Annotated in this window: 48 protein-coding genes, 6 pseudogenes and 1 riboswitch (1 of these 55 running past the window's edge); of the genes and pseudogenes, 17 read left to right on the forward strand and 37 right to left on the reverse strand. The window is 41.4% G+C overall.

The genetic code is table 11. The features are described 5' to 3' along the window. The first annotated feature begins 237 nt into the window (after positions 1-237). On the forward strand, positions 238-489 hold the full coding sequence (locus tag QD47_RS08810; protein ID WP_044645785.1) for a helix-turn-helix transcriptional regulator: 252 nt from the start codon (positions 238-240) through the stop codon (positions 487-489). Positions 490-499: 10 nt separating this feature from the next. Here the strand turns inward: QD47_RS08810 and QD47_RS08815 are convergent, their stop codons facing one another. After that, a complete protein-coding gene (locus QD47_RS08815; protein ID WP_044645786.1) occupies positions 500-826 on the reverse strand; it encodes a hypothetical protein in 327 nt (108 codons plus the stop codon). Between the two features lie 132 nt (positions 827-958). Here QD47_RS08815 and QD47_RS30600 point away from each other — a divergent pair, with 132 nt between their 5' ends. The 3 genes from QD47_RS30600 to QD47_RS08830 all read left to right on the forward strand — a co-directional run bounded on the left by QD47_RS30600 (position 959) and on the right by QD47_RS08830 (position 4,029). Continuing rightward, on the forward strand, positions 959-1,303 hold the full coding sequence (locus tag QD47_RS30600) for a helix-turn-helix domain-containing protein (protein WP_023988760.1): 345 nt from the start codon (positions 959-961) through the stop codon (positions 1,301-1,303). 84 nt (positions 1,304-1,387) lie between these two features. Continuing rightward, positions 1,388-2,212: a non-homologous end joining protein Ku gene (gene ku / locus QD47_RS08825; protein WP_044645787.1), complete on the forward strand. Its 825-nt coding sequence runs from the start codon at positions 1,388-1,390 to the stop codon at positions 2,210-2,212. A gap of 869 nt (positions 2,213-3,081) precedes the next feature. Beyond that, entirely contained in the window at positions 3,082-4,029 is a 948-nt protein-coding gene (locus tag QD47_RS08830; protein WP_044645788.1) for a cation diffusion facilitator family transporter, read from the forward strand. 491 nt (positions 4,030-4,520) lie between these two features. On the opposite strand, the pseudogene QD47_RS08835 reads toward QD47_RS08830, so the two are convergent. Further along, positions 4,521-5,798, reverse strand: a pseudogene (locus QD47_RS08835) (6-phospho-beta-glucosidase). Between the two features lie 534 nt (positions 5,799-6,332). Here QD47_RS08835 and QD47_RS08840 point away from each other — a divergent pair. After that, complete coding sequence (locus tag QD47_RS08840) at positions 6,333-7,298, forward strand: LacI family DNA-binding transcriptional regulator (RefSeq protein ID WP_044645789.1); 966 nt, start codon at positions 6,333-6,335, stop codon at positions 7,296-7,298. 410 nt (positions 7,299-7,708) lie between these two features. Here QD47_RS08840 and QD47_RS08845 read toward each other — a convergent pair whose 3' ends face one another. Next, positions 7,709-7,936, reverse strand: a complete 228-nt coding sequence (locus QD47_RS08845) for a rhodanese-like domain-containing protein (protein ID WP_052646734.1) — start codon at positions 7,934-7,936, stop codon at positions 7,709-7,711. A gap of 447 nt (positions 7,937-8,383) precedes the next feature. Beyond that, a pseudogene (locus QD47_RS30605) lies at positions 8,384-8,811 on the reverse strand (recombinase family protein); the annotation flags it as partial. A gap of 319 nt (positions 8,812-9,130) precedes the next feature. On the opposite strand from QD47_RS30605, the gene QD47_RS08855 reads away from it, so the two are divergent. The 4 genes and pseudogenes from QD47_RS08855 to QD47_RS32110 all read left to right on the forward strand — a co-directional run bounded on the left by QD47_RS08855 (position 9,131) and on the right by QD47_RS32110 (position 13,541). Next, entirely contained in the window at positions 9,131-10,609 is a 1,479-nt protein-coding gene (locus QD47_RS08855) for a spore germination protein (RefSeq protein WP_044645790.1), read from the forward strand. Positions 10,610-10,613: 4 nt separating this feature from the next. Further along, entirely contained in the window at positions 10,614-11,768 is a 1,155-nt protein-coding gene (locus QD47_RS08860; protein ID WP_044645791.1) for a Ger(x)C family spore germination protein, read from the forward strand. Between the two features lie 17 nt (positions 11,769-11,785). After that, a pseudogene (locus tag QD47_RS08865) lies at positions 11,786-12,874 on the forward strand (GerAB/ArcD/ProY family transporter). Between the two features lie 502 nt (positions 12,875-13,376). Next, on the forward strand, positions 13,377-13,541 hold the full coding sequence (locus QD47_RS32110; protein WP_161797161.1) for a hypothetical protein: 165 nt from the start codon (positions 13,377-13,379) through the stop codon (positions 13,539-13,541). A gap of 582 nt (positions 13,542-14,123) precedes the next feature. Here QD47_RS32110 and QD47_RS08870 read toward each other — a convergent pair. The 9 genes and pseudogenes from QD47_RS08870 to QD47_RS08905 form a co-directional block, all read right to left on the reverse strand. Further along, positions 14,124-14,951, reverse strand: a pseudogene (locus QD47_RS08870) (histidine kinase); the annotation flags it as partial. A 92-nt stretch (positions 14,952-15,043) separates the two neighbouring features. Continuing rightward, positions 15,044-15,616, reverse strand: coding sequence for a potassium-transporting ATPase subunit KdpC (gene kdpC, locus QD47_RS08875; RefSeq protein ID WP_044645792.1), 573 nt, complete (start codon positions 15,614-15,616; stop codon positions 15,044-15,046). Positions 15,617-15,632: 16 nt separating this feature from the next. After that, positions 15,633-17,663, reverse strand: coding sequence for a potassium-transporting ATPase subunit KdpB (gene kdpB / locus QD47_RS08880; protein ID WP_044645793.1), 2,031 nt, complete (start codon positions 17,661-17,663; stop codon positions 15,633-15,635). A 24-nt stretch (positions 17,664-17,687) separates the two neighbouring features. Further along, positions 17,688-19,355 carry a potassium-transporting ATPase subunit KdpA gene (gene kdpA, locus QD47_RS08885; RefSeq protein WP_152643781.1) on the reverse strand — a complete coding sequence of 556 codons (1,668 nt, stop codon included), beginning with the start codon at positions 19,353-19,355 and terminating at the stop codon, positions 17,688-17,690. 32 nt (positions 19,356-19,387) lie between these two features. After that, the gene (kdpF, locus tag QD47_RS34070; RefSeq protein ID WP_082067133.1) at positions 19,388-19,468 is read right to left on the reverse strand and encodes a K(+)-transporting ATPase subunit F; all 81 of its coding nucleotides are present in this window, start codon (positions 19,466-19,468) and stop codon (positions 19,388-19,390) included. A gap of 106 nt (positions 19,469-19,574) precedes the next feature. Continuing rightward, complete coding sequence (locus tag QD47_RS08890; protein WP_044645795.1) at positions 19,575-19,997, reverse strand: hypothetical protein; 423 nt, start codon at positions 19,995-19,997, stop codon at positions 19,575-19,577. Continuing rightward, positions 19,994-20,350 (reverse strand): hypothetical protein, encoded by a 357-nt coding sequence (locus QD47_RS08895; protein ID WP_044645796.1) that lies wholly within the window; start codon positions 20,348-20,350, stop codon positions 19,994-19,996. The genes QD47_RS08890 and QD47_RS08895 overlap by 4 nt, the downstream gene beginning before the upstream one ends. 254 nt (positions 20,351-20,604) lie before the next feature. After that, positions 20,605-21,312 (reverse strand): response regulator, encoded by a 708-nt coding sequence (locus tag QD47_RS08900; RefSeq protein ID WP_044645797.1) that lies wholly within the window; start codon positions 21,310-21,312, stop codon positions 20,605-20,607. Then, a complete protein-coding gene (locus QD47_RS08905) occupies positions 21,305-23,998 on the reverse strand; it encodes a sensor histidine kinase (protein ID WP_044645798.1) in 2,694 nt (897 codons plus the stop codon). The genes QD47_RS08900 and QD47_RS08905 overlap by 8 nt, the downstream gene beginning before the upstream one ends. A 331-nt stretch (positions 23,999-24,329) precedes the next feature. Continuing rightward, positions 24,330-24,481, forward strand: a riboswitch (cyclic di-AMP (ydaO/yuaA leader). A 304-nt stretch (positions 24,482-24,785) separates the two neighbouring features. Here QD47_RS08905 and QD47_RS08910 point away from each other — a divergent pair. Further along, on the forward strand, positions 24,786-25,268 hold the full coding sequence (locus QD47_RS08910; protein ID WP_044645799.1) for a hypothetical protein: 483 nt from the start codon (positions 24,786-24,788) through the stop codon (positions 25,266-25,268). Between the two features lie 330 nt (positions 25,269-25,598). Here QD47_RS08910 and QD47_RS08915 read toward each other — a convergent pair whose 3' ends face one another. The 13 genes and pseudogenes from QD47_RS08915 to QD47_RS08975 form a co-directional block, all read right to left on the reverse strand. Beyond that, positions 25,599-26,210 carry a class I SAM-dependent methyltransferase gene (locus QD47_RS08915; RefSeq protein WP_327204665.1) on the reverse strand — a complete coding sequence of 204 codons (612 nt, stop codon included), beginning with the start codon at positions 26,208-26,210 and terminating at the stop codon, positions 25,599-25,601. A gap of 42 nt (positions 26,211-26,252) precedes the next feature. Next, positions 26,253-28,685, reverse strand: coding sequence for a heavy metal translocating P-type ATPase (locus QD47_RS08920; RefSeq protein ID WP_044645855.1), 2,433 nt, complete (start codon positions 28,683-28,685; stop codon positions 26,253-26,255). Between the two features lie 188 nt (positions 28,686-28,873). Further along, a complete protein-coding gene (locus tag QD47_RS08925; protein WP_044645800.1) occupies positions 28,874-29,248 on the reverse strand; it encodes an ArsR/SmtB family transcription factor in 375 nt (124 codons plus the stop codon). Between the two features lie 1,083 nt (positions 29,249-30,331). Continuing rightward, positions 30,332-30,988, reverse strand: coding sequence for a response regulator (locus QD47_RS08930; protein WP_044645801.1), 657 nt, complete (start codon positions 30,986-30,988; stop codon positions 30,332-30,334). Position 30,989: 1 nt separating this feature from the next. Next, on the reverse strand, positions 30,990-31,820 hold the full coding sequence (locus QD47_RS08935; protein ID WP_044645802.1) for a sensor histidine kinase: 831 nt from the start codon (positions 31,818-31,820) through the stop codon (positions 30,990-30,992). Positions 31,821-31,840: 20 nt separating this feature from the next. Beyond that, complete coding sequence (locus QD47_RS08940; RefSeq protein ID WP_044645803.1) at positions 31,841-32,611, reverse strand: ABC transporter ATP-binding protein; 771 nt, start codon at positions 32,609-32,611, stop codon at positions 31,841-31,843. 30 nt (positions 32,612-32,641) lie between these two features. Further along, positions 32,642-33,421: an ATP-binding cassette domain-containing protein gene (locus tag QD47_RS08945; RefSeq protein WP_044645804.1), complete on the reverse strand. Its 780-nt coding sequence runs from the start codon at positions 33,419-33,421 to the stop codon at positions 32,642-32,644. Beyond that, on the reverse strand, positions 33,408-34,229 hold the full coding sequence (gene nikC, locus QD47_RS08950; protein ID WP_044645805.1) for a nickel transporter permease: 822 nt from the start codon (positions 34,227-34,229) through the stop codon (positions 33,408-33,410). The genes QD47_RS08945 and nikC overlap by 14 nt, the downstream gene beginning before the upstream one ends. Beyond that, the gene (gene nikB, locus QD47_RS08955; RefSeq protein ID WP_082067135.1) at positions 34,226-35,167 is read right to left on the reverse strand and encodes a nickel ABC transporter permease; all 942 of its coding nucleotides are present in this window, start codon (positions 35,165-35,167) and stop codon (positions 34,226-34,228) included. Before nikB ends, nikC begins: the two co-directional genes overlap by 4 nt. Next, positions 35,164-36,687: a nickel ABC transporter substrate-binding protein gene (gene nikA / locus QD47_RS08960; protein ID WP_044645806.1), complete on the reverse strand. Its 1,524-nt coding sequence runs from the start codon at positions 36,685-36,687 to the stop codon at positions 35,164-35,166. Before nikA ends, nikB begins: the two co-directional genes overlap by 4 nt. A gap of 37 nt (positions 36,688-36,724) precedes the next feature. Then, positions 36,725-37,684 (reverse strand): FecCD family ABC transporter permease, encoded by a 960-nt coding sequence (locus QD47_RS08965; RefSeq protein WP_235332217.1) that lies wholly within the window; start codon positions 37,682-37,684, stop codon positions 36,725-36,727. A 40-nt stretch (positions 37,685-37,724) separates the two neighbouring features. After that, positions 37,725-38,717, reverse strand: a complete 993-nt coding sequence (locus QD47_RS08970) for an ABC transporter substrate-binding protein (RefSeq protein ID WP_052646736.1) — start codon at positions 38,715-38,717, stop codon at positions 37,725-37,727. A gap of 16 nt (positions 38,718-38,733) precedes the next feature. Next, positions 38,734-40,040 (reverse strand): annotated as a pseudogene (locus QD47_RS08975) (PepSY-associated TM helix domain-containing protein). A 1,937-nt stretch (positions 40,041-41,977) separates the two neighbouring features. Here QD47_RS08975 and QD47_RS33005 point away from each other — a divergent pair. Then, positions 41,978-42,043, forward strand: coding sequence for a spore germination protein (locus QD47_RS33005; protein WP_235332221.1), 66 nt, complete (start codon positions 41,978-41,980; stop codon positions 42,041-42,043). 1,090 nt (positions 42,044-43,133) lie between these two features. Here QD47_RS33005 and QD47_RS08985 read toward each other — a convergent pair. From QD47_RS08985 to QD47_RS08995, 3 genes are all read right to left on the reverse strand, one after another. Continuing rightward, positions 43,134-44,339: an NADH-dependent flavin oxidoreductase gene (locus QD47_RS08985; RefSeq protein WP_044645809.1), complete on the reverse strand. Its 1,206-nt coding sequence runs from the start codon at positions 44,337-44,339 to the stop codon at positions 43,134-43,136. A 281-nt stretch (positions 44,340-44,620) separates the two neighbouring features. Continuing rightward, complete coding sequence (locus tag QD47_RS08990) at positions 44,621-45,217, reverse strand: TetR/AcrR family transcriptional regulator (protein ID WP_044645810.1); 597 nt, start codon at positions 45,215-45,217, stop codon at positions 44,621-44,623. Between the two features lie 415 nt (positions 45,218-45,632). Then, positions 45,633-46,370, reverse strand: a complete 738-nt coding sequence (locus QD47_RS08995; protein ID WP_044645811.1) for an SDR family NAD(P)-dependent oxidoreductase — start codon at positions 46,368-46,370, stop codon at positions 45,633-45,635. Between the two features lie 171 nt (positions 46,371-46,541). Between QD47_RS08995 and QD47_RS09000 the strand changes: the two genes are divergently transcribed. Beyond that, on the forward strand, positions 46,542-46,973 hold the full coding sequence (locus QD47_RS09000; RefSeq protein WP_044645812.1) for a MarR family winged helix-turn-helix transcriptional regulator: 432 nt from the start codon (positions 46,542-46,544) through the stop codon (positions 46,971-46,973). Positions 46,974-47,904: 931 nt separating this feature from the next. Further along, positions 47,905-48,648: an SDR family oxidoreductase gene (locus QD47_RS09005; RefSeq protein ID WP_044645813.1), complete on the forward strand. Its 744-nt coding sequence runs from the start codon at positions 47,905-47,907 to the stop codon at positions 48,646-48,648. A 62-nt stretch (positions 48,649-48,710) separates the two neighbouring features. Here the strand turns inward: QD47_RS09005 and QD47_RS34075 are convergent, their stop codons facing one another. From QD47_RS34075 to QD47_RS09025, 5 genes are all read right to left on the reverse strand, one after another. Then, on the reverse strand, positions 48,711-48,845 hold the full coding sequence (locus tag QD47_RS34075; RefSeq protein WP_161797162.1) for an IS3 family transposase: 135 nt from the start codon (positions 48,843-48,845) through the stop codon (positions 48,711-48,713). A 777-nt stretch (positions 48,846-49,622) separates the two neighbouring features. Continuing rightward, the gene (locus QD47_RS09010; RefSeq protein WP_044645814.1) at positions 49,623-50,039 is read right to left on the reverse strand and encodes an SRPBCC family protein; all 417 of its coding nucleotides are present in this window, start codon (positions 50,037-50,039) and stop codon (positions 49,623-49,625) included. Between the two features lie 583 nt (positions 50,040-50,622). Next, positions 50,623-50,994, reverse strand: coding sequence for a nuclear transport factor 2 family protein (locus QD47_RS09015; RefSeq protein ID WP_044645815.1), 372 nt, complete (start codon positions 50,992-50,994; stop codon positions 50,623-50,625). Between the two features lie 39 nt (positions 50,995-51,033). Beyond that, a complete protein-coding gene (locus QD47_RS09020; protein WP_044645816.1) occupies positions 51,034-52,062 on the reverse strand; it encodes an NADH:flavin oxidoreductase/NADH oxidase in 1,029 nt (342 codons plus the stop codon). Between the two features lie 147 nt (positions 52,063-52,209). Next, positions 52,210-52,632, reverse strand: coding sequence for a MarR family winged helix-turn-helix transcriptional regulator (locus tag QD47_RS09025; RefSeq protein ID WP_044645817.1), 423 nt, complete (start codon positions 52,630-52,632; stop codon positions 52,210-52,212). Positions 52,633-52,882: 250 nt separating this feature from the next. On the opposite strand from QD47_RS09025, the pseudogene QD47_RS33010 reads away from it, so the two are divergent. The 4 genes and pseudogenes from QD47_RS33010 to QD47_RS32470 form a co-directional block, all read left to right on the forward strand. Continuing rightward, a pseudogene (locus QD47_RS33010) lies at positions 52,883-53,527 on the forward strand (transposase); the annotation flags it as partial. 118 nt (positions 53,528-53,645) lie between these two features. Further along, positions 53,646-54,152: a reverse transcriptase domain-containing protein gene (locus QD47_RS33705; protein ID WP_412177966.1), complete on the forward strand. Its 507-nt coding sequence runs from the start codon at positions 53,646-53,648 to the stop codon at positions 54,150-54,152. A 32-nt stretch (positions 54,153-54,184) separates the two neighbouring features. Beyond that, the gene (locus tag QD47_RS33710) at positions 54,185-54,586 is read left to right on the forward strand and encodes a reverse transcriptase domain-containing protein (protein ID WP_268794234.1); all 402 of its coding nucleotides are present in this window, start codon (positions 54,185-54,187) and stop codon (positions 54,584-54,586) included. Next, on the forward strand, positions 54,587-54,826 hold the full coding sequence (locus tag QD47_RS32470) for a hypothetical protein (RefSeq protein WP_200893404.1): 240 nt from the start codon (positions 54,587-54,589) through the stop codon (positions 54,824-54,826). It begins immediately after the preceding gene. A 174-nt stretch (positions 54,827-55,000) separates the two neighbouring features. On the opposite strand, the gene QD47_RS09040 is transcribed toward QD47_RS32470, so the two are convergent. From QD47_RS09040 to QD47_RS09050, 3 genes are all read right to left on the reverse strand, one after another. Further along, positions 55,001-56,041, reverse strand: coding sequence for an NAD(P)-dependent alcohol dehydrogenase (locus QD47_RS09040; RefSeq protein ID WP_044645818.1), 1,041 nt, complete (start codon positions 56,039-56,041; stop codon positions 55,001-55,003). Positions 56,042-56,168: 127 nt separating this feature from the next. Beyond that, positions 56,169-56,759, reverse strand: a complete 591-nt coding sequence (locus tag QD47_RS09045) for an NAD(P)H oxidoreductase (protein WP_044645819.1) — start codon at positions 56,757-56,759, stop codon at positions 56,169-56,171. Between the two features lie 218 nt (positions 56,760-56,977). Further along, positions 56,978-57,671, reverse strand: the 3' portion of a protein-coding gene (locus QD47_RS09050) for an NADH-dependent flavin oxidoreductase (RefSeq protein ID WP_044645820.1). The gene runs 428 nt beyond the window's last position; 694 of the gene's 1,122 nt are visible here — the last part of the coding sequence; its start codon lies off the right edge, out of view; its stop codon occupies positions 56,978-56,980.

Here is a 57,671-nt window from a genome sequence, read left to right on the forward strand (position 1 = left end):
AGACTTTTTCAGTCATGTTTATATCAGATACTTATACTTCCTCTACTCCATCTGAGAAATAAATAGACCTAACACAAAATATGGCGAATACTATCTTCTCATTAGATCTCATACTTATTTTTTAATACCAACTTCATTATTATCTTTTTGTACAGTATATAATTTCGATAAATTAGATAGACTAATAAAGTAGATTCATAGAGAAAAGTGTTAGAAAAATGAGGGGAGACGATCGCAATGGATTTGTACAGAATCATAGGTTTTAACATTAGATGTAAAAGAAAACTTTTGAGGATGACTCAAACACAATTAGGGTTAGCTGTTGACCTATCTCGAACGGCGGTTAGCAATATAGAAAGTGGCAAACACCATGTTCAGATTCATACCCTATTTAAAATTGCACAAGTACTTGATACGTCGATACAAGCGCTGCTAAATATTACTTTGCATGATTTACCGCCTGTTAAATTAGCCAACAAAACCAATTAATATTTAGGTATTACCTAAGCATTTGCTTAGCCAATTTTAACTGGGCTCTTAGATTTCTAATTGCTTCATAATAAGCATCAAGTACTTGCTCGTTTACTGAAATTCTTTTATCAATAACATATGCTAAGTCAACAAAATCAAAATTAACTATGATTAAAACTTCAAGATTTTTCTCAAGAAATAGAACGGGGATCTTCCACTCTCCGTTTTTTTGTGCATCCTCAAAATGCTGATATTTCATTAGTATTTTGCTACTGTAACACAAGTCTGCAAATTTTAATCCTTGTCCAGTAACGGCGGCCATTCCAATTCCTAATTCCTTCTTTTTATGACTCATTTCATCACCTCAATTCGAGTATGGACAATTTTTTTGTAATTGATACGTAAACATATCATTTAGTCGATTTGACTCATATACACTAATGTATTCGCCTTCACAGTTTGTATACACTGAGTCTGAGGTGTAGCAATGAAGGAACCGATATTGGTGGCAGTTGGCAAACGGGTACGTGAACTTAGGACAAAAAAAGGATTCTCACAAGAGGAACTTGGTGAGAAGGCAGGGTTTCATTTTTCTTACATTGGTGGTCTTGAGCGCGCAGAAAAAAATATTACATTACTAAACCTGCAAAAGATTGCAGACGCGCTTGATGTTCAAGTTTTAGACCTGTTTTTATATACCAAGTACATAAAGAATGAAAAGAATAAGAAAGATCAATTGTTAAATCAATTGCATACAAAATTATTCGATATGAATAGCTCTGAATTAATTAAAATTCAATTACTGGTTTCTCAGATTTTCGATAATAAATAAACCGCTTAACCAACTAGGTTAAGCGGTTTATTTATTATCGAAAAGGGAATAATCTCCATTAAGAATATTGGGAGGTTATTACTAATGCATACCATTTGGAAAGGTGTAATCGGGTTTGGTTTGGTACATATCCCTGTCAAGTTATATGCAGCAACTGAGGAGAAAGAAATTTCACTTCAATTACTACATAAAGGGTGCCATGGTACAATTAAGACTCAACGTTATTGTTCAAGTTGTGAAAAAAAGCTGAGTTCAGAAGATGTAATCAAGGGATACAAATTAGATAATAACCAGTTTTTGATTTTTGAAAAAGAGGAATTGGAGCAATTACATGACGATTCAAAAAAAATAAATATTATTCAATTCATTAAAGAGGCATCAGTTGATTTAATGTTTTCACAAAAGGTTTACTACCTTGGTCCAGAAGCCAACTACACAGACGCATACAGTCTTTTTACTAAGGCATTGGAAGTGACTAAACGTGTAGCAGTTGCTAAAATAACGATAAGATCAAGCACTAAACTTTGTATACTTAAACCGATGAACGGATCATTTATCCAATTGTCTACGATGTACTATCCAAATGAAATACGTCCTTCTGAACGTATACCGAATTTGCCGAGCGAAGCACAAATCGATTCGGATCAATTACAGTTAGCTCAGCAGTTAATAAAGAACCTCTCTTCTTCTAAAACTGTGGAATCCCATTTTACAAATGTTGGACAAGTTCGGATGCAGTCGTTAATCCAATCTAAAATTTCTGGGCAAGAAGTAATTCAAATAGATTCAGAAAAGAATGAGTCTCACCATATTATTGATTTAATGGAGGCTCTTCAAACGAGTATCAATCTTCTCTCAAATCCATCAACTAAGAAAAACAAACAAAAGAAAAAAGAGAGTGCATCATGAAATAAAAAGAACTCATTAACAAAAATGAGTTCTTTTTATTTCATGAATTGTAGGATTAATATTTATTAGTTATATATAGCACATTATAATTGATTTCTTAAAGAATTTTTGCTACGAACAATTGTAAAATTCATTCGTTATTTGTTGGAAGAATTCCTAAGGAATGCCTCCTTTCTATTCACTATTTACATTTCAATATCTAATTTGTACATATTATTCTGACCCTGTACAGAGTAACTGTTCTTCTAGTGTATATTAGCTCCAAAAGTTAGCGGCAACCGTTCACCTTGGCGGATTGCAGACGGACATTTTCCTGTGTTGACAGCTTGACAAAATATTGAACATCACAACTGTTCTCTGGATCTGCATCATAAACATTTTTTTATTTCATTAACTTATTTACTGTGGTAAGAAGTTCATCTACTACGTCATGGTCATCTTCTTCAATCAGTCCCTTTACTCCAATTCCTCGCATTTGTTCTTCTATTCGATTCAAACCTTACTTATACTGTGAGTTTAACTGTATTTGAGTGGTTGTTCTGAATGGACCAGTGTATCAGTGGAGAAACAAGCCTGATCGCTTGTTTCTATTTTTTAAATTCGACGCTCCTAACTCGACTTCTTAAAGCTGTTTAAAATATCCCCTCTTTATATACGCCGTAAAATAAATACACTAAAACAACGTTAGACCTATTAACCACTTTCTAAATACGGAAGTGCTTTAATGCTTTATAAAACTTCAAAGGCAACTAATACTGATGTTGCGCTATGCTGCACTTGACGTGTAGATTTTCCCCACATATAATTGAAGTCAATAAAACATATGAACAGTTGTTCATATGTTAATAAAATAGAAAGCTGGGATATGTATGGCAGGACATGATCATAGTCATGGGCACAACAACAAAAAAGTTTTGCTGATCTCCTTCATTATCATCACTACTTACATGCTGGTCGAAGCTTTTGGTGGATTTATTACCAATAGTTTAGCTTTGCTCTCGGATGCAGGTCATATGTTATCGGATTCTCTTGCGTTAGCGATCGCTTTGCTTGCGTTTAAGTTTGGAGAGAAAGCTGTCAATAAGGGAAAAACCTTTGGTTACAGGAGATTTGAAATATTGGCTGCAATGCTAAACGGTATTACTCTGATTGCGATTGCCTTATACATTTTTTACGAAGCGATTGAACGGTTTATAAATCCGCCAGAAGTGGCTACAGTAGGGATGCTAGTTATCAGTATTATCGGCCTGTTCATTAATATACTCGTTGCCTGGATTATGATGCGAGGTAGCGATACAGAGCACAACCTGAATATGAGAGGTGCTTATCTGCACGTCCTCAGCGATATGCTGGGATCTGTTGGAGCGATTATTGCCGCTCTTCTGATGATGTTCTTCGGATGGGGATGGGCAGACCCACTTGCTAGTGTAATTGTCGCAGTACTTGTCCTTCGCAGTGGTTACTTTGTTAGTAAGTCTTCCCTGCATGTGCTTATGGAAGGAACACCCCGTAACATTGATGTAGAGGAAGTCGTACAAGCCATTTCGCAGTTCGAAGGTGTGAAAGCCGTACATGATATGCATATTTGGTCAATTACAAGCAACTTAAACGCTCTGACTGCGCATATCGTAGTTGATGGAAATAAAACAGTGTATGAAACCGAGGCCCTACTGCACAGTATCGAGCATATGCTGGAGCATAAGAACATTCCTCACTCTACTTTGCAGATCGAGTCCGAACAGCATAGACACGATGAATCCATTTTGTGCACAATAGAATCAGGTGCGCCGGATGCACATGCCCATCATAACCATTAATAAAAGGGGGACTGTTTTGACTTTTTTGGAGCGGCTGAATCCTCGACCGCTCCCTTAAGTACCAAAGTTCCATTCTAATCTTTAATCAATAATCAGCACTCCTTGGAAATTTGTTTTGTCGATTACGATCCAAGTCTGTTAACGCAAAACGGGTCAGTCCTTCTTAAATGGAGCGATGGCTTCTAGTATATCTCAAAAGTCAAATCCTTAACTGTACCGAGAGAATTTGAATCTGCTCATCATCACAGTACGGTTTTTCGATCGCCCCTTTACCTACGCGGTTGCCCTTAGATATGATTCAATCAGTGATTCAAGATGACCTTGTTATTTTTGAAATGGTGACTTTTCCGTTCTCTTTACATCATGATACCACCTAAAGCTTTTCCCTCTAACTTTTCCAGTCGAAAAAAGCACAGACCGTCAAGCCGGCTTATTAATTCAAGCAGGTTGACGGTCTGTTCGTCTTTTTACAAGATACAAATCACAAAATTCTAATCTAGATCCATACCGTTGCTAGCAATTTCCTTTTTATACCACTCGAATGATTTTTTCTTCGTTCGCATTAATGTACCTTGGCCATGATCATCTTTATCGACATAAATAAACCCGTATCTTTTTCTCATTTCACCTGTGCTTGCGCTTACAATGTCTATCGGCCCCCAGGTTGTAAACCCTAACAAATCGACACCATCATTCTCTACAGCATCCCTCATGGCCCTAATATGCTCTCTAAAATAATCAATGCGATAGTCATACTCCACATATCCGTTTTTGTCTGGATGATCAACCGCTCCAAATCCATTTTCAACAATGAATAGTGGTTTCTGATAGCGATCATAAATATTATTTAGCGTAATTCGTAGTCCCAGAGGATCAATCTGCCACCCCCAGTCACTAGCTTTCAAGTACGGATTGGGCAAGCTTGGGAAAAGGTTGCCTCCAATCGTGTCCGTCTGTTCGGGATCAGCGCTGACAACGCTGGATGAGTAATACGAGAAGCCAACAAAATCTACCGTATGCTGCTTCAATAATTCTTTGTCCCCCTCTTCGAATGGAAGTGTGATGCCTTTACGTTCCAGCTCTTTTAAAATAAATGTGGGGTAATCGCCTCGAACCTGTACATCTACAAAGAAATAGCTCTGGTTTTCCACTTATTTTGCCTTCCAAATATCTTCCGGGTTGCATGTTCTAGGATATGGAGCGTTAGCCGCGAGCATACAGCCAACTTGATTGTCAGGGTCTATCTGATGTGCCAATTTAGTGGCCAAGGCGCTTGCCACCAATTCATGGTGACTGGCTGTATATTTCACAGTCTCCGCGTCTTCATGGTCCTCAATGTACAGTCCCGCCGCCAGAAAAGGAGCCTCTAAGACCATATTAATTTCGTTAAATGTAATCCAGTATTTCACCAAGCCTTTGTAACGGCTGAAAATCACTTGGCATAACCCTCCAAAGAAGTCGACCATCTTCCTGTTTCGCCAGGAACCGTATTCCTTTACTAGGTGCATCGGAACATCGAAGTGACTGATCGTGACAAGAGGCTGAATGTTGTGCTTGTGGTATTCCTTAAACACATCTTCATAGAAGCGAAGTCCCGCCTCGTTAGGTTCCGTTTCATCCCCTTTTGGGAAAATTCTGGTCCACGCGATTGATAAACGGTAAACTTTAAATCCCATTTCGGCAAACAAAGCGATGTCTTCCTTATAGTGATGAAACATATCTATTGCTTGTTTCGCCGGGTAAGCGTAATGATCAGTAAAATCAAACATCTTTATTATACATAAAAATTACATCAATGGTATTTTGGCAGTAACCGCTTACTGTGTTTAAACTTTTGTATGTATAGATTTAAACTATATTCCCCCTAATAAGGATTTATCAAGAATTTCGCCACCGACTCTAAACAATTATTTATTCTACGTAATGTAATCCTGTAATCCGAAGTTTGTTTATTCTGCTTTGCTTTCGGTGACTATCCTACTTAGACAAAGGAGATTATATGTAAAGAGACATCGGCATAAGTAAACAAGCGGGGATATCTTGTTGACTGTCGGTTGTTGCAACCAGTCTTTTCAATTTCATTACGGGTACTAGATAAAGACTTGCTCCTATTTTGCTGAAATTGCGAAATCAAGCACGCGTAATGGGACTTGTCTATATAATCTGCTGTATGATTCCTGCTGCCTCTATCAACCTTTTTCCCTAGCTCCTACAATTTCAAGATTATCTTTTCCGGCTTCAGTTAGGCTTATAGTCTGTAAGAACCCGAAACAATGCTATACTTAATCATGAGGTGAATCACCATGGCAAATATTCAAGAGATCGCACGTCTTGCAGGTGTTTCTACGGCAACGGTCTCACGAGTAATTAATCAGCATCCCTATGTAAGTGATTTAACGAGAGAAAGGGTCTTGAAAATAATTGGACAGTTGGATTATGTCCCGAATTACAATGCAACATCTTTAAAAAAGGGAGCAACCCGGAGCATTGGCATCATAGCTGTTGATTACAACTCACTTTTGATGTCACTTGTCCGCTCCTTCCATACCATTGCCCAACAATCCGGATTTAACACAATGCTCTTCATGACTAACGGAGAGTGCAGTAAAGAACTTGTAGCTCTTGAAATGTTGCGTAGCAGGCAGTTGGACGCTCTTTTTTGCCTGGTCAGGACAAATGAGTGGAATATTATAGAGTCTTACACAAGATACGGTCCCATTGTAACTTGGCAGCGTCTCACCAGCGACAGTATACCATCTGTTTTTATGGACCAATATCAAGGCTACATGCTCAGTCTCGAATATTTGTATTCAAAAGGCTATCGTAAAATTTTAAACGTATTCTCGTCCAAAGGTCTAAATACCTTGGAACGAATCAGAGCCTACAGGGATTTTATTCAAATGCATGGGCTGAAAGATAGCGGCTTCCCACAATTTCACAATAAAATGTCAATATATGATGGAGAAGAAATAGCGCAATGGTGGATAAAACAGACGGACAAGCCAGAGGCGATTTCCTGCTCGACCGATGAAGTGGCGGCAGGTATCTTAATGGAACTTCAACGTGCCGGATTTACAGTTCCAGATGATGTGGGGATCATGGGATTCGATAACACAGACATTGCCCATCTACTGGATCTGACGACCATTCATTACCCGGTAGATAAACAAGCGGAGAATGCCTTTGCTGTTATTAAAAGCATGCTGGATCAATCTGTACCTAAACTACATTCTCTAGCATTTAATCTGATTGAGCGAAGATCAACATAGATTTTGATCCAAAGAAAAGAGAAACAAGGTGTGAAGCTACCTTGTTTCTCTTTTTACGCTTTCTAAGTAAAAATGTTGAAATATTTCTGATTCTTAATTTCAATTTTATCACTTCCTATCCTCATACATCACTCAACAATATCAATTAATGCTAAAAGTGCGTCAATTCGTTCCTTAGTTCTATTTAAGATATTAAAGCGATCTTCGCTCAAGTATTCTTTTCGATCAATGAAAAAACGCAAGACTGGTACGGAATAAACAGAGTATTGTAGAGACAAGCCCCTCACCTTTTCCGCATTAATGCGACCCAGTTGAGCTCATATATTGCTCTCATACAAAGCCCTCTATAAAATGAAAAAATTATATTGATTTTATTCACCTAAAACGCTTCATATTCTTGAATGTTTTCCTCAATTCGATAGGCTTTGAATCCTTTTTTTTGCATGAATTCCACTGGCCTCGAATGTGAGAGAACAGGACATCCCTCGGCAAAAGGCAGCAATTTCAGTATCGTGAGAAATTGTCTGTAAATATTCATCTAATCGTTCGAATGGAACTGAAACAGCCTTTGGTATATGTTTTGTTTCATATTCATCTGCTGGACGAAAATCTATAACAATCAGTTTGCCTTGCTTCATTTTTTCTTGAAGCTCCTGCTTACCTATACTCTGAACACTTTTATATTGCGACTTAAGTTCTATTCCGGCCTTGCAATAATGGTTCCACTTTAAGTCTCGTGACTAAGTATATCATGTTTCCATATTTTGGGTATATCTAATCATTTTCGAACATTTTTATATTATGGAAATAACTATTAAATTGCGATTTCTTGACCATTTTCTCTTTTTTGGTCTTGTAGAAACAGCTCATCATATGCAGCCATAAGGTCGTGTACTTCCTCTAAGGCTCTTCCAAAGCTTTTTCCTTATCTTCCATCTCCTACACCTCTGTTTTTAGAACTAATTAGCTTTCCCCGCTTCATATCCCTTTCGTTAATCCGGATTGCCGCATAGCTGCCGTTGCCGCATCCAGCCGGCCTTCCATTCCTCATAGACTCGGATAAACGTCTCGTCAATGGGCTGCCAGGGTCTCCCAAACGTAACACCGCTTGCCCGCGCTATCTCAATCCCTTTCCTCCTGCCGCTGCCGGTTCTTTTTTCGCTCCTGCTCGGCCACGTAAGCCAGCATGCTCAAAAATTAGTCCTCTAGCAATTTCCCCAGGTCGCCCCTAATTTTAAATTTCCTTGAATCGAACAAGCCTCATTGTCCACAAATACAATGTCTGCGTTTATTTCACGGGTGATATATTTCCACTCCGCGATAATCCCATCGTAATCCCGACCAAGCCGATCCAGCGCATCCATATAAACAAGGTCGTTTCACTAATCAGCAATCGCATGGCCTGATACTTGGGACGATCAAAATCCTTGCCACTCATCTTATCAACAAATATGTACTGTTCATCCACGCCCAGCTCTTTTAGTACTTTTTGATACGGTGAAAAAGGGAGAATTTATAGCGTCTCGAAAAGCATGCTTTTAGGGACACAAAAAACGACTCTAATTTGAATCGTTTTAAATGAAGGCATATAAAAAATGACCAGCAAAAAAGCTGATCTTTATGGGATTTAGTGGTGAGACACAATAGTAAGGAGATAATATTTCAATAATTGGAATGGAGGATGGTTTGCTGTAAAAGCCCTTCTGACTCTAGGATTTCCAGCTTTTCTGACGTCGAATATGATGAATTTTTGTTTATCCCATGGATATTTATCATTATTTTGCCCATATTACCTGTAAATAATTGTTTAAGCTTCTGAAGGAGGCAGAGTCATGGCAAGATCACTCGAGGAAAAGTTAGATCATCTAAAAAAGACTCTGGGTCATCTTCCTGATGTCGTCTTCAAAAAAATGGACGTGGGACAAACGGGAATTCATGTAGTTATGGTTTATCTCTCCGGTATTGCGAATACGGGCATAATTAACGAACAAATCGTTAAGCCACTCATTTTGACTGGAATCCGTGAAAACCACTCCCAAGTTAATCTGGAGAAAATAAAGGAGGAACTGATACAGCAGACGGCATTTACGATCGGTATGAAAGAAGGTGCAGACCTTGAAGCATGTGTAATTGAAGTGTTATCGGGAAATACTTGTCTGCTGATCGAAGGAACCGATGAAGTTTTTTTTGCTTCTACGGGCCAGTTTCCTTCGCGAAGTGTCGATGAACCGAGCACCGAAACTTTGGTTAGAGGACCGAGAGAAGGTTTTATTGAAGATTTGGAAAGCAACTTGGCAATGGTAAGGCGGCATATCAAAGATCTAAGTTTCAAAATAGATAAAATGACCATAGGAAGGAGATCTTCACGGAAATTAGCGATCTTGTACATATCAGATATCGCAAATCCAGAGCTAGTTCAGGAAGTTAAACGAAGAGTCGAAACGATTGATGTGGACGATGCTTCCGATACCGGGATTATTGAGCAATGGATTGAGGAACATTCATGGTCTCCATTCCCACAGATTCAAGCCTCTGAACGTTCGGATAAAGCTATAAATGCTTTAATGTCCGGAAGAGTTGTCATTATGCTTGATGGCACTCCTTTTGTCCTGATTGCTCCCATGACCTTCTGGATGCTGGCTCAATCCCCAGAGGATTATTACGAGCGTTTTCCTTTAGGAACATTTTTTCGTATGCTTCGTTTAATGGCTCTGTTCATTGCAACATTCCTGCCTTCGCTATACGTTGCACTTATTTCTTTCCATCCTGGATTAATCCCGCCTGAGCTGGTGATGTCTATCGTTGCCTCAAGGGAAGGAATTCCTTTTCCCGTTTTTGTGGAAGCTCTAATCATGGAGTTATCATTGGAAATATTACGCGAGGCAAGTCTGCGGCTACCTAAAGGCATAGGACAAGTCATCGGTATTGTAGGCGGTCTTGTGATTGGTCAAGCAGCGGTCGAGGCGGCGGTCGTAAGTGCTTTTCTGATTATTGTCGTTGGTCTTACTGCTATTGCGTCCTTTGCAAGCCCGCAGTACAGCGGCAGTATTGGAATACGGCTTCTTCGTTTCCCCATTATGATGATTGCAGGGATTTATGGGCTGTATGGCGTGATTTTAGCCTTTATTTGTTTAGGCGTACACATGGTCCAGATCAAAAGCTTTGGAGTTCCTTACATGTCACCCCTAGCCCCATTTCGGCTAAGAGATCAACAAGATACTTTTATTCGGGCTCCTTTTAAATACCTCAAAAAGCGTCCTATGATGCTAAAGACACAGGACGAAACACAATCTAACAGGAAAAGGAAGTAAGCCAATGATCTCTTACATCTTTCTGTTTCGCCGAACCCTATCGGTGCAAAAATGCGTCGCCGTATGGATCGCATGTGCTCTCCTCACCGGTTGTTGGGACAGCAGAGAGATCGATGACTTGAGTATCATTCAAGGCGTCGCCATTGATACAGATGAGCAGGAAATGCTGGAACTTACCTACCAGCATTTAATCGCGCAAAAATCCAGAAAAAATATGTATAGCAACGTAACAACCTTTAACAAAAATTCCATTCAGTCTGCTTCAAGGGACCAGGCCAAGCTGGTATCCCGTGCTCCTTTATATAGTTTTATTCGCTTGATTTTGATTAGTGACCAAGCTATACAAAAAACAAGAATCGACCAATTGTTAGATACGTTTACTCGCTCCTATAAACCGAGTCGAAAATCACTTGTTATGATCGTAAAGGGCAGTGCGAAAGAAACGCTCAATAAGATCGTCAAACATAAAGAGATACCTTCCATTGACCTTGAAGCATTGGCTAAAAATAGCGATCTCAACTCCAAAATACCCTATAGAATAACATTAGGGGAAATTTCTACACATATTTCACAAGGATCTGACTTCGTCGTTCAATGCCTAGAAACCAATGAAGGCAACCACTTCTCAGGCGCAGCTTTGGTCAGCGGCAAAACGAAGAAATTTGCTTATTGGCTAGACGAAGAGGATGTTATCGGGACCAACTGGATGCTGGGAAAAACGAAGGGTTCAATTATTAGAACTGAAGGCCCAAAATTGGAACAATCCATGGTGTTTGAAGTTGAGGATGTCCATACAAAACTTATCCCCCACCTCAACGGGCAGGATCTCTCATTCACAGTTCGTATTAAAGCAGGTATCAAACTAAACGAAAGCTCGGATAATTCTGTAGACTTCCTGAAGGAATCATTCATCCAAACCGCTAAAGAAGCGGCGCAAGATGAAATCAAACAAACAGTATCCCTATCGTTAAACACACTCCAGAAAGAAATGAGAGCAGATGTAGTCGGTTTTGGCACAAAAGTAAAAGCGAACTATCCCGCTTACTGGGATCGGGTAAAGGAAAATTGGCAAGATACATTCAGTCAAATACCGATCGATGTTCAGGCTAAAGTACAAATTGAACGAACAGGTGCTTATACAAAAGGAGAGGGAGCGTAATGTCCAATATACCTTCCATGAAACAGGAAAAAATATCTACCCTGCAAGCCTTATTTACCGTCACTTCGACCGTGTATGCTGTGAGTATTGTCAGTTTACCAAGAACCATTGCGGAGCAGACGCAAACGCCCGACGTGTGGCAGGGACTTTTGCTGGCTAGTCTGCTTGGGGTAAGCGTCATTTTTATCCATGTTAAATAATGCCATAGATTTCCAGGTAAGACGTTCTATGAACTCAATCCTATAATCGCAGGTAAATTCATCGGCCTTCTCATCAATATTGCATTCATGGTATATTGCGTGATGGTCTGCTCGCTTGTATGCAGAATGATGGCAGAATTTCTCAAAGGTCTTGCATTGGAGAGAACTCCGTTAAGCATGATTCTCTTGCCGTTTCTTCTGCTTATTGGGTATTTGACCTGGGGCGGTCTCCATGCGATGGTTCGATTGGTCGAGCTTTTTTTTCCTTTAACCCTTATTGTTTTTTTATTGTTGATCGTTCTCAATATCAATCATTTTGACATCGATAATTTGCGTCCTGTTTTTCATAAAGGATGGGGCCCGATCTTCCAATCTCTTAAAGTTGTACCTTTTTCGGCAATGGGTTTTGAATCTATACTCATATTAACTAATGTGATGGCCAATCCACAAAAAGCATGGAAGGCAGGGTGGATCGGATACTCGATTGCAATGGGTTTGTACATCTTGATGGTAACGATGGTCGTTGGCTGTATGTCGGTTGAAGAAGTTTCTCGATTGCAATGGCCGGTCGTTTCTTTTGCACAGCAAATTGAATTCCCCGGCGCGTTCCTAGAACGATTTGAAATATTATTTATCATTTTGTGGACGATCAAAATCTTCATGACCGCCTCAAACTATTATTTCTATATTGTTGCCGGGATCAGCCAGCTCATCCAAAAGTGGAACAGGTACATCTGTTATCTCCCGTTAATTTTATTATTTTCCCTAAGCATGTATCCCCAAAGTTTTATTGAATTAGGCAATTTCGATAAAATAACAGGTTACTTTGGAATTATTATATGCGCGGCAGTCCCCTTGGTACTTCTTGTCATCTCCATGGTCTTCCGCCAAAAAGAGAAACAGTAGGAAATAGCCCAGGCGCAGTTTACGCATCGATGAAGACGCTTCTGCTCCAAGATCGACCGGTCCGGAAGCCAGCTTCCTTTCTACCAAGATTTAATCTACTCTAAACCAGTTCTCTTTTTTACCAATTTTTAGCATCAATTCACAGTCAGTACCACACCTCCATATTAAATCTGTTGCATAAGACACTAGGAATAAACATTACAAAATTCAGTTGAAAATCTAAAACTTAAAAACCTTGCTTTTAGGAACGCCACATCTCATCAATAATTGAAACAATTCAATACACAACAAAAGTAGCTCCTGCAGGCATTACAGAAGCTACTTTTGTTGCCTTGGCGTGTCCCTGGTCAGTTCATTTTATCAAGCGTATCTAGGCGGTAGCCCAACCCATCCAAAATTGATGTTGGCCGTTCATGTGAGAGTAGGGATTCTTTTCTAATTATTGCACACATATGTACACAACGGAATAATTTCATGTAACAACTTATGGAGGGTTATGCTCATGGCTGCAACCAAAGCGAAATATTTGATGTCCTTAAAATTGTCCTGGCGTTTCTTAAAAAGATCATTCAGCTCTTTTAGTAGTTTTTCGGTTCTGAATGACCAACGGTTTGAATTGGAGTACCTGGCTAATCGGGCGGATAAGCTGGAACAATTAAACGAATGACTGCGATCCGCCGTGGTTCCCCTGCTTGCTCTTGATGTCGGCCCCAAATCACTAGAAGGAGTGTGTCTGTAAATGGAGAAATTTAAATTTAACCTTGAGAGGAACATGTCACTTTTTTCTGGAACCTTTCCGGCGATGCTATGCGCCTGACGGCTAAGAAGACCACGATGAAAGAAATCGAAAATACCGGTGTATAGTTTGAGTTTAACGGAGAGGAAGATGAAACATTTGTTACTTTCCCGGACATGCATCTATTTATTCGGGAAGGTAGCACCACACCACTCCAGAAGGTACACAGGCGCTGTGGGTCAATCAAATTACAGCAGCCCATTTTCGGGAACGTAAATCCAGAAACGATGATAAAATTAATTGAGTCACTTACAGAGTAAACGGATCAGAACACCAGACCATTTCAACCTTGAAGTGGTCTTTTTGAGAAGAATAGCGAAATTCATCCTCTACCGGCCATTTTCAGGCTAAGTTCAGGAATGAGTGAATCAAAAATAGAGCATCCCTTGGGGGATGCCCTTCTTTCACTATATTGCATTAATGATGAATTGTCCTTTTGCAGCTTTGATCTCACAGAAGCTCGCCATTCAATCGTTTGGCTACCTGTTGGCCACGACGTACATAGATGGAACCATTCCAATGATATTGTGTCGAAACCAAAATGCGTTCTGCCGCTCCCGAGGGACCGAGCATACCCATTTGCTCCCTGTGCTTTTCCAGGGAATCGTTAACCCCTTCTGCCACAAGTCTAAGTGCTAACTCACGCAACACACCCAGATTCCCTCGTTTAAACAATGCAGCAGTCTTGTTGTTACGTACATGCCCTTCCGAGAATCGCTGCAGCAATGTTTCCGGGGTTACATCAATTAAGCGGATTTCCTCAGCAAGCTCCAGCGTATCAACTTTAACGGTTTCTTCAACTTCAATGCCCATGTATTTCTGCGCCAGTTCCCTTACGCCTTCCAATTCATATACATTTACAGTCGTCATTACACTGATTCCATGACTCAGCAAGAAATGAATATCCTCCAGCCTTGTCGGACGCTCCGCACCTGGCCGATTCTTGTGAGCCAAGCCATCCACAAGTACCACCTCTGGATTTCTCTGGATCAAAGCCTCTACATTTAAGTCCTTCTTTTCAACTTCCCTACGGTTCCAGTGAATACTCGGTATCCGCTCCAATTCACCAATTTGTTCAATCGTCTCCGGTCGCTGTAAAGTAGACACTGCACAGATTACGACATCCACTCCTTGTTGTCGGAGTGCTGTTCCTTCCCGCAGCATGTGATAGGTTTTGCCAGATCCGCTTACGGCACCGATGAAAATTTTTAACCGTCCGCGATGCAGTCTGGAGATGGATAACAATATTTCCTCTGGGCTTTTTCTCTTGAATTTTTCCACCCTGTTTCATTCCTCTCGCTTCTATACGAAAAGACCCGGCAAGAATTTCTTGCCGGCCTCTTTTGGGATACACTGATTCCTTGTGCTCTGATTTAGTTCCCCTTCACTGTCTTCTGCACATCCAGATTTAGAAGAAGAACATTGACGGCGGGCTCTCCAAAAACACCCAGTTCTCTACTTTTTGTATGTTTGGATACCAATACCTTGAGTTTGTCTGCCGATATCCCGGTAATTTTGCTAATTCGCGGAATTTGAGCCTCCGCAGCCTCAATACTGATATGCGGATCGAGCCCGGAACCTGAATTGGTAATCAGATCTACTGGCAGCTCGGACATGGGAACATCAGGGTTTTCCAATTTCCAGGCTTTCACTGCTTCCTTCGTTCGATTGAGCATCTCCGGATTGGAAGGAGCATAGTTCGGTGTACCGGAAGAAGCCCCATTATATTCAATGCTGGAAACTCGACCATGAAAGTACCCGGGATCGGTAAAGGTCTGCCCGATTAATTCTGAGCCGATGACCTCATTATTATCGTTATAAATCAAGCTTCCGTTAGCCTTATTTGGCATAATTGCTTGGGCGATTCCCGTTACAGCTAGTTGATATACCACAATGATGACCATTAATACAACACTTGTTCTTAACGTAACCGTTATTGTTTGCATCTCTTATTCAGCCTCTCTATACCCAGAATTGGACCAGCAAGTCGATCAGCTTGATCCCGACAAAGGGAACCATTACACCACCCAAGCCATAAATAATCAGGTTGCGGCTTAACAGCTGTGATGAGCTCATTGGCTTGTAAGCTACCCCTTTCATCGCCAGCGGAATCAGAAGAGGAATAATAACGGCGTTAAAAATCAATGCCGAAAGGATGGCTGACAGCGGTGAATGCAGTCTCATCACGTTCAATACTTCCATTTCAGGAATCGCCACCATGAACATGGCTGGAATAATCGCAAAATATTTGGCGATATCATTCGCAATACTGAACGTGGTTAATGCTCCGCGTGTCATTAGCAGCTGCTTGCCGATGGATACCACTTCAATAATTTTGGAGGGATCGGAGTCCAAATCCACCATGTTTGCCGCCTCTTTGGCAGCAACTGTTCCACTGTTCATGGCAATTCCGACATCTGCCTGAGCCAATGCAGGGGCATCATTCGTGCCATCACCCGTCATCGCCACCAATTTTCCCTCTGCCTGTTCGCGGCGAATAACGGCAATTTTGTCCTCTGGCTTGCTTTCGGCAATGAAATCGTCCACACCCGCCTCCGCGGCAATGGTGGCAGCAGTCAGCGGATTGTCACCTGTACACATAATCGTTTTAATTCCCATTTTTCGCATTTGATCAAAACGTTCCCGCATCCCGGGTTTCACGGTATCTTTCAGATAAATAAGACCAAATATCGACTGATCGACCGCTACAGCAAGCGGCGTCCCTCCTGCGGATGCAACGGCATTGCTGTTTGCCTGCAAATCGTCAGGAATAACACCACCCTGGGCGGCAACCCAATGTTTCACTGCGTCTACAGCACCTTTGCGAATCTGGCGTCCATCCGGCAAATCGATGCCGCTCATACGTGTCTCTGCCTTAAACTCTATGAACTTCGCACCATCTGCAATGGATTCCTGGAAGGACAGATTCTGTTTCTTAAGAAGCTCCAGCACAGACCGCCCTTCTGGCGTCTCATCTTGAACTGAACTTAAAGCTGCCCAAGCCGCTACATCCTGCAAACTGTGATTTCCAACTGGGATAAATTCACTCGCCATGCGGTTTCCGAAGGTAATGGTCCCGGTCTTATCCAAAATAATGGTATTGATATCCCCGGATGCTTCTACTGCCTTACCGGACATCGCCAATACATTAAACTGCGTCACACGGTCCATTCCCGCAATGCCGATGGCCGATAGCAATCCCCCGATCGTAGTCGGAATCAAACAGACCAGCAACGCAATCAAAACAGGAATCTCCAACCGAATGTTCAGATAGTTTGCGAAAAACGGAAGGGTGATTACCACAATTAGAAAAATAATCGTCAGACTGACCAGCACCGTATTTAAAGCAATTTCATTAGGTGTTTTTTGACGTTTAGCCCCTTCTACCAAAGAAATCATCCGATCCAAAAAGGATTCTCCGGGATCGCTTGTAATACGGACCTTGATCCGGTCACTGATTACCTTGGTTCCCCCAGTCACGGAGCTGAAGTCACCGCCAGCCTCTTTAATGACTGGAGCGGATTCACCCGTGATGGCGGATTCATCGACCGAGGCTAGTCCCTCAATGACTTCTCCATCGCCCGGGATCATTTCCCCTTGGGCTACAATAACAACATCACCTTTACGCAAATCTGTGGAAGGAACCTGCTTAACAGTGCTGCCATTCACCTTGTTTGCGGTAATTTCTTTTTTTGACTTTTTTAACGAATCGGCCTGTGCCTTGCCTCTTCCTTCGGCTAGTGCTTCAGCAAAGTTGGCGAATAAAACAGTAAACAACAGGATCAATGCTACGGTAAGGTTAAACCCAGTGGCTACATTTCCACCAAATGCACCAGGCATAAACACAAGAAATAATGTGATGATAAACCCAACTTCGACTACAAACATAATTGGATTGCGTACCATAATCCGCGGGTCCAGTTTAATAAAAGACTGTTTAATCGCCTGACTAACGATGTCTTTATTTAAAGCGCTTTTCTTCTTTGTACTCATTTCTTTTCCTCCATCCATAGCCTTTTAAGGTTTCAGCGTCAAGAATTCAGCAATCGGTCCCAGTGCAAGAGCAGGAAAGAACGTCAACGCTCCGACAATCAGGACTGCACCCAGAAAAACAGTACCAAACAAGGCGTTATCCGTACGGAATGTTCCTGCGGTTTCCGGTACGCTTTTCTTGACCGCCAGCGAACCTGCTACGGCAAGCATCGTAATGATGGAGAAATATCGGCCAACGAACATAACAATGCCGGTGGAAATATTCCAGAATGGAGTCGCATCTCCCAATCCTTCGAAGCCGGAACCATTGTTGGCGGCAGAGGAAGTGAATTCATACAACGCTTGTGTCAGCCCATGAAAGCCGGGATTGGAAATCGTATCTACCTGAGTGAAAAGAGCCAGGGCCGTAGGCAACAGAATAAGTAGTGGATTAATAATCAGCGTAATCGCAATAAGCTTCATTTCTTTTCCTTCAATTTTTTTGCCAAGAAACTCCGGTGTCCGCCCGACCATTAAGCCAGATAGGAATACGGCAATCATCGCATACATCAGCACATTGATAAAGCCCGCTCCCACACCGCCAAAGACCGTATTAAGCATCATATTTCCAATCGTAATCAGACCGCCTATAGGAGTCAGAGTGTCATGCATCGTATTCACTGCACCTGTCTCTGAAGCGGTGGTAACTACCGAATACAAGGAGGACTGGGCAACGCCGAACCGAACCTCTTTACCCTCCATTGAACCCTGCTGATGCTGAATGCCAAGGTTATTGATTACCGGGTTCCCGGCATTTTCACTGACCAGGGAAATTCCGAGAAAGACGATAAACATCATCGCCATGGATACAAATAGAACCCGCCCCTGTTTTTTATTCCCAACCATCTTACCGTATGTAAAAGGCAAAGATGTTCCCAGCAGCAACATGAGTAAAATTTGTAACAAGTTGCTGATACCGCCCGGATTCTCGAACGGATGGGCCGAGTTGACCCCGAAAAAGCCACCACCGTTATTCCCCAGTTCTTTAATAGACAGAAATGAGGCTACAGGTCCACGGGCAATCTCCTGTTTTGCCCCTTCCAACGTGGTTGCCAGAGCTGTTGGTTCTAGTGTTTGTGGCACGCCTAAAGCGACAAAAACCAAAGCCAGCACAAAGGATATTGGGAGCAGAATACGGGTGATGCTTCGTATCATATCGACCCAAAAGTTACCCAGCGATTTCCCGGAAAGACCGCGCATAAAGGCTATAGCTACCGCAAATGCGGAAGCAGGAGCAGTGAACATCATAAACACGATACCGAACATTTGCGACAAATAGGATAACCCGCTTTCGCCGCTGTAATGCTGGAGGTTCGTATTCGTCATAAAGCTGATTGCCGTATTAAAAGCGAGCGTTGGTTCCATGGAAGCAATACCGCTTGGGTTTAAGGGCAGTACACCCTGAAATCTGAAAATCAGATAGACAAGTAAAATCATCAATGCATTACTGAGCACCACAGCCAGAGCGTATTGCTTCCAAGTATGGTTGTCCTTTCGTATTCCACCAATCACATAAATAGGTTTTTCCAGCCAGCCAAACCAACGGTCCAGCCAGGTCCTCTCGTAATTGAATGCCTGAGCTATATATAGTCCTGTAGGACGGGCTAGCAGCAGGGCGAGTAATAAGGTTATTGCAATGGCGATTAAAGAAATCATTGTCACTTGAATTCCTCCTGAAATTATCACTAAAATTTTTCTGGATTAATAAGCACGTAAGTTAAATAGACCATAAGAGCTGCTACGATCGCTGCAAGTATCCATATCATCCTTGGTCACTTCCTTTATTGATTGTTCCGGAAGCCCATTGTCCCAATCCAATCATCAGTGCGGTGAGAATAATCAGGGCTGCAATCATATAAATATCTAGCACGTCTAAAGACCCCCTTCAGTATGTTTACATTTGTCCAGTAGAAAGGAAAGATCATCGCTGGCCGTTCGAATAACAAAATCGGCACCCAGTGCCTTATAGATCATTTGCGGATAATGATTTTTGGTAATGACATAAATCGTACCGCACGTCCATTGGCGGATCACTTCTAATACTTGATAGCATTGACCCAGTTGTTCTTCAAATATATATACTTTGCTGAACTCTTTTGTCGGCAATTGTTTCAAATGTTTTTCCTTAATATTGAATTCAATAACATTTTCCACTCCTAATTCATACAAATGTTGTTGTTGATCAGGATTGCATGCCAAAGCAACAAATAATTCCCCTCCTTCACTCAGCGCTTGTAGAAACTGTTCTCCGGCCAGGTTTGGAGCGAACACCAGTAACGCGGCATGACGACTCATATTTTTCCTTCTTTCTGAGGTATAGCGTAAACCTCTTGCCCCAGCACCCGATTTACAGCCTTGATAAAGGCAAGATAACCACCATCGGCATCGTTCCGATGAGGAAGAGCCAGAAACATCGTCTCTTCAACCTGGTTAGCGTCTAACTCATAGCTGTTTGTCAGGATTTCTCTGATCTCATCGACGGGTGTACCGAGAGCAAACTTCTGAGCTGCTTTATAGATATCATAGTTCTCATAGATATCCCTCCGTGTCACCTTCTGCATCTCGATAAAATCATATATTTTTTTAACGGAATACAGCACCGCCAGCACAATTAAGATCAGACCCGCGGTTGTTAAAACTTCATTCATTCCCCATACCTCTTTCCCCATCACTCAGCTGACAGCTTAGCCGATGAAACAGGCGAACAAGGTAATGCCCATCTCACATGCCAAACCTCCTTATCCTCTTTACTTCCGAGTTCAGCGTAACATTTTCACCATTAGTTTAGGATTAGGGTTTTCATATAGGTATAAAGATCACCTTAAGATTTAGATAGCAGATAAAAACAAAGAGACCATGCTCCAAAAGAGCATGGTCTCTAATTACATTATGGTATTGTTGCCTAGCCATCATCTCCAACCTGAAGCATGCGATAACCAACTCCGATATGTGTTTGAATAAACTTTGGCTGTGATGATGTTTTTTCTATTTTTTTTCTCAGCGTTGCCATAAACACACGCAGGGCAGGAATGTCATAGCTGTGGCTGCCCCAAATTTCATGCAGGATAAAATTATGGGTCAGTACTTTGCCTACATGCTTTGCCAGCAGACAAAGCAGTTTATATTCGCTTGGGGTCAGGTGAATTTCTTCTTCACCGATCCATACGCATCCTGCTGCATAATCAATTTTCAAATTTCCATTGATAAAGTTGGAAGCATCCTTCAGGAGCTTATCACTGTCATATCGAATTCTTCGTAAGCTGACTCGAAGTCTGGCCAGCAGTTCTTCTACACTGAAGGGCTTTGTTAGATAATCGTCTGCCCCCGCATCCAGCGCGTCTATTTTGTCCCGATCTTCGCTGCGTGCGCTGACCACGATAATAGGCATATTCGACCATGCACGAAGCTTTTTTATGATATCTACACCGTCCATATCCGGCAGCCCCAAATCCAAAATCATTAGATCCGGCTGCTTGGATACCGCTTCTAAAATCGATGCTTCGCCTGTTTCAGCCGTATGATATTTATAGCCCTGTGTCTCCAGCGTTGTCGTAATCAGCTTGCGGATGGGTTTATCGTCCTCCACGACAAGAATAAAAGGTTTATTCATAAACATTCACCTCCTCAGCTTGCAGGGTAAAATAAAAAACCGTCCCTTTAGGGACATTGTTCTTGACACCAATGGTACCGCCATGGGCATTCACAATCGAATTGCACAGAGAAAGTCCCAGGCCTAATCCACGACGTCCGTCCCCATGAATGTTATCTGCCGTATAAAACATCTCAAACAGTCTTACCTTGGCTTCTTCTGAAATACCGGGGCCATCGTCTGAGATTTCTACAACGACCCTATGTCTTTCGCGTCTTGCAGAAATCGTGATGTGAGAGCCATCTTGAGTATATTTGATTGCGTTATCAACCATATTGATCAAAACCTGAACAATAAGCCGGGAGTCCATTCGAGCCATCATCAATTCATCATCCAATTCCGTTTGAATGACATGCTTCACACTGTTACGATTTACATGAAGCAGAGCCTCCGAAATGACTTCCTCCATTAATTCTGCCTGAAAATTCAGATTTAGAGTACCATTTTCGATTCGACTAATGGAAAGTAAATTTTCCACCAAATTGATCAGCCACATGGAATCGTCATATATATCCGTATATAGACCTTTTTTCTGTTCCTCGTTTAGTACCTCAGAGTTCCCAAGAAGAATTCCCGCGTTGCCTGAGATGCTGGTAAGAGGGGTGCGCAAATCATGAGAAATGGACCGAAGCAGATTGGCACGGAGTTGCTCCTGCTGGATTTGCATGGAGATTTCTTTTTGTTTTTCGTTCAGTTTTTCTTTTTCCAGCGCCAGCGCGCACTCTCCCAACATGGCAATCATCAGGCTTTTTTCAAAAACCTCTAAAGGTTCTTCCTGGTCCATTACAATAGCTGCCACCGCAAGAACCTTATCTCCTCCACGCACCGCATGATATAGGCAATTAGCGCCAAAAAAAGTATCTGTGGTAGCTCCTGCACGCTTGTTGTTCTTATACACCCACTCTGCAACAGCACGTTCGTTGCCTCCCGTGTAGGCCCCTGGATCAAATGCTGATTCTTTCTTTGGAAAAACCTGCGGCGCCGACAGTTCCCCTTGGTGAACTGAATAAAAAATGACCGTTCTGTCCAACAACTTCACCATTTGATGCGCCATTTCATTAATAATAGCCGAAGAGTCTTTGGCCTGTTGCAATTTCCGGCTTGTTTCCAGAAGCACCTCGGTACGATAAGCTTTTTGTGCGGATTGCCGAGCCTGCTCTCTTACCCGCATAGTCAGTGTACTCGTCATGAAAGAAGCAGCCAGCATGACCAGAAAGGTGACCAGATAACCTGAATCATAAGCCTGCAGAGAATAATAAGGCTCGGTAAAGAAATAATTAAACACAAGTACACTCATAACCGAAGAAATGGCGCTGTACATTCTGCCCTTGGTCACAATTGCATTTAACAAAACCCCTAGAATGTACACGGTGATAATGTTGGCTTCTCGGAATTCCAAATACTTAAACCACAAGCCAATGATTGTGCACACAGCCAAGATAGCAATGGTCTTGGTAGTGTCAGCCAACGACAACTTTGGGTATTTTGCGTAAAAAGGCAATCTTTTATAGAAGGAAGGCTCAGTATAGGGGATAATATAGATCTCAATATTTGGGAGCAAGGCCGTTAGTTTATCCATTACATTGGACTTTGCACGCCCTCTCTTCTTGTAAGGGGAGCGTCCTAGGACAATTTTCGATACACGGCTTGTTTTGACATATTCGGCAATCTGTCCTGGAATATCGTCTCCATACATCGTTGCGATTTGTGCACCCATTTGTTCAGCCAGTCTAAGGTTTTCCCTTAACTCCATTTTATTTTTTGGTGTCAATTCTCTCGCTTCCGGTGTTTCCACAAACAGCGCGGTGAAATGACCATGAAAGGCTGCCGCCATTCTCGCTGCTGTTCGAATCACTTTCTTATTGGAAGCAGCCGAAGACAGGCAGACCAGAATATGTTCTTTTGTATCAAATTCATTTGTTTTCGTCTGCTCACTGATTTGCACCGCGATTCGGTTTAACTGACTTGCTGTATTGCGCAAAGCAATTTCACGTAGAGCCGTCAGCTTCTCCTTGGTAAATAAATGAGCTTGTGTATTCTCATCCTCACGATAAATCTTTCCCCTATTCAAACGTTCTATCAAATCATCCGGTTCAATATCGACTAATTCCACCTGATCAGCACTGTCAAATATACTGTCTGGTATGCGTTCGTCAACGGGAATGCCAGTAATGGAGTAGACAATATCTGTTAGGCTTTCGATCTGTTGGACATTCATCGTCGTATATACATGAATTCCTGCACGAAGAAGCTCCTCCACATCCTGATATCTTTTTTTATGGCGGCATCCCGCCGCGTTAGCATGGGCCAAATCGTCCAATAAAATAAGGTCAGGACTTCTCTGGAGCGCTTGGTCCAGATCAAATTCCTTAGTAGAGGATTCTTCATTTGAAATTTTGATGTAAGGAAGAAGTTCAAGTCCTTCCAACAGCGCCGCAGTGTACGGCCGGGCATAATGTTCAATATATCCAACTACGATATCCATACCCTCTTTTTGCTCTTCGTGGGCGTCGCTAAGCATCGCACAGGTCTTCCCAACACCTGGTGCATATCCAATAAAAATTTTCAGTCTTCCTCTTCTTTTCCTTACCGGCATGTCGGTAATTCGATCAAGTATGGACCCGGCATCGTTCTGTTTTGCTGCCATCCTGTGCCCACCCTCTATTATATTCTCTCTCAATCCTTAGTATATCATGAGCAAAATCAGTACCGTATTACGAATTTGCCTACAGCATTAAGATTGCATTAAGATCCGTTCTTATGTAATAACATCCTTAAAGAACCCTCAAAATCCTGATATCTGTCCTAGCTTTCTCAGTGGAAGGATAGCCGCATAAAATAATATAAACATCTTTCTCTGGCTGGTTAAGTACGAATTTCAAATGATTTTCAACTTTTTTTCGAAAATACAGTCCATTTTCCCTGTTTGCAAAAAATATTTTCAAGGTGTATCATTCGTATTAATTTAAGTCTGTGCTTTATTTCAAACGCTGAATTCCCAATACTATGGGAAGCGGGGGAACCAACGGCAGCAAGCCATGGGGTGAATCCAAGGGTAATTTTTCCAAGGTAGGGCGACTCTCACCGTCCGAATCCGACAGCTAACCTCGTAAGCGCATAGAGAGAGACCCTTGATCCGCTATGTCTTTGCATCAGGCTTATTTAAGTCTGTTCCGCAAACCGCAGCAGAGGTCCTCCTCTGTTTGCGGTTTTTTTCTGTGCAAACAGAAATTTTGGGGGAGACGGAATTGAAAACAAAATGAATAAAATGAGATAAGTCCTGAATACCGATGCTTCGCAGCACTCTGGTATGAAAAAATAGCTGAACATGACAGAGTTTGCGAGAATCAAACCAAGCTATTGGATTTTAGAAAAGTGAAAAAAATTAATCATCCTGTTGATCTTCATCTCATGAATTCAGAGGAGGCACACTAATGGGCCAAAATCATATTTCGCTGATAGAGCTTTTTGCCTTTCATAGCAACACACCTGTTCTCTATAAAATAGATCAATCAAAACAAAAATGGGTTATCATATTAAAAATTTCTTATGGGGAACGGATCGGATTTAGCAAATGTGATTTTACTACCGAGGTCAAGTCAATCGACTTAATTAAATGGGGTTCTTTTCTGTTAAACATTCGGAGATGTACACTTGAGAAAGCAATGACAATCGTCCATTGTAAAGGCCTTGAATGGGAAGACAATAAACTTTTATTGGTTTATAATGCTCTGCTCCAATTAGTCCAAACACAACAGTTAAGAATGAAAGTTGCAGTTGGCACAACAGGGCGTGATTCTTTCATCAACACAAGTAATTTACAATTAACTAGCTCATCTCAGATACGAGGAAGAAGATATAATTTGGATAACAAAAGTCTATTTGATGAGACTTCAGCCTATTACTCTATATTCTAAATACACAGATTGTTATTTCAGGATTTATTAAGAACGCAAGCTCATTACCATGGTTCCACTATCTTGCCTTTAGCTCTCCAGTGGATAAAGAATGATAAATTAAAAAGCAGAGCAAGAATTATATTTTGATCTATTAAATGTCCTTCGTGCAGCTGCGTTTCGATTCGGTGGCGTATTTACAAGCGGCGACTTAGAAAAGAGTAGTCCCAGATTGTGTACGGGATTGCCGCCAATTCCCTACGACATAGGAACATCGATATCACTTGCCACATACAGGAATTAGCTCCTCACAATATTCCATTCAGGGTCTTGTCGGTAAAATTGGATTAGCTATTTTAATCTCTCCATTACAATTTTCCTATACATTCCCTTGAAAAGAACAGGTGTATTCTGCCTTATTTGCAACTTGTCAATGTACGGTTCCAAAATGTTTTGGGAATTCCGTCCTATATCTGTACCCAGAAGAGAAATAAAAGGACGGAGAATTTTTCTAAATAAAGGTGGCTTACCATTATTAGATTCAAACTTATCAAAAATTAATATGATCCCCTTTTCTTTGGTCACCTTAATGATTTCACCCATACATTGATTGGCATCAGGAACAACAGAAAGAATAAGATTTGCCACAACGATATCAAATGTTTGCTCAGGAAACTCCAATTTTTGCACATCCATTTCAATAAAGTTAATGTCCATTTCAGAATTCGCTTTGGTTTTAGCCTGAGCAAGCATAGCAGAAGAAATATCAATGGCAGTTATTTTAATTTCGGGTACCTGAAAGAAATTCAGGTCGGCACCTGTGCCGACCCCAACGAACAAAATGTGTTGACCTTGCCTTAACGAAAGTTCTTCGAAAACTCTTTTCCTTGCTCTTAGAAAAGAGCCTGCATTGAAAAGGCGGTCATAAAAGGGAACTCCTATCTTGTAAATGATATATTCCATTTATTATTCATATGTCCCCTCCACATAAGGATCAGATGTTGATCAATCCTTAGTATTTAATAATCGAAGGCTATTCATTATCACTATCAATGCTGCGCCAGTGTCACTGAGTACGGCGATCCATAGCGTAAGCCAGCCGGGGAAAATAAAGGCCAAAGCAACAACCTTTACAATCAGGGAAAACCAAATGTTTTGCTTTATGATTATCAGTGCTTTTCGGCTTAACTTAACCGTGTGGGGGAGTTTCTCCAGATTGTCCGCCATCAAAATAATATCTGCGGTTTCTATCGCCGCATCGGTTCCAGCACCGCCCATGGCAATCCCTAAATTCGCCGAAGCTAACGCAGGCGCGTCATTAATACCATCTCCAACCATAGCAACAACTTTTCCTCCAGCTTGCAGTTGCTTAATGGCCGAGACTTTATCTTCTGGCATTAAATCTGCCATGTAATCATCTACACCTGCAGAAGCTGCAACTTGCTTAGCCGTTCCTTTATTATCACCTGTAAGCATAACCGATTTTTCGATCCCTACCGTTTTTAATTGCTGCAAAGCAATTACGGTTGCTTTTCTGATGGTATCAGCGACTGCGATTACACCTAGAATTTTCTCTTTTGACCCAATGATAACGATAGAATTCCCTTGTTGTTGCAGTTCTTCTACCTTTTTTCTGATCCGTGTAACGTCAACCCCTATCTCCTGAAAAAGCCTCAAGTTCCCCGCATAATACTCTTCACCTTGAATATGAGCTTGCGCACCTTTACCCGGAATGGCCTTGAAAGCAGAACCTACACGGTTCTCTGCATTTTCCCCTTTTGCATATTCGGTGATCGCCTTAGCAATGGGATGCATAGATTGTTCCTCTATGGTAAGAGCGATGGCTAGAATTTCTGGTTCCTGAGCCTCTACAGGCAAAATTGTAGTGACTTGCGGATTCCCTTCCGTTAAGGTTCCTGTTTTATCAAAAGCGATGACCTGCAAGGCTCCGGCAATTTCTAGAAACGCTCCGCCTTTAATCAGAATTCCATTGCGGGCTGCGTTACCAATCGCAGATACAATAGCTACCGGCGTTGAGATTACAAGCGCACAAGGACAGGCAACAACAAGTAATTCCAGTGCTTTGTAAAACCAATCCGACCATGTTCCCCATCCTGCCAGGGGTGGAACGATGGCAATCAATACAGCCAAAACAAATACAATCGGCGTGTAGACTTTAGCAAAACGGTCCACAAAAGCTTGTGTAGGTGATTTCTGTTCTTGCGCTTCTTCGACCAGATGAATGATTCGTGCAATGGCCGTATCCTTTACGATTTTAGTGACTTTGATTTCAAGCGAACCATTCTGATTAACTGTGCCTGCATATACAGGATCACCAGGTACTTTATCCACGGGCAAGGACTCGCCGGTAATAGGGGCTTGATTTACACTGGAATCACCGGAAAGCACTTCACCGTCCAGCGGAATCTTCTCCCCGGGTTTTACCATCATTATTTGACCTACAGAGACTTCTTCTGCAGCTTTCTTAACCCATTGCCCTTCTTCTTTAATCCAGGCTTCGGACGGAGCAAAATCCATCAAACCACGAATGGAGTTTCGAGTGCGTTCAATGGATTTATTTTGCAATGCATTCCCTACAGCGAATAAAAACACAACCGTTGCTCCCTCTAGCCACTGTCCAATTAAAGCCGCTCCAATCGCTGCTGCTGACATTAATACGTTCATATCTAGCGATCCGCTTTTCACAGCATAAAAAGCACTTTTCGCTGGTTTATACCCACCTAAAATAATGGATGCCGCATACAGGATTGTAGGAAGGATAGAAGGAATATCCACTAGGGAGAGGACAAATCCCAGGAGAAGAGTCAATCCTGATAAAGAGGTCAACAGCAACCCGTCAAAAAATGACTTCGGTTGTAGGGAAGGTTTCCCCTGTGAAACGGGAATAGCCTTATAACCGGCTTTTTCGACTTCTCTAATGATCGTATTCACATTCGCTTGATGCGCAATCTTCATTTTACCGGTTGAAAAATTTACGCTAACCTGCTCTACATCCGACCGTTTCAACAAGTGCTTCTCAATACTGACGGCACATGCTGCGCAGTCCATTCCCTCTACATTAAAGACCTGCATATCGGCAGAAACTAAAGATTCAATTAAAAATCCAAGCTTTTGAACTTGCTTCTCAATCTGCTCAGAGATTTCGGTATCCTCAACTTTAGTTTGCAATTTCGCTGTGCTGTAGTTAACACGAACCGATTGTACTCCGTTGATTTTTCGAATACTTTTTTCAATCGTCTCTGCACAAGAGGGGCAATCCATACCTCCAATACGAAATTCCAGCCCTTGCGTGTTTTGAGAGTCTGAGACTGCCTCAATGGATTCATGATGTGAGGTGCACGATTCGTCTGTGCAACAATCCTTAACTACTGACACCGACGATGGTTGACAACAGGTATCTCCAGCAGAATCGTCCATAGAGCAGCAGCTATCCTTAACATCAGCTTTAGGAACTTGCTTGATTGACAAGGATAATTCCTTCTTAAACTTTGGCTTCGGTGAATTAGTGCAAGATTCATCTGTGCAACAGTTATCCTTCTCTACAGAGTTCACCGAGCTACCATCGTCCTTGAAAGTGTCTATCGATCCTTCATTTTTGTTCTCCATTAGACCTCAACCTCTTCCTTCTGCTGAAAAGCAAGTTTAATCAACTGCTTAAGGTGTTCATCCTGTAAAGAGTAAAAAACCAATTTTCCCTCTTTTCGATAATTGGCAAGATTCATATTTCTTAACAATCTTAAGTGATGCGAAGCAGAAGCCATCGAGCAACCGATAATATTTGCTACATCACATACGCAAAGCTCTCCTTCTTCACATAAGCAGAATACGATCTTAAGCCTTGTATCATCAGCTAGCGCTTTAAATATTTGAGTTATGGTTTGCGTTTCAACCTGCTCAACACGCTGTTTTACACGGTTTACCTTTTTTTCGTCATAACAATAAATCTCACACGTATCCATCTTTTTTTCATTATTCGTCATGACTCACACCACCTTAATTCTTAATCAAACCATCGTTTGATTATAGTTTACACCTCAATATATTAATAATCAAACAATTATTTGATTGTTTATACATTAATATTCACAAATAATACCTGTATTTATTTGAGAAAACGTGGAATTCTAGCTACATCACTTACTTGATGAACCACAAATAAAAAATGACTCAAATAACAGCTGTATAGCTCATACTTGAGTCAAATTCAAAATAGTATATGGATCGTGGCTCTTCTTGCTACATGCTCTTTGTATCAAAGGTTCTTCCGTGTGCCCTAGCTTACCTCTCTAAAAGTCATAACGTATTGAGGAACATATTGCTCATACATAATGAGAAAGCAACAAAAACTGTAAAATATAATAATAGACTATTTCTTTTAGAAGGGGTGGTACCAGCGAAACTGACACCATCCGCAAAATAAATGGATAAATATGTTATTCACGCTCTCGACACATTATTAGCCGCATTCTTCTGGCAAAGTAGCATGAGATCACGGACAATTTGATCGATCTGCTTATTCTAATCGTCCTCGGATAGGAGTACGGGCAGAGCGAAAAGGCGAATTGGAATTTCCGAGTGACTTACGTAAGGTAAGCAACAAGTACGGCATTCTATTCAACTTGATATAATCAGCAGTCAATAATCCGGACGGAATAAGTCGTGATGTCATTTTCCCGGTCGTTAATGAACAAACGTTACGGAATTTGATAAAAAAATTCAAACACACAGGGTCAGCATACGAAAAAAATCCACACCATTATTCGGTTTTCTTATGGGAGTCATTACCGCCGTATGATACCCGAAATATTAGGCATCCTGGAATTGCGATCGGACGAAAACATAAACGAAGTGCCCAACAGAATAAAGTCTGTTGGGCACTTCGTTTATCTATAGATTTTAATTACAAATTGAATCCTATTCATCTCTATGCTATAAGAACGGCGCAGAGTTCTGCATCTCATAGCTTAAATAATCATGAGGACCCCCATGAATTTGTAATATCAAAATGACCCGATCTGCTGGACAAATCTGGTCGGATGGAAGGCTGTATGCTAATTTAAATATCACTCCATTAACCGCTTTTCTCCTTTAACTAATCCTCTCTCAAGCGCATATCTTGTAAGCTGCACACGATTTTGAAGATGCAACTTTTGCAATATATTTTTCAAATGGTTTTTAACCGTATGCTCTGAGATGGTAAGACTGTTGGCCACCTCCTTATTGGTATAGCCCGAAGCTACTCCATTCAATATTTCCTTTTCTCTGGATGTCAGAACCTCTGCATTGTTTTTTTGAGGAGACATTGAAAAATCTTTCAATATTTGAAAAGCAAGTTCTCTGCTGAGTGGGGCTTCTTCATTGACGATCGTCTCCAGATATTCAATCCAAGTCGAAGGATGTAAATTTTTCAACAGATAGCCCTGGGCCCCTCTTTTTAGAGCTTCAAGTAGGTCGTACATATCATCAGACACCGTAATCATTACAATCTTTACATAAGGAAATTTAAGTTTGATGCGTTGGGTCGTTTCCAGACCGTCCATGCCCGGCATACGTATATCCATCAAAATTAAATCTGGCATCCATTGTGTAGTAAATTCGATAGCTTGTTGACCGCTACTAACGGCTCCAACCACTTCAAATTTACTACTCATGGAAATGATATCACATACAGCTTCTCTTGCATGATCATGATCATCAACGACAAGTACACGTGTAAGCATATCATTCTCCCCCTTTTCTTAAGATCACTTTCGTATGCTTATCCGAATGCAACGTCAATTTCCAGCCCATATCCGCCGCTCGTTCTTTCATAATAGCAATCCCGTATGAATTTTTAAGATTCTCTGTCTGCTCAGGAAGTCCTCTTCCGTTGTCTTCAATTTTCACGGTCCATCCCTTTGTGTCTGCCCATCCGTTAATCCAGCCTGTCGTAGCAAAGGCATGCTTTTGGATATTGACAACTGCTTCACGTATACAAGCCAACAGTTCCGCTTTTTCCTTGGTGCTCAGGATGTGATCCTGAATGCTCCAATCCACCTTCATTTCAATAAGTACCTCGTTGGCAATCTGTTTGATATGTTCTTCTAAGGACTCGTTCACTGAAATAGTTCCCTCGTCAGACGAGGTGTATTTTAAATTGGCTATGGATTGCCGGACATAATGATTCACTTCATGCACAGCTTTGCGAATTTTATATAATTCTTTATCATATATTTCTTGATTTTGATCGAACTCCAAACGGTCTACTTTAACGGATAACAGAAAGAGAGTTTGCGCAATGCCATCATGCAGTTCCTTGGCTAGCTGCTCCCTTGCCTCCAAAGCTACTTTTGCAGTCCGTTCACGTTCCAACTCACGTTGAATTTTTTCTAACATGGAAAACAGTTGGCTCAAGAGTGTAATACTTACCAGAAATACGAGTACAGGAGTCAGATAATTACCAACACTCATAGAAATATACGGGAGTAGAAATTGATGTCTGATATACTCCCAAAGTCCTACTGTAATCGTAGGTACGATTAAAATAAACCACTTGATTTGTCTATAGTTCATGATCTTCTCCTTTAGCCCAATCAATCATACCATTTGGCTAATTGCTGTGTATATGGATGCCTCATTGTGTCAAATAACTCTTCTTTCATATATTCATCAACTATCTGGCCTTTTCGCATCACTAGAATTCTATCACACATTTGCTGAACTACAGGGAGATCGTGAGAAATAAACAAATAAGAAAAATCCAACCTTTTCTGCAGAGCTCTCAACAAATCGAGGATTTCTGACTGGATTAAAGCATCAAGATTGGAGGTTGGTTCATCCATAATAATTAGATTGGGTTCGACGCTTATAGCTCTAGCAATGCACAGTCGCTGTTTTTGCCCTCCACTTAGTTCATGGGGATATCTGTTCATGAGGTCAGGGCCCAGACCCACGAGTTCAAGCAACTGGGCCGCTACTTCCTTTCTCTGATGTTGGTTTTTCTTAATATAAAACCATCCCCTTCTATTCAAATGGTCTAGGGGCTCCATGAGCGAATTTAACAAGTGAATTCGTGGGTTAAGCGCGGCCGTGGGATTCTGGAATACTGCCTGTATACTTCCTTTATATTTCTTGAATGAACTGCGATCAGTCGCTCGTACAGGAGTACCTTGGTACACAATAGAACCGGAATCAATATTCTGTGTAAGTAGCAGACAACGTGCTAGTGTGCTTTTACCACATCCACTTTCTCCAATAAGACCTACACTTTCTCCAGAGCGAATTGTTATGGATACCTGATGAAGTACTTTTTCTTTGCCAGAATAATACTTTTCAATGTTCTGAGCCACCAAAGTATTGTTCATGTAGGTGTCACCGCCTTTTGCACAACATGTTTAAGAGGGCCTTATCCTTAGAGAAGGAACCGCTGCAAGCAGTCGCTTGGTATAGGCTTGTGCCGGGGCGCTTAATATTCGCTGAGTCGGTCCAGACTCTACGAGTTGGCCCTCTTTAATCACAGTCACGTCATCCGCATACCGTTTTACGTTTCTCAGGTCATGAGAAATCAATAAGATACCGCAACTGGTCTGTTCTTTTAGATTGGATATGATACGTAGAATTTCAATTGCATTTGTCCGATCTAGTGCCGTCGTGGGCTCATCCATTATGAATAATTTCGGTTTCAGCATGAGGGCTGCCGCAAGAGATACCCTTTGCATTTGCCCCCCACTAAGTTGAAATGGATAGCGGTCATACATATGATCGGGTAAGCGTGTGTATTCGAGAGCCTGTAGAATACATTCTTTTCGAAGTTTACGATCTAACACACTATGAGCTCTCAACGTCTCGTCCAATTGCTTACCAATAGGGATAAAAGGAGTTAAAGCCCCTGCATATTCCTGCAATATATAAGCGATCTCTTTGCCTCGAAGGCGTTCTCTTTGCACTGTAGATAAGGACAGCAACGAACGTCCTAAGAATCGTATATCCCCCGCTGAGATACGTACCGATGAAGGAAGAAGATCACCTATAGCCAGTGATGTCATGCTTTTTCCACTGCCGCTTTCTCCAATCAGGGCATGACACATTCCTACACCCACAGAAAGCTCAAAATTCCGCACAATATAGCCTTGTTCGGATGCTAAAGTTAGTCCTTTTATTTCAAGAATGGTCATGATTTCGTTTCCCCTTTTGTCCCCGCTGCAGGCCGTCCTGTAGTTCGTCCCCCATTAAATTGGATAAGAGGACGAATACCATAATCGCAACACCAGGAATAACCATCGCTAATGGAGCGTTGTGAAAATAGGCTCTACCCTCATTTAACATCGCTCCCCATTCGGGAGTTGGTGGTTGCAGTCCTAAGCCTATATAAGAGAGAGCAGCAATCATCAAAATGATTTTACCAATATCCAAAGTTGCCACGACGATCAGTTGACTCAAGGCTGCAGGCATCAAATGCTTAACCACCAAATGTACAGACGGTACCCCGCTTAATCGAGCGCTGTGAATATAATCTTTGTCTTTTTCAGCCATCAAGCTAGCCCTCACTAACCTTGCATAGGCAATCCACTTCACGGCAACAATGGCAATCATCAGGTTGGTCACACCTGGACCCAGTAATCCTGTTAATATAATAGCTGTAATATAGTCAGGAAAAGCAAGAAAAGAATCAGAGACGCGCATAAAAATGCGATCCATGACTCCACCAGCATATCCCGCAAATATTCCAACTGGGATACCGACTCCTAGCGATAGTATTAAAATTACTAAGCTCGTTCCGACCGTATTTCTGCCACCGTATACCAAACGAGACATCAGATCTCTTCCAAGACCATCCGTACCCAGCAGATGATCAACACTTGGGGGCTGTAGCTTTTGCTTCAAATTAACCATTAACGGATCTTGATGCATAAATTCAGGGAGAACAACAAGCACCATTAACATCCCAAAGAAGAAGACAACCAGAAATCGGGCTTTGTTCATGGCCTTCCCTCCCTCAATCGAATTTCAGGATTAATGTACCCCACCATGACATCCGTTAGCATATGGATGAGCATAATAATGGCGCCCATAAACACAATATATCCTTGAATCACCGGATAGTCTCGATTGTGAATAGCTTCAATCACGAATTTCCCTAACCCCGGATAGGCGAATATGGTTTCAACAACTACGCTCCCCCCAAGCAGACTTCCTACACTGATCCCAAACATCGTAATGATGGGAGTGAGACTATGCCGACATACGTGAAAGAAAAAGATGCGTGCTCTAGAAACACCTCTGGAGCGCGCACCCAGAACAAAATCCTGCGTTAAACTTTGCAGTAAGCTGGAGCGAATTAGACGAACATACACCGCAGCCATGGTCAGTCCCAGCGTCAGCGAGGGCAGGACAAGATGCAAGAACGTGCCCGTGCCCATAGAAGGAAACAATGGCCACTGCACGGAAAAGCCCTCAATAAGCAAAAGCCCCAACCAGAAACTAGGAATCGAGGCACCCATAATCGCCAATACTCGACTTACTCGGTCAATCCATTGCTGCGGATGTAGAGCTGAATACATTCCAAGAGGTAAGGCAACTCCCATTAAAACGAGTATGGATGTACAGGTAAGAAGGAACGTGTTTGGCATCCTCGTCAATATTTCTGGGGTTACAGGCTGGTGAGTCATATAGGAATTTCCGAAATCCAGACGAATGAATCTGGAGAGCCAGTCTACATATTGAACCAGAACAGGCTTATCCAAACCCATGAGTTCCCTTTGTATTTCTAATTGCTCGTTTGTAACAGCCACATCATCGACTCGGAGCAGTTGTCTTACCGCGTCTCCAGGAGCAAGCTTAATTCCACAGAAGCTGATGAGAGACAACAGAAATATAAACAGAACAAACTCAAAAAGCCTTCTTCCTAGCTTAATCATCATTTTGATTCTACATCCAGCTGATTGGTAAGCATATAATATTCACTTTTGCTAGTAACCCAATTTTTCACACTATTTTTGTACACAACCAGATTGTTTGGATGAACCAGATAAGCGTAGTACGTTTGCTGATTGATTCTGTTGAGTGCTTGAGAAATTAACTCATTTCGTTTAGAAGAATCCACAGTCTGATCTAACTGATCAATCATTTTTTCCATCGTCTTATCCTTAATTTTCCCATAGTTAAGCGAGCCGTCCGGTAAAAAAGAAACATTCAGAAAGTAGCTGGCATCACCACGAGGCGCTATCAGTGGACTGTACATTCCCAAATCCCAATCCGAGTTTTTCATGAGGTAATCTTCATAATTTTCAATTTGTTCAATTTGAATACGGATACCCAACTGACTGACTTCTGATTGAAGAGCTTGTGAAAAAATCGGGAACTCAGCTCTTGATGCATACGTGACCAGCTTTAGGGTTAGCGGTTTCCCTGCCTGTGTCACTTTTCCATTCTCTACTTGAAGTCCTGCCTTCTGAAACAACTTGAGCGCCTCTGCTGTTCCCGTCACTCGTGTCGGGTAGTTTGGTACGAATGGGAAATTAGGTAAAAAAGGACCGTTAGCAAGTGTTGCTTGCCCCCCCATAATGGAATCCTTCAATTCCTCACGGTTCACCATGGCATTAAAAGCCTTACGGAAATATATGTTCTGGAATAGTGGTTTCTCCGTGTTGAAAATCAACTCATGTGTGCGTAAGCTCACTACAGAATCTAATGCAAGCCGAGGGTTACTCTTCATTTTTTCCATACTCTCAACAGGAGGCCTGTATACGATATCAGCGTCCCCCGACAAAATAGCCGATAATCTTGCATTGGCATCCTCATTAAAAGCAAAAACAGCTTGGTCTAGCTTGGCAGGTCCATTCCAGTATCCATTGTACCGAACAAGACTCAGCGATGTTCCTGCTGTGAAAGACTCCACCTGAAAAGGGCCTGTACCAATTGGCTTTTGATCTTGTTCTTTTGTCGTGGGATCTGAGATCGCAGTATTGGGGTGAACGAGTTCAGATGGAAACTGAGGAAACGGTTCTTCTGTTACTACACGCAGGGTTTGGCCCGATGCTTCCATTGATTTGATTTTCAGTACCTGTCGGACTCCTGGATTCAGCTCCATGGAACGCATCAAGGATTCTTTCACGGTTTCGCCCGTTAATGATTTTCCATTTTGAAAGGTTACCCCTTCTCGAATTTGAAAATTCCAGTTCTGACTGTCATTACTGGACCATTTTGTGGCAAGCCAAGGCTTAATTTGAAGACTTTCATCCAACTTAACCAACGTCTCGACGACACCTGCACGAAGTGGAGTATAATCGAGACTGGGATCTATGGTCTGACTAGCAAAGTTAAAAAGAAAGGTCAACTTCTTCTTTGGAGCAGTCTGTTCCTTTTGGGGGCTGGAACATGCAGCTAGTAATAGAAAGACCAGTAACATACATAGTGTTTGAACAGCTTTGTGTTTATTCATACTTCTCCCTCTATTTATCGTAATTATTTTTTATTTACTATGACATCGTTCTCTTGCTACGCAGTAAGTACAAAAAGATGGGTGCCCCCATAATTCCCATCACAATTCCTACGGGCAATTCCACAGGCGCAAATATCATCCTTGAGAGCAAGTCAGCCGTTTCGAGAACGATGATTCCTATAAGCGCTGCACAGGGTAGCACTATCCGATAATTATTACCGACTAAAATTCTGGTGAGATGAGGCACAATAAGACCTACAAAACCAAGTAGACCGACCACACTAACGGCACTCGCAGCCAGTACTGAGGCAAGACTGATCATGAACAGTCTCAGCCCCTCTACTCTTAATCCCAGTGATTTTGCTATTCCATCTCCCAGTAACAATACATTGAGCCAACGTCCACTAAGCAAGGCGATGACAGCTCCAATGACCGTATAAGGAAATAGTTGTTGAACGTCAGGCCAGCTTTTGGCTGACAGACTACCTACCATAAAGGAAAGTGCTCCCTCGACCCGGTCGCTGTAAAAGGTCAACAAGCCTGAAATACCTGAGTTTAGAAAAGCAGATACGGCTACCCCAGCCAAAATAAGGCGCACGGAGGACACTCCGTTCTTCCATGCTAAGCGATAAATCATAGTACCGGCACTAACGGCTCCGACAAAAGCTGCTGGAACAAGCCATTCCCGATGTTCGGGATAGACCAGGATGATGCCAACACCCATCAGACCTGCACCTGATGATACCCCAATCACATGTGGATCAGCCATCGGATTACGTAGCACGCCCTGAAGAATAGTACCGGATAGAGCCATCCCCATTCCCACGAGCCCAGCGATCAATACTCTGGGCAGACGAATATTCCATATTATCGAATGAGATGGGGCCTGATGGTTTCCTGTCACAATGGAGGTAACCTCGGAAAATCCAACCTTGACGGCGCCAAACATCAGACTGAGCACAATACTAGAGCCTGCAAGAATAAACAGAACTATCAACAGCGTTATACGCCTCGTCTTGGTTCTTGACCACCCCGACTCATGGTTTTGCATGAGCTGTAGAAGGATATACGAGTGTACGCATATACTCCAGGGATTCACTAATGTTCAAACCCGGAGTCGTAACGAACATTGAGGGCGGAAGAATATGAAGTTGTCCAGAACTTACAGCTTGTAAGGATTTCCACGCAGGATTACTCTCCAGTTGAGATCGGATCATCCGCTGCCCATCCTCATCTGACCCATGTACAACTATAAATAGAAAGTCTGGATTCATACTCGCCAAGGTCTCCATACTGAAAGGTACAGAACTAGGCATTTTACCTGCAGGCAGTGTTTCTGCTATATTCCTCATATGAAGCGCATTGGCGATATCCAGTGCAATACTCGAATCTTTTTGTAGCGATATATTATTCGCCATTAAGGTGATGATTGCATACGTGGGCTGCTGGTCAGGTAATGATTTGGTAAGTGCCGAAAGTTGGCTGTCCATTTTCGAAATGGAGTTTTGGGCTTGGTCTTCTTTTCCTATAATCTGTCCCAACAACGCTGCATTACGTCGAATATCCTCTATTGATTTCACCGTTAACATGGCAAAAGGAATATGCGCATCCTTGAAAGATGGGGCTAGCTGTTGATGAAAAAAAGGATTCCCAATGACCAAATCCGGCTTTAAGCTCAGTAATTTTTCCATACTGACATGATTAATTTCACCCACCTGTTGTACACCCTTTGCTTCTTCAGGAATATCCACACCCGCCGATGTCGCTATGCCTACTGCCTTTCCTCCCACCTGATAGAAAAGCTGTGTCAATTCATTGTTGAGAATCACGATTCGTTCAGGCTTCTTGGGTAATGTTACCTCAGCATCTGTCTGATCCTTAAATGTAAGAGCATCTATACCGGCTGTATTACTCATGGCTTGGGACTGATCGGTCTTTTGACTTTGGTTTTGAGAAGCTGTCCCACATCCTCCTAAGATAGTAAGTGACAAGAAGCATGCAAGCACAATTTTTATTTTTATAAATCCCATATCCATACTCTCCCCTTTACATACTAGAGCTTATACGTTTTGGAGAAACCACAGCTCGTAATCCTTCCAAAATTCCAATAATGATCAGCGACATCCCCAACAAAGGCATAATGATACCAAGCACTATCATAATCCCTATAAAACTGATCATCTCTTTGCTTGGTTTGGGTGCTGATGGTGCCCCCCATTTACCTTTGGGACGACGAATCCACCACATTCTGACTCCCCAATAAATCAGCAGCAGTAAAGACAGTGTTGTGAGAAGACACAGGATTTGATTAGGCCAGCCAAATAAATGACCTTCATGAAGGGGAATTCCATAGGAGAACCATTTCGCTAAAATACCATAGTCATTAAAATCTATTTTAGAGATCAAACGTCCACTATACTGGTCAAAATAGGCGGTCATTTCATCTCTGGGATGCACATCCTGACCCGTAATTCCTGAACCGGAGGACTTTGATACTGTATATACTTCCGAAGAATTCTTAGGCAACCGAAGAACGTATGGAGAAGATATGCGTTCGCTGGATATAACCTTTTCCATTTCGTCAACGCTTAAGCTTCTCCCCTCTTTTTGTGACTGAGGCGGATGTTCCTGGCGAGTAGCCCACGGTAAATCCTTATTCTCCACTTTAGATTGCAGTGGGCTCGAGTAAATAGGTGGATAGCCTAGGGATTGCTGCGAAGTAGCTAAATTGTATATTTGATTACCCATAAATGCAGACCAAGGCAAGCCAGATCCAATAAGAAATAGTAGTGGTATTGCAGCAATCATTCCAGTAATTGTATGTCTATTTTTTAATTTTTGTCGCTTGGTATCTGATCTTCGAAGGTTCCCCCATCCCCTATAGATTCCAGAGATGATAAGAAATATGGCCCAACATGCAGCCAATTCCACTAGGTAATTCACGACAGTCCCACCGACCATCAGTGAACTGTGAAGATTTCGAGTCACATTGGCAAAATGAACATTTGTATCCTGGCTACCGACTATTTGGTTTATTCGATCCAAATAAACATACTTTTCCTTATCAGAATCAGCATTGTACATGGTAAGACGTGTATTACGGTCAGAACCTGCAAAATAGCTAATTTTAGTAGTCTTAAACCCATTAAATGTAGTTTCAGTTATGAACTGCTTCTGATTGGGTTAACTGCTGTGTCTGACTGGTTTGAGCGAAATAAAGATCTTTGTATATAACGTCTTCAATTTCCCCTTTGAAAAGATAGGCTATTCCACTTATGGATAAAGTAATAATCAGTGGAGCAATAAAAAAACCAGCGCCAAAACATACGGCTAAGTATCTGATTTCTTACCATCTGTCAGCTCCTTTAATAACATTGTTCGTTTTTTTTATTTTCCGTGATTTTCGTGGTTATTGTGATTTTCTTCTTGATCGCTATTTCCATTAGATCCACATCCCATCATTACAGAAAGCAAGCACGCTACCAAAGTAAAATACAACAATTCTTCATCGTATCCCTCCTCTTATGATGTTAACTATAAAAGTTAATGAAGCTAAACAAACAGGCTCAATAGGGCTATATTTAGACATCATTCGTGAACATTATGTGATTAAAGTCATATTTTTTATTATTTTCTCTCCTTATTGATAGAAAGCAAATTAGTTGGTTTAAAACAAAAATCTTTTGTACGATATTCTCACTAAAAAAGTTAAGCTGTCGTTTATAAAAATTAATATCCGTTTGATAAGGATGGCGATTCTGTTGATTCCTCTCATATACATCAAGAAGCTGGATATGTAAATTATATATATCTTTATAATTAATCTTAATCTCCTCCTTTTTATTTTGTGATCAGTATACTCATATAGAAAACGAAATAGACATATGATTTCAATTTAATATTTCTCAGAAATTAATCAACAAAATAAAAAACTGATGGGTATCATTTCGCCCCAATTTAACAATTACAATCTAAAAAACAGGCCTGTTAATTTTCTGAATATCTCCGTAAGTTAAACACAAGTTTCGCCTGGATACCGAAGATGCATTCTCCAAATAGCAGGATGAGATTTGAATGAGTATAGCATTTTTCTGGAAACCGGTAGCCATTTCACCTGCTACACATAAAGTAAAAATAGCCCCGAAATAGAGAACTTTTCATCGGGGCTATTTAGGTTAGATATTAAATTGTCCTATAGGTAAAAATGTGTATATCAAAACTTTATTGTAACCGAGTAAAGGTAATTTCCCTTTATATAATGTTTGTCTTACTTCTTGTTATAAAAATAAACTGTCCTTTTTCACCATAAAATTAGATAAATTAGCTCAATCATTAACAGATAATTTTGAAGTTACTGTTCCTCTAAGCAAGAATGTCCTGTTGCTCGGAAGATTCGAAGAAAAATTGCCAACTCAGCACCTTTCACGTGAAGCTATCGCAATCATGAACAGCTATACCGCTAGCGACTCTCGGAGATATGTATGTTCGAGTGACAGGGATTTTATTTGGTATACAAGAAACAATTGTGTTGGAGCAACAGATGATTTAATCAAAACAATACTTGAGAACAGGGACAACTAAGACGATGAAGAAGTCCTAGCCGCACTGTAATATGGGATGCGCTGACTTGTCTTCGACTGAGAAAGACAAAAGAAGACCAACAGACTGACCCGAAGGAAATCTGGCGACGGGGAGTTAGCAAAACTGCTACGTTTAGAGGTACCGCCATGTACGTATCAGAAATCTGTCGTATGCAACGTCAGATAAGACGAAACCCTAGAGCCGAAGCGGTTCCCCCAACTCCTTCGAGTACTAAAGAGCCAAAACGCCACCAAATGGTGTCCGTCCAGATCGTCAAGAAACCCACGTCTCAAAAAGACGGGGTTTCTAAACAATCTAAATAACCTTATAAAATAAGGTTTTCTTTGGTTGGTAACTTTATGTAGATGTGCAGTTGTCGGGTGTCGGAGGACAAGAACTTGTATCGGTAACCGATTTCCCCTCGTTTTTTCATATTAAAAAGCCACTGGTCTCGATTTGTTCAGATCAGCGGCTTAACAAATTAATTCTTTCACATATTCAACAACATATTTTTCGATCAACTCGTTTTTAACCTTAGCTGTACCATTTTCATCTGCTCACTATCAAGAACTTTAAAATATGAAAGTTTTGCTTGATCCATTGATTTCTGAAACTCATTCTCTTTGAAGACGAAAATCAGGGCGAACTTTTCCCCAAGCATTTTACTGGCCTTTTTATTGCCCTGCTTGCTCCATCCTTCTTTTTTGCTATCTCTACCTTCCACCAAGAGATGTTGCCTACCAACCAGCTCATCTGCATAGCCGTCCATCGTTAAGGAGTTCCTTTTGCTGCGGAAGATTGCCTATGAAATTTTGAGGGAAGCCGGCACCTGGATTCAAAAAAGATTGGACAGACGGTTTTCATCACCAGAACACTAGTGATCAGATAAGCTGCTGTAGAAACAGGAATTGTATACTAATGGCGGGAGCCTTTTGGACTCTACGGTATTCTGGTGGGCGAGCTTAGATTGTCGCTAATGCCGTTCTCGGAATACAAGGCCATGCTGAAAATCCGTGGATATTACCTACAGTTTATTAAAGGAGATCATATCCAGTCTCAGTAGTCTGAAGTTTGCATTATCGTCTTTTATTAATGCTTTGCCCATCCTTTTTGTGTGACGAAATCCTTCATGAACAGCAGACTATTAATCGAGGGCAAAGTTTTATTCCGATACTACATTACATGGGCATGTGGGGCAAAGAATATTATAAAAAATAAATAAAGAATAAATACGTTATCAGGATAAACGTACTTTTTCTATAATATACAATGAGATATTATTTGGTAGCGTCAAGAATTATGTGTAAATTATTATTGGTTATATTCATGGTAAGAGAATCGTTCCTAGGATGGGCGACAACAATTAATACTTTCATGTTATCTTATTTCTCCTTTCAACATTTCATTTAGAATTATTGACATTATTATTCCTTCTGAATTTAGAAACATGTGTATGTATATAATAAAAAAGAACTTATGGCTACTGTCAAGCCTTTATTTCAATTGTACCTTTTCGAACATCGAAGTTATTAATTTTAAAAATTTAGCATACCGCCCATCCGGAGAACATACCAACGTTTAATTGTTTAATCCAGAACAAAACGGTATTACGATGCAGTTTAGATAGTGAGCTGCATTTTAAAAAAAGGCTATCCCACTAGCCTTTGGGCTAAGCCCCGCTTGATCAGCTCCATGCTGATTTAACTCTAAACCGGTATTCCTTTACTTGAAGTCTGAAGGACAAAACTAGTTAAGAATGCAACCTATGGAACAATAAAAAAATCAAGACTTTGTTTTTATCAAAGTCTTGACCCCTCTATATGACAAGTTACATTATTAATGAAATCATTGTACTCTTCGTGTCATTAACTAAATATTCTTTGATCGGAAGCCATAACATAATGATCAGGAAGTTTAAGTGTATCCAGAGCATCAAGTGTTTCTTGGGGTAGAGTCCCACTACTTTCCAGTATCCATCGAACCGTTTTCACACCATAAGGGATTTTTAATTCTTCCATCCTGCCTGTAATGTTTAATGTAATTTCATCTACGCGATCAGTACGGATTTTTTCTGCTAAGTCAGGTTCTGCAATCGCTGCAGCAGCCATAGCAACTAAATCTCCATATTCAAGAGCATCAAGAGCCGCCTCTGCTGAGCCGATCCCACCAACAACAATGAGCGGACAGCGTTTGTTAATAACCGATTTGATCACTTGGTTTATCGATTGATTTTCATAAGCCCCCATTGCAGCTGTATTCTTATAGGAATCTACTCCCCACAGCGAAGAATGGATATAATCTACACCTCTTGAAACTAACTGTTCAATCAGATATAGAGAATCATCGAGTGTATAACCAATATCTGAACCATGAATTTCTTCAGGTGAAATACGGTAGCCTAAAATAAACGGTTCTGCGGACTCTTCTTGCGCAACTCGTTTGACTTCGTCAAAGATAGCAAGGGCAAAGGCAGAACGCTTTTCAAGACTCCCTCCCCATTTGTCCGTGCGTTTATTGGAAGTCGTAGAAAAGAACTGTTGAATTAAGTAATGGTTAGCACCATGTATTTCCAGGCCATCAAAACCAGCTTTGATTGCTCTACGAGTTGCATCGCCGAAGAATCCGATCACGTCTTGGATTTTTCGTTCGCTCATTCCTGTAACTTCGTATTCCAAAAACGGGAATTTAATTGTACTTGGCCCATAGGCTACTCCATAATCTCTCTGCGTAACCGATGCTTCACGACCCGTATGGTACACTTGCATTATGGCTTTTGCCCCTTCAGACTTCATGGCTTGCGCCATTTCAGTCATGCCTGGAAGATGTTTGTCGTCGAAAATTCCATATTGATAGTCAAGCCATTGGGCCATGATATCATTGTAACATGCAGCCGTTATCAATAATTGCCCTGTTTTAGCTCTACGCTTGAAGTATGCAATATCGGCATCGGTAACTGTTCCATCTGCATTGGATGAATTGATAACCATCGGTGCCATGACAAAGCGACCCGAAACTTCAATGCCATTCGGGAACGACATCGGACGAAATAACGATTCAAATCTGGAGTTCATTGAATTACCCTCTTCCATGTGATTAATTTCACAAAATAAATAAAAAAATAATCATTCTTATCCACTGAATATAATGAACATGTTCATCGAACATGTTCATTATATTCCAACAAAACATTTTATTCAAGGGGAATTTTTACTCCATTAAACAATACTGAACTGCCCACGTTTTTCTTAGAGATAAATATTTGGTCACCAAAAAAAGCAGAATCCATTCCAGATCTGCTTTCCTTAGGTACATTACCACTATTCAATTCTATGCTTCAAACTCTCGAAATTGATCATAACCCTTTGATGAAAATGGACAACAAGTGCTGAACATACTGAGGTAGATCATAATTCCCTTCATGAACACACCAATCCATAATGGCACCTTTGAACACGACACACAGGTCCTTTGTGGTTTCTTCACAAGATCTTTCGCCCAAATGGATGAGCTGTTGCTCAACTGCCTCTTGAACGTATTCCAACGTGATTTCCATGACTCGGTTATAGATACGATCTGTATTGAGAGAGGAATTCGTACTTGAGAAAAACAAGCGGCAAAAGTCCAATCCAAACTCGGTAGTGTACCGGGCATACCAAACGTAAAAGGAAATAATTTTCTCAATCGGATTCTGGAACTCCGTGTACATTTTAGCGTGCTGCTCAAAATCCTCTCCAGCCATTTCATAATAGAACGATAAAAGCTGTTCTTTACTATCAAAATAATTATAGAAACTACCCGTGGAGGTTCCGGCAATTTTGCAAACTTCCCTAATCGTAAAATTATCATAACCTTTATTTTTCATCAGTTCTAACGTAGCTTGAAAAAGCTTTTTTTTCGTGTTTAACGCTTTCAGTTCTCTGGTAGTAAGCTTCCTTGCTTGACTCTCCATAATACCCCCCCTTCTAACCTGTATACTCTATCTTCAGTATTCTATATCCAATAGTATAGCAAAATCAGTATGTATCAAACCATATACATGTATTCGTCATATCTCTCCCCGATTGAAAGAGCCGTGAATCCCAACATCGTATGCGCTCTCTGGCGAATAATGAATCGCTTGTTTTCGAATGATAGGGACATTCATAAAACGGTTATAAGTATGTCCAATGTACAGTATTTTGTCCCAAAAAAGCCTTGCTTTACACGCCAATTGACATAGTGAATCGCATGCTGCTTTTATAAAGAGCACGGATAATTATAGCTCAGGCCCGGTAGCTTGAAGTATAACTTACCGGACCTTACCAATTGAAACTAATAATGTGTAATAAATAGGGTACGATTGATAACTGGATATAAAAGGGTTATTACATTTCGCCTCCACCGCTCACAGGCAGGTAACTTCCTGTGAGATAAGCACTATCATCACTAGCATAAAAAGCAATTGCTTTTGCAATATCCTCAGGATACCCAATTCGGCCAAGAGGGAGAGAGGTCGTTAGCTGGTGTTTAAACCCTTCAGGCATAGAGGTAGTCGCATCTGTTTCTACCAATCCCGGGGAGACAACATTTGCTGTAATTCCCTGGCTACCCAGCTCTTGGGCAATATATTTAACAAAACTATTTAGTGCTCCTTTTGATGTTCCGTGTGCTATAAAATTAGGTCCTGGGTGATTACTCAGACCGCTTGATATATAAATCAACTTTCCATAATTCTGTTTCTTCATATAAGGCAGTACCACCTTTGTAGAGACGAAAGCAGCCTGAAGTTCATCATTAGTTTTTTGAATAAACTCATCGAATGTCATATCTTCAAAAGATTTCTGAACAAAGCTCATACCAGCATTATGAACGAGGATATCTACGGTACAATTTTTAATGGTTTCTTCCACGAGCGTACTCATTTGTTCCATACCTCTAGCATCTGCTTGTATTGCGAATGCTTCTCCGCCATTTTCCCGGATCGATGCCACTACTTTATTAGCTTCTGTTGAATTTCTTGCATAATTCACAACTACTTTTGCTCCACGTTCAGCCAATATTTTTGCCGTAGCAGCACCGATCCCTCGACTTGCTCCTGTTACAATTGCTACTTTTCCTTGCATGTTGTTCTCTCTCCTTTATTAGTCAATATATTGACTACTTTAAGCGATTTAATAATATTAGTCAACATATTGATTAATTCTCTGGAATTAAAATATAATGAGTTAGCCAACAGATATGATCAATATATACGAGAAGTGCTTTAGTGACTTTGACTGAGATGGAGGTTCAATATGGAAGATGTAAAAACAGAAATCACTTTAGATTTTTTAAGGATATCAAATCTTTTGAGCAAAGATGGAGCAAAGATGGTTGCAGATGTTGGACTTAATAGCATACAACAATGGGTTATTCTTAGTGCAGTCGCCAAAAAGGGGGATATCTCCATTGGTGAACTAAAAGAAGAAACACTCGTAACGAAACAAAATATGACAGGTATGATCAATCGTATGCAACAATCTAATCTGGTTGCTCTATTCCAAGACCCACAAGATAGAAGGCGAACCCTTGTGAAATTAACGGATGAAGGACAACGCGTTTATGAGCAATTGAATACTTCACGAATTAATTTTAATAACCAAACTTATCATATTTACAATGATCATGAAATTACTGTGTTAGGAGATTTACTTCATCGGATGGTTGAGCATTTAAAAGAGTACTGATCTATTATTTGGTTCACCTGAATAAAAAGTTTATTTTTTGAACTAGCACTTGTCTTCAATTCAAGGAACTCATATTCATAATAGAAGCTAACGTCAAAAAAGCCTTGAACGTACACATCAATTTACCATAGCGTCCGCCAGACGATCACAGTGTTTTAAAAAAGGAAATCCACTCCTTGTGAGATCCCAATCATAATCCTCTCGAACATGGCGATTCTTCTTACTCGGGATGACTGGAATCGCCTGTTTTTTAAAAAAAAGATCCTGGTTGGAATTACCCTATAATTTATACACTTCATTGTTGATATGCTTTGCTTTATCAAAAATTTGATTCAAGACAATATTGCTATTACCGTTAGTCGCATAGTGGATAGCGATTAGCTTTGCAATTGTTGGTAGAAGCTCTCCAATATTCTTCCAAACAATTCTTTATAGCTAATAGTTGTTTTAAGTGCAATACCTGTTGGAGGAATATTATTCTTTATAGATTTCCTCAAAAAATTTTCACCGCCTACCAGATTACTAAGTCTCTATTACTTAAAATGCCGATTGGTAATTCCATTTGTCAATTTTCTATACTGATCCAGGATTCTAACAAATTTGTTTTCTTCGTCAACGTTTATCAAACTATAAGCATATTTATATATTCCGAAATAACATTATCTTTTTCAATTTGCATACTTACTTCAATTATCTTATTTCCCTTTAAGCAATTTCAAAGAATGTCTCGGGATACTTTATTTATTACATCATCGATTTTTAAATCGGCAGAACCATTCATCGTACGGCAAAAACGGCTACTTTTATCATTTTTTTGCCAATAGGGTATTGCATTTACCTTACAGTAAACAAATTGACAAAATGAAAAAACAATGTTAAATTAAATGCATGATTCATGCATTTAATTTTATTATGAAGAGGTGTACCAGATATGTCTTATATCACAGATAAGGTAATAATCGTTACAGGAGCTTCAAGCGGAATTGGCAAGGCAACTGCCATTCACCTAGCGAAGAATGGCGCATCCGTCGTGCTGGCATCAATTGATGGAGATGGACTAAAGATTGTAGCAGAACGTATTCAAAATGAAGGTGGCACAGCCATTTATAAAAAAACAGATGTCACGGTTAAGGAAGAAGTTCATGCTCTAATGGATGTCACACTGAATAAATTCGGGCGAGTGGATACATTGATCAATTGTGCCGGTATGATGCTATTCTCTATGTGGGATAATGCAAAAGTTGATGAGTGGGAAAAAATGATCGACTTGAACCTAAAAGGTACACTATACGGTATTGCTGCAGTTCTGCCGCACATGAAAGAACAAGGGAAAGGCCAGATCATCAATGTTGGCTCCATTGCTGGACACGCTGTTGGCGAAGGCCATGGCGTATACAGCTCCACAAAATACGCAGTAAAAGCTATAACAGAAAGCCTGCGTAAAGAAATGTCCGTCAAATACGGTATTCAAGCATCCTTGGTATCTCCTGGTGTCATTGCGACAAACTGGCAAGATAGTGTAACGGATGAAGACGTGAAAGGCGTTCTGGACAATCTGAAGGAAGTAGCCATCGACGTAGAACATGTTGCGAGAACCATCGCATTCGTTGTCGACCAGCCTTCTGATGTGCTGATTAATGATGTTATTGTTTCACCGACACGTCAAGAGTGGTAATGCAAAAAAAACTAACTGAAAATGAATTTGCCCTTGTCAAGTAGACAGTTACAAGAAAGACCCTAAGCAGCCTTAGTTCGGTTCTCGACCGGACTAAGGTTATTTAATTTTTGCTGGAATCTGTGGTGGTTATAAAAGTGTATGTAGCGCTGAACTTTCCCACGAGTTGCTTCTGGCTGGTGCAACGCAGGAGCCAAAGGAATTGCTCTTGAAAATGGCTAAAGAAATTTCCATAACAGCGTTTTAGTGACCAACTCCATTTCGTTACATACTAAACCGAATGCCATGACGCGAAGTAACTGGTAATACGACCTCAACGTATACTGAAAGCCGTGTCCACTGTGTCAGGAGGATTCCACGCCTCATTCGTTTTTTGAACTCTTTCTTCATCGTATCGAGCACAAGACAAAGGTTCATACGAGCACCGAATGTAGTCAACCACTTCGTTCACTGTACAGATCATAGATCGTAGAGAGGTAAAAGAAACTTTCCCCCAAAAGTAAATAGGTGATGTCCGTCCCCCATTTCTCCAATTGAACGCGTTGTTGAAATTCGCGGTTCAGGACGTTGTCTGAGATAGCACAAACTTTCTTCGTACAGGATTTGTGTCGACAATCCTGGTTGCCAGATGATTTACCATCCGTTCACACAACCAAATGTGTGGTGACTAACATTCTCTCTTATTGAGTTCCTAATACTACAAATTATTAATAGTAAGATCCTGGAATTACTCAATCCAGGATCTTAAACTATTGTTCATATAATTCAGCTGTTTTCTGTTTTGATTGCTTGATGTCAGATATGAGAAATCTTTTTTATAAAATTATCTTGCTCCACGCTTTAACTAGCTACTGGTTCCCAATAACGTCATTTATCATGACAATAAGGACAATCTTCGCGTCCAATCCTTTATAAGCTAAGCCAATGGATTCCGTGTATAATTTTTTTTATTGACCTAGTACTGTTCAAGGTTCTTAATTCGCAAATGCTTGTCCCAATGCTTTTAATCCATTTTCGTACATTTCAAGGAATAGATTCTCAGCTTCTTCGTCACTGATACCTACAGGTGTGAAGCTGCCAGACCACTCAACCAATGATGATTTGCCGATAGCACTCTCGTGTACTTGGATAGTAGCTTGATAATCGGTGACTGGGAATGATGACTTCAATATCGAATACGTGTAGAAACGTTCCTTGTCATTAAATACTTCGAGGCGCTCTACAATCGTCACCCCATCAACATCAGTCAGATGACGTATGCGTCCACCTTCGCTTAGCTCACTGCTAGATATAGAAGGTAACCAACCAGGAAGTGAATGAAACCCCCCGATCAATTGCCATACTTGATCAGCTGAGACAGGAATTTTTATTGTTGTTGAAGCATGTGCCATAAGAAGTACTCCTTTCAATTTTATTTAGTGTGTACTTTTACGTTTGTAGCCAAATAACAGATAGATTAGCTAGTGAAACGCGTAAGGAAACTATCTTGATGATTGATCTAATGATGTTTTACTCTTTTTTACAAACCAAAACTTTATCTATATATATAACACTTTCGTTCATGTGGAAGGTCATCTTGTTTGTACAAACAAGATGACCTTCTATCTGAGTTATGGTCAAATTGGATTATCTCATTACCACTCTTGGCGTGTCGGTGAGACAATAACATCATTAATCAGTACATCAGAAGGCTGGTCGACAACGAATGCGATGGTTCTCGCACATGCTCTACGTTGATGGCTACTTCCTTCAGATTGTCCAGAACGCCTTTCACGTCTTCATCCGTTACACTATCTTGCCAGTTTGTCGCAATGACACCAGATTCAATACCATCTACAATTTTCTGAAGCTTGTCATCGCTGCTGCTTCTCCAATACCACTTGATGCACCTATCAAAACTACAACTTTATTTTCAATGTAAGACATATTGATAAATCTTCTTTATATTATCGTTATCCTTACTGAGGAACTGTATTAACCATGTAAGTGGAATAGTTTACCGATCACTTTCCATTCTCCATCTACCTTTAGTAGCTGATGATAGTCCGTATAGGACTCTCCATATGCATCATTTTCCAGACTGATACGTGCCGAAGCGATGGTGCCCTCTACATCCAGCACATCGATTCTCGATTTCATATTCGGTGCGGCACCTGCTTCGTCCACGAAATCCCACAAGTTTTGAATGGAACCTCCAAGGAAACCATTTGAATTATAGCCGTACATCGTCGCATCTTTATGGAAAACTGGTTGCATAATTTCCTTCTTACCAGCAATCAACCCATCCACATACTTACTAATCACTTCAACAATTGCTTCATAATCCTCGATTGGTGTTTTACTCATTTTCACTATTCCTCCTTATAGGTAGTAATTCCTTTTTACTTAGCGACGGAAACCATCTTCATATTGTTTTGGAACATCAGCCTCTTTACGCAATTGCTTAGATGCTTCCAAAGCCCAGTAAGGGTTTCGAAGCATGCCGCGACCTACCGCGATTAAGTCTGCTTCCTCATTTCCGATGATGCCATTTGCCAAAACTGCATCATCCAGTCTTCCTACAGCAATAACCGGCACATCCAATGCTTCTTTAATCTTTCTAGCTAATGGTGCTTGATAGGCAGCATGTGTACCCGGTCTACCCCAAGCGGCGATTTGCCCTTCTCCGCCGGAAGAGATATCGAACATGTCTACACCTGCATCTTGATATTCTTTAGCGAACTTGATGCTCCCGTCGATGTCATAACCGCCCTCTACATATTCTTTTGCAGCGATACGCATCAACAATGGCATACCCGTGGGAATCTCTTCTTTTGCTACTTGAATGATCTCCCGGCCGAATTTCGTCAAATCTTTTCCATACTCATCATCACGTTTGTTTGTAAGTGGAGAATGGAATTGGTGAATCAAGTAACCGTGCGCACCATGAATTTCGATTGTATCAAAACCAGCTTTTACTGCTCGTCTTACAGCAAGACGGAATTTTTCAACCATACCCTTTACTTCTTTCGTTGTCAGCGAGCGGGGGGTTTTGGAATTCTCATCGAATGGAATCGCAGATGGCGCAACTGGGACTTCTGCATCCTGTGCTTTACGTCCGGCATGAGCGATTTGGATACCTACTTTTGCGCCTTGTGCATGAATCGCGTCAACGATTTTCTTTAGTGCTGGAATCTGGTCATCAGACCACAAACCTAAGTCGTAATCCGAAATTCTTCCATCCGGCTCTACGTCTGTCATTTCAATCATGATAAAGCCTGCACCACCAACAGCACGGCTTACATAGTGGAGATAATGCCAGTCTGTTGCGATACCGTCTTTCTTATCGACAGAGTACATGCACATCGGAGACATCATAATCCGATTCTTCAGCTCCAACCCCTTAATTTCAAAAGTACTAAATAGATCTCGCATGTGAACATCCTTTCCCTTTAATAACATTCATGAGCATGCATCTATTAATTTAATGCATAACACATGCATATAATTTAACTCTAAATCTCACAAAAGTCAAATCAAAGAGCCCAAAGAAAATATAAGCTCTTTGAAAGGCCATGTTGCTTAAAGTTCGTTTATTAATTTTTTCACTGTTGCATCAAAATTATGCGCTTTTAAATATTTTTGTAAAATCTCATGGAAAGCATGAAGACTTTTTCGAAGTTTATTCTCTCCCAGTTCTGTCAGCCTGGTATAGCTACCCCTCCGATCATCTGAACAAGTATGCTTCTCAAGAGCACCACAGCTTTTCGCCTCCATATTTCCCACCAGTCTAGAGAGTGCACTTTGGCTTAATCCTATTCTTTCTTGTAACTGTTGTAACCTAAGTTTTTTTTCAGGTGCCTTAGAAAGATAATAAAGGACGTAGAACTCTTTAATCGATAAACTAAATTGAGCCTGTAATATACTTTCCAATTCCTTCTTGATGTTATTTTGTATGATGTCCATAGATAACCACTGATCCATGAACTCATTTGTATTCTTCATAATATAACTTCCCACCCGTCCTTCATGTAATTAATTATTTTTTTTAGTATAAGGCAACCTGACTCTTTACTCAAATAACTTAAATGTCTGCTGTAAGCATATTATTTGATGCATTCGTATTTACCTAGCAAGCATATTGGAATCTCATGAAGGGAAACCTAGTTTGAACATTCTTCATTCGTTGTTACCCTAAAATAAATAGAAACGTGGGTTCAACTTGAGTAAGAATTCATTATTGAAGTAAAACACTCTCTCCGACGAACGAGTGGTACAAGAAGCACAAGTGAACCTTTCAGTTGTCACGGTCCGTAATACACCGGCTGGGGACGAGTCAGGTAGGAGATGTCCTGTGACATGTGGTCAGCCAATGCATCGAAAGAGGCTTGGTGAAAAGCCAAACCATTATCATGAATGCGACTCATACACAGGCAGGTAATTCCAAGCAAAGGTCTCTCGACGTGCTGTAGGACGCGGCTAAGCGTCTGTTTTGTGTCTTCACCAAACGCTATCCGAAGCTGGAGAAGAAGCTACCCAAGCTCTCCACGCGTCAAAAGTGAACAGACGGATGCCGATCCCATCATGCTGTCTTACCTGGCGCTACTTGGCGAGACGTTAGAAGAACTGTTGCCGGATCATGAAGGTACGGTGAGTGAGAAGCTTGGCATCGCAAAGCAAATCGTCGAGGACGAGCGACTGTTGTCCCACAAAGGCATTTTGTCGCCATTGACCCGAACTCACGCTTCGGTTGGAAGAGCAACTCGAAATCATTTTTGGTTATAAAGAACATATCGCTATGACGGATGAAGAGATCATCACCGCTTTGGTCGTCACACCGGGCCCGCAAAGGGATAGTGTGGAACATGAAGAGTATGCGGGAGCTCAGAGTGTCGGCACTCGGGAAAGCAGAGAAAGAGACGGTGCAAACGACTTGCTGGAGAGAATCATGGACAAGGACAACTGAACAAGCCTACAAGCAAGTTAAGCGCAATCACGGAGCGCCGGGAATCGACGGGATGACCATCGAGGCAGCACTGCCATGGTTGCGGGAGAATCGAGCGGAGCTCTTGCAAAGCATACGGGATGGAAGGTACAAACCGAGCCCGGTACGGCGCAAGGGAATTTCCAAACCAGATGGAAGTGGAGTACGGAAACTTGGGATTCCGACAATAGTGGATCGCATCATCCAGCAAGCCATCGCCCAGCAGCTGCAACCGCGGTTCGAACCGCTCTTTTCGGATGGAAGCTACGGGTACCGCCCCGGGCGAAGCGCGCAGCAAGCCATCCGAAAAGTAAAAGCGTATGCGGAGCAGGGATACGGCTATGCGGTAGAAATCGACCTCTCGAAATACTTCAACACGTTGAACCATAAGCTATTCATGAATCTCTTGCGTAAACAAATTCAGGATAAGCGCGTAACCGACCTGATTAAAAAGTATCTGAAAAGCGGAGTCATGGAAACGGAATACGCTGCAAAACGGAAGAAGGCTCTCCTTAGGGTGGGCCGCTGTCGCTCCTTTTAGCGAACATCTACCTGAACGAATTTGATCAGGAAATGAAAAGCCGAGGTGTGACGGTCATCCGTTATACGGATGACATTGTCGTGCTGGCGGAGAGCAAGCGAGCGGCCACACGGTTTCTGGAATCATGTGGGGCATATCTGGAGAACAGGCTAAAGCTCAAGATGAATGCACAGAAGAGCAAGGTCGTTAGCGTCGTAGCGCAGAAACACTTCAAATTTCTTGGCTTTGCGCTGGGAAAGAACGGGAGTGGCGTGTATATCCGCGTCCACGGACAATCCCTTGCAAAGGCAAAGAGGAAATTGAAAGGAGCTGACGAGCCGAAGGCAAGGCAGAAACGCCCGGCAGGTGATGGAGAACGTGAAGGTCTACATTCGCAGATGGATCGGTTATTTCTATATAGCCGACATGAAGCGAATCCTGCAAAGCTGGAATGAATGGCTGCGAAGGCGGATGCGCATGTACATCTGGAAAGGTTGGAAGAAGCCGAAAACGAAGGTGCAAAACATGCGGAAGCTGGGGATACCGGAGAGGCAGGCCTACCAAATGAGGAAATACACGGACGGGATACTGGCGATGCTGTCTCGCTCCATAACAAACAAAGGCTCGTACGGGCAGGGTATTATGACTTCCCTGCACAGTACGAGCGTCTACGACAATTGCACTTAAACGGTTGAACCGCCGTATACCGAACGATACGTACGGTGGTGTGAGAGGTCGGCTACTCAACTAATGGGTAGCCTCCTACTCGATTTTTCGGCATCTGTTTTCCAGTTCGGAGCCCTGGTTTAAACAAAAGTAAGGCTTTTGCAGGGCTCTCCATAGAGGCGACTCTTTTTACTTTATCTGAATTATATTGTTGATGCGTCAATGACAAAACGATAACGCACGTCACTCCGGAGAACACGATCATACGCTTCTTCCACTTGGTGAGCATGGACGATCTCGATTTTGGGAACAATGCCATTTTCTGCGGAGAAATCAAGCATTTCCTGAGTTTCACGGATACCTCCAACGAGTGAACCGGCAATACTGCGGCGTCCCATCAGCAAGGAGAACACATTGTACTGATCAGGTTTACCTGGAGCTCCTACATTCACAATTGTTCCATCGACTTTAAGCAAGGATAAGTAAGCATCTACATCCAAATTGGCCGATACCGTATTTAGAATCAGATCAAATTGACTAGCTAGTGTCGTGAACGTAGCAGTATCCTGGGTTGCAAAGTAGTGATCTGCTCCCAATTCAAAAGCTTCGTCTTTCTTATCATTGGAACGACTTAGCACGGTAACCTCAGCACCCAGGGCATGTGCATATTGAACGGCCAGGTGACCCAGGCCGCCTACACCCACGATGGCAACTTTCTTACCCGGTCCGGCATTCCAGTGTTTCAAGGGGGAGTATGTCGTGATACCTGCACACAACAGTGGGCTTGCGATATCCATACCCAGTACATCCGGAATACGTACAACAAATCCTTCCGTTACAACAATCTTTTGGCTGTATCCACCGTATGTCGGTGTGCCATCATAATCTCTCGAGTTATAGGTTTGCACAACACCTTTCGTACAGTACTGTTCCTCTCCCTTCAAGCAGTATTCACACTCTCCGCATGAATTGACGAAGCAGCCCACACCGACACGATCACCCACCGTGAACTTGGTGACTTCCTCACCTACGGCTTCCACATGACCTACGATTTCATGACCAGGTACCATCGGAAAGATTCCCCCGCCCCAATCACCATATGCGCTATGAATATCGGAATGGCAGATCCCGCTGAACTTAATGTCGATCAAGATGTCATATGGTCGTAATTCTCGGGTTTCCATCGTTATTTTTTCAAATGGAGCTTTGGCATAGGGTACACTTAACACGCGAGTTTGAGTCATTTTTCTTCTCCATTTCAATATATAATTTGTATGTTCATGCATGTTTATTGCATTGATTTACAATACGCCTTTTAATTCTTAATAACTCCTTGACCTGGCCTGAGTCACGTTTTAGATTCTTTAGACGTTATAATGTATAACCTATATTGTAGGCTTCATCAAGTAAGTTGTTGTAAAGTGAATCTAAATTCGTTTCTTGGTTATCTTCAAACTCCCCAAGTGTATTATACATAAAGTGTACCTGAGAATCCTTGACTCCCACATATTCAGCCATGCCAATGTTCATATACTTCTCCATCATGGTATCATAGTCCCTTTTTCTAAAATGGGATTGCGTATCACCGACCAGTGCAATCCATCTTATTTTGTTGATGGGCAGTTTTATTTCTCCATATGCAAAACCTAGGTTCCACACTCGATCAATATAGCCTTTCATTATAGCAGGAAAACTATACCACCAAACCGGAAATATAAACACCATCGCGTCCGATGACTTAATCCTTTCCATCTCACTTAGGACTTCATCAGAGTATAATTTGGATTCATTATTCCAGTCCGGTTCATCTTGGGGTAGTAATACTGGATTGAAGGCCTCTCGATATAAATCTGCTGTATCGTATTCATGTCCAGCTGCAGTGAGTCCCTCAGCAAACCGATGAGTTATACTCATCGTAAGCGAGTCGCTTCTAGGATGTGCGGTAACAATAAGTACTTTCATTATAAGCTTTCCTTTCAATTGAGAATATCACTAATCATTGATCTTATAATGTCGATTATCACCTGACCATAAGAAAGAATAAACCACAGGATCGAGAAATATAGTAGAATCACCATTCTTGAAGCTGTAGATTACACAATGACATCATTGATCAGCACATTGGCTGGCTTGTTCACAACAAAACCAATCGTTTCAGCGATACAGAAAAAGCCAAAGCTTTACTTACTAAACGGTATCCATCCCTGAGAAGTCTGAATAATATTCCATAATTTCTCAGGAATCTGAAGTTGACTCAATTTTGAAGTTTTCACTACTGATTCAATCTGATCTTCTTGTCCACTCTCAACCAATTCGACCCAATTCGGATTCATAATCAAACCTCGGCCAATAGCGATTAAAGATACACCTGACTCCAATGCTTTTGCAGCAAGAGACGGTTCAATAACGGAACCCGCGACAATAAGAGGCACCCTGCCATCCACATACTCTGCAATTAATTCAAGACGAGTTTTCTCACTTTGTGTCTCTACCGGGCTCGAGAGTACATGATCTAATGAAGCATGAATATAATCCACTTTCTGTTCCGCAAGTCGATCAATAAGGACATATGCCTCTTCCATTCTCAACCCACCCGGCTGGGAACGTTCCTCAGGTGAAAATCTGTACCCCAAAATAAACGGCTTCTCCGCATATTTTTTGATGACCTGCTCCACTTCCCGAACTACCTCAAGCGGAAAGCGAAGACGATTTTCAAGCGTTCCTCCCCATTGGTCAGTCCGCTGATTGAAATACGGAGACAGGAAATTTTGAATCAAAAATCCATGCGCCCCATGAATTTCAACTCCGTCAAAGCCTGCTTCGATGGCCCGTCTCGTTGTCTCACCAAACGCTTTAATCATACTCATAATTTCT

The sequence above is a fragment of the Paenibacillus terrae genome (genome assembly GCF_000943545.1).
Lineage (GTDB): Bacteria > Bacillota > Bacilli > Paenibacillales > Paenibacillaceae > Paenibacillus > Paenibacillus terrae_A.

Excerpts from the sequence above, each read along its gene's own strand:
- QD47_RS08985 (WP_044645809.1), bottom strand. The coding sequence starts at position 44,339 with ATGAACTCCAGATTTGAATCGTTATTTCGTCCGATGTCGTTCCCGAAT.
- nikA (WP_044645806.1), bottom strand. The coding sequence starts at position 36,687 with ATGAATAAACACAAAGCTGTTCAAACACTATGTATGTTACTGGTCTTT.
- QD47_RS08895 (WP_044645796.1), bottom strand. The coding sequence starts at position 20,350 with ATGAATGAAGTTTTAACAACCGCGGGTCTGATCTTAATTGTGCTGGCG.
- QD47_RS32110 (WP_161797161.1), top strand. The coding sequence starts at position 13,377 with ATGGCTGCAACCAAAGCGAAATATTTGATGTCCTTAAAATTGTCCTGG.
- QD47_RS09010 (WP_044645814.1), bottom strand. The coding sequence starts at position 50,039 with ATGGCACATGCTTCAACAACAATAAAAATTCCTGTCTCAGCTGATCAA.
- QD47_RS08860 (WP_044645791.1), top strand. The coding sequence starts at position 10,614 with ATGATCTCTTACATCTTTCTGTTTCGCCGAACCCTATCGGTGCAAAAA.
- QD47_RS08970 (WP_052646736.1), bottom strand. The coding sequence starts at position 38,717 with ATGGGATTTATAAAAATAAAAATTGTGCTTGCATGCTTCTTGTCACTT.
- QD47_RS08810 (WP_044645785.1), top strand. The coding sequence starts at position 238 with ATGGATTTGTACAGAATCATAGGTTTTAACATTAGATGTAAAAGAAAA.
- QD47_RS08935 (WP_044645802.1), bottom strand. The coding sequence starts at position 31,820 with ATGAACTATAGACAAATCAAGTGGTTTATTTTAATCGTACCTACGATT.
- ku (WP_044645787.1), top strand. The coding sequence starts at position 1,388 with ATGCATACCATTTGGAAAGGTGTAATCGGGTTTGGTTTGGTACATATC.
- QD47_RS09005 (WP_044645813.1), top strand. The coding sequence starts at position 47,905 with ATGTCTTATATCACAGATAAGGTAATAATCGTTACAGGAGCTTCAAGC.
- QD47_RS09015 (WP_044645815.1), bottom strand. The coding sequence starts at position 50,994 with ATGAGTAAAACACCAATCGAGGATTATGAAGCAATTGTTGAAGTGATT.
- QD47_RS08840 (WP_044645789.1), top strand. The coding sequence starts at position 6,333 with ATGGCAAATATTCAAGAGATCGCACGTCTTGCAGGTGTTTCTACGGCA.
- QD47_RS08915 (WP_327204665.1), bottom strand. The coding sequence starts at position 26,210 with ATGGAATATATCATTTACAAGATAGGAGTTCCCTTTTATGACCGCCTT.
- QD47_RS08990 (WP_044645810.1), bottom strand. The coding sequence starts at position 45,217 with ATGGAGAGTCAAGCAAGGAAGCTTACTACCAGAGAACTGAAAGCGTTA.
- QD47_RS08925 (WP_044645800.1), bottom strand. The coding sequence starts at position 29,248 with ATGACGAATAATGAAAAAAAGATGGATACGTGTGAGATTTATTGTTAT.
- QD47_RS08815 (WP_044645786.1), bottom strand. The coding sequence starts at position 826 with ATGAGTCATAAAAAGAAGGAATTAGGAATTGGAATGGCCGCCGTTACT.
- QD47_RS33705 (WP_412177966.1), top strand. The coding sequence starts at position 53,646 with ATGACCATCGAGGCAGCACTGCCATGGTTGCGGGAGAATCGAGCGGAG.
- nikC (WP_044645805.1), bottom strand. The coding sequence starts at position 34,229 with ATGAACAAAGCCCGATTTCTGGTTGTCTTCTTCTTTGGGATGTTAATG.
- kdpC (WP_044645792.1), bottom strand. The coding sequence starts at position 15,616 with ATGCAAACAATAACGGTTACGTTAAGAACAAGTGTTGTATTAATGGTC.
- QD47_RS09045 (WP_044645819.1), bottom strand. The coding sequence starts at position 56,759 with ATGAAAGTACTTATTGTTACCGCACATCCTAGAAGCGACTCGCTTACG.
- QD47_RS08845 (WP_052646734.1), bottom strand. The coding sequence starts at position 7,936 with ATGAAGCAAGGCAAACTGATTGTTATAGATTTTCGTCCAGCAGATGAA.
- QD47_RS08940 (WP_044645803.1), bottom strand. The coding sequence starts at position 32,611 with ATGAACAATACTTTGGTGGCTCAGAACATTGAAAAGTATTATTCTGGC.
- QD47_RS32470 (WP_200893404.1), top strand. The coding sequence starts at position 54,587 with ATGGCTGCGAAGGCGGATGCGCATGTACATCTGGAAAGGTTGGAAGAA.
- nikB (WP_082067135.1), bottom strand. The coding sequence starts at position 35,167 with ATGATGATTAAGCTAGGAAGAAGGCTTTTTGAGTTTGTTCTGTTTATA.
- QD47_RS08930 (WP_044645801.1), bottom strand. The coding sequence starts at position 30,988 with ATGCTTACACGTGTACTTGTCGTTGATGATCATGATCATGCAAGAGAA.
- QD47_RS30600 (WP_023988760.1), top strand. The coding sequence starts at position 959 with ATGAAGGAACCGATATTGGTGGCAGTTGGCAAACGGGTACGTGAACTT.
- QD47_RS09025 (WP_044645817.1), bottom strand. The coding sequence starts at position 52,632 with ATGAAGAATACAAATGAGTTCATGGATCAGTGGTTATCTATGGACATC.
- QD47_RS08910 (WP_044645799.1), top strand. The coding sequence starts at position 24,786 with ATGGGCCAAAATCATATTTCGCTGATAGAGCTTTTTGCCTTTCATAGC.
- QD47_RS09040 (WP_044645818.1), bottom strand. The coding sequence starts at position 56,041 with ATGACTCAAACTCGCGTGTTAAGTGTACCCTATGCCAAAGCTCCATTT.
- QD47_RS09000 (WP_044645812.1), top strand. The coding sequence starts at position 46,542 with ATGGAAGATGTAAAAACAGAAATCACTTTAGATTTTTTAAGGATATCA.
- QD47_RS33710 (WP_268794234.1), top strand. The coding sequence starts at position 54,185 with ATGAAAAGCCGAGGTGTGACGGTCATCCGTTATACGGATGACATTGTC.
- QD47_RS08945 (WP_044645804.1), bottom strand. The coding sequence starts at position 33,421 with ATGACCATTCTTGAAATAAAAGGACTAACTTTAGCATCCGAACAAGGC.
- kdpF (WP_082067133.1), bottom strand. The coding sequence starts at position 19,468 with ATGATATGGATACTTGCAGCGATCGTAGCAGCTCTTATGGTCTATTTA.
- QD47_RS08920 (WP_044645855.1), bottom strand. The coding sequence starts at position 28,685 with ATGGACGATTCTGCTGGAGATACCTGTTGTCAACCATCGTCGGTGTCA.
- QD47_RS08900 (WP_044645797.1), bottom strand. The coding sequence starts at position 21,312 with ATGAATAAACCTTTTATTCTTGTCGTGGAGGACGATAAACCCATCCGC.
- QD47_RS09020 (WP_044645816.1), bottom strand. The coding sequence starts at position 52,062 with ATGCGAGATCTATTTAGTACTTTTGAAATTAAGGGGTTGGAGCTGAAG.
- QD47_RS08905 (WP_044645798.1), bottom strand. The coding sequence starts at position 23,998 with ATGGCAGCAAAACAGAACGATGCCGGGTCCATACTTGATCGAATTACC.
- kdpB (WP_044645793.1), bottom strand. The coding sequence starts at position 17,663 with ATGAGTACAAAGAAGAAAAGCGCTTTAAATAAAGACATCGTTAGTCAG.
- QD47_RS08830 (WP_044645788.1), top strand. The coding sequence starts at position 3,082 with ATGGCAGGACATGATCATAGTCATGGGCACAACAACAAAAAAGTTTTG.
- QD47_RS08890 (WP_044645795.1), bottom strand. The coding sequence starts at position 19,997 with ATGAGTCGTCATGCCGCGTTACTGGTGTTCGCTCCAAACCTGGCCGGA.
- QD47_RS08995 (WP_044645811.1), bottom strand. The coding sequence starts at position 46,370 with ATGCAAGGAAAAGTAGCAATTGTAACAGGAGCAAGTCGAGGGATCGGT.
- QD47_RS08855 (WP_044645790.1), top strand. The coding sequence starts at position 9,131 with ATGGCAAGATCACTCGAGGAAAAGTTAGATCATCTAAAAAAGACTCTG.